The sequence below is a fragment of the Moraxella pluranimalium genome, from assembly GCF_002014825.1.
GTDB classification, from domain to species: domain Bacteria; phylum Pseudomonadota; class Gammaproteobacteria; order Pseudomonadales; family Moraxellaceae; genus Moraxella; species Moraxella pluranimalium.
The window spans coordinates 1-57,671 of record NZ_MUYU01000035.1 but is presented as its reverse complement, the minus strand read 5'-3'; the positions used below and the strand labels follow the sequence as shown (position 1 = coordinate 57,671).

General features: G+C 46.6%; 57 protein-coding genes and 1 riboswitch (1 of these 58 running past the window's edge). Of the genes, 33 read left to right on the top strand and 24 right to left on the bottom strand.

Features of this window, described 5'->3' with window-relative positions; all coding sequences use genetic code 11:
• The 6 genes from B0680_RS10345 to B0680_RS10320 form a co-directional block, all read right to left on the bottom strand.
• A protein-coding gene (locus tag B0680_RS10345) for a restriction endonuclease subunit S (RefSeq protein ID WP_078255017.1) crosses the window boundary here: on the bottom strand, positions 1-1,036 show its 5' portion. It extends 290 nt beyond the left edge of the window; the window shows 1,036 of its 1,326 coding nt (coding positions 1-1,036); it begins with the start codon at positions 1,034-1,036; its stop codon lies beyond the left edge, outside the window.
• Positions 1,029-2,636: a class I SAM-dependent DNA methyltransferase gene (locus tag B0680_RS10340; RefSeq protein WP_078255016.1), complete on the bottom strand. Its 1,608-nt coding sequence runs from the start codon at positions 2,634-2,636 to the stop codon at positions 1,029-1,031. The genes B0680_RS10345 and B0680_RS10340 overlap by 8 nt, the downstream gene beginning before the upstream one ends.
• 227 nt (positions 2,637-2,863) lie before the next feature.
• Positions 2,864-3,220 carry a NirD/YgiW/YdeI family stress tolerance protein gene (locus B0680_RS10335; protein ID WP_078255015.1) on the bottom strand — a complete coding sequence of 119 codons (357 nt, stop codon included), beginning with the start codon at positions 3,218-3,220 and terminating at the stop codon, positions 2,864-2,866.
• A 346-nt stretch (positions 3,221-3,566) separates the two neighbouring features.
• Entirely contained in the window at positions 3,567-4,778 is a 1,212-nt protein-coding gene (sstT, locus tag B0680_RS10330) for a serine/threonine transporter SstT (protein WP_078255014.1), read from the bottom strand.
• Positions 4,779-4,984: 206 nt separating this feature from the next.
• Positions 4,985-5,488, bottom strand: a complete 504-nt coding sequence (gene rraA, locus B0680_RS10325) for a ribonuclease E activity regulator RraA (protein ID WP_078255013.1) — start codon at positions 5,486-5,488, stop codon at positions 4,985-4,987.
• A gap of 142 nt (positions 5,489-5,630) precedes the next feature.
• Positions 5,631-6,560, bottom strand: a complete 930-nt coding sequence (locus B0680_RS10320; protein ID WP_078255023.1) for a pseudouridine synthase — start codon at positions 6,558-6,560, stop codon at positions 5,631-5,633.
• Positions 6,561-7,067: 507 nt separating this feature from the next.
• Between B0680_RS10320 and fabF the strand changes: the two genes are divergently transcribed.
• Both fabF and B0680_RS10310 read left to right on the top strand, forming a co-directional pair.
• Positions 7,068-8,390 (top strand): beta-ketoacyl-ACP synthase II, encoded by a 1,323-nt coding sequence (gene fabF, locus B0680_RS10315; RefSeq protein WP_078255012.1) that lies wholly within the window; start codon positions 7,068-7,070, stop codon positions 8,388-8,390.
• A complete protein-coding gene (locus B0680_RS10310; RefSeq protein ID WP_211271280.1) occupies positions 8,390-9,373 on the top strand; it encodes a S66 family peptidase in 984 nt (327 codons plus the stop codon). The genes fabF and B0680_RS10310 overlap by 1 nt, the downstream gene beginning before the upstream one ends.
• A 141-nt stretch (positions 9,374-9,514) precedes the next feature.
• Here B0680_RS10310 and rlmB read toward each other — a convergent pair whose 3' ends face one another.
• Positions 9,515-10,411, bottom strand: coding sequence for a 23S rRNA (guanosine(2251)-2'-O)-methyltransferase RlmB (rlmB, locus tag B0680_RS10305; protein ID WP_078255011.1), 897 nt, complete (start codon positions 10,409-10,411; stop codon positions 9,515-9,517).
• A gap of 172 nt (positions 10,412-10,583) precedes the next feature.
• On the opposite strand from rlmB, the gene recN reads away from it, so the two are divergent.
• From recN to B0680_RS10250, 11 genes are all read left to right on the top strand, one after another.
• Positions 10,584-12,326, top strand: a complete 1,743-nt coding sequence (gene recN, locus B0680_RS10300; protein ID WP_078255010.1) for a DNA repair protein RecN — start codon at positions 10,584-10,586, stop codon at positions 12,324-12,326.
• Positions 12,323-12,880 (top strand): YqgE/AlgH family protein, encoded by a 558-nt coding sequence (locus B0680_RS10295; protein ID WP_078255009.1) that lies wholly within the window; start codon positions 12,323-12,325, stop codon positions 12,878-12,880. The genes recN and B0680_RS10295 overlap by 4 nt, the downstream gene beginning before the upstream one ends.
• On the top strand, positions 12,880-13,368 hold the full coding sequence (gene ruvX / locus B0680_RS10290) for a Holliday junction resolvase RuvX (RefSeq protein ID WP_078255008.1): 489 nt from the start codon (positions 12,880-12,882) through the stop codon (positions 13,366-13,368). Before B0680_RS10295 ends, ruvX begins: the two co-directional genes overlap by 1 nt.
• 37 nt (positions 13,369-13,405) lie before the next feature.
• On the top strand, positions 13,406-13,891 hold the full coding sequence (locus B0680_RS10285; RefSeq protein WP_078255007.1) for a hypothetical protein: 486 nt from the start codon (positions 13,406-13,408) through the stop codon (positions 13,889-13,891).
• A 39-nt stretch (positions 13,892-13,930) separates the two neighbouring features.
• Positions 13,931-14,170, top strand: coding sequence for a sulfurtransferase TusA (gene tusA, locus B0680_RS10280; protein ID WP_078255006.1), 240 nt, complete (start codon positions 13,931-13,933; stop codon positions 14,168-14,170).
• Positions 14,171-14,185: 15 nt separating this feature from the next.
• On the top strand, positions 14,186-15,109 hold the full coding sequence (gene xerD, locus B0680_RS10275; protein ID WP_078255005.1) for a site-specific tyrosine recombinase XerD: 924 nt from the start codon (positions 14,186-14,188) through the stop codon (positions 15,107-15,109).
• Between the two features lie 101 nt (positions 15,110-15,210).
• Positions 15,211-16,023 carry a glycosyltransferase family 2 protein gene (locus B0680_RS10270; RefSeq protein ID WP_078255004.1) on the top strand — a complete coding sequence of 271 codons (813 nt, stop codon included), beginning with the start codon at positions 15,211-15,213 and terminating at the stop codon, positions 16,021-16,023.
• Between the two features lie 94 nt (positions 16,024-16,117).
• Entirely contained in the window at positions 16,118-16,420 is a 303-nt protein-coding gene (locus tag B0680_RS10265; protein WP_078255003.1) for a CopG family ribbon-helix-helix protein, read from the top strand.
• 1 nt (position 16,421) lies between these two features.
• Positions 16,422-16,748, top strand: a complete 327-nt coding sequence (locus B0680_RS10260; protein WP_078255002.1) for a type II toxin-antitoxin system RelE/ParE family toxin — start codon at positions 16,422-16,424, stop codon at positions 16,746-16,748.
• 154 nt (positions 16,749-16,902) lie between these two features.
• Positions 16,903-17,508 carry a class I SAM-dependent methyltransferase gene (locus tag B0680_RS10255; protein WP_078255001.1) on the top strand — a complete coding sequence of 202 codons (606 nt, stop codon included), beginning with the start codon at positions 16,903-16,905 and terminating at the stop codon, positions 17,506-17,508.
• Between the two features lie 23 nt (positions 17,509-17,531).
• Positions 17,532-18,887, top strand: a complete 1,356-nt coding sequence (locus tag B0680_RS10250) for a deoxyguanosinetriphosphate triphosphohydrolase (protein ID WP_078255000.1) — start codon at positions 17,532-17,534, stop codon at positions 18,885-18,887.
• A gap of 68 nt (positions 18,888-18,955) precedes the next feature.
• Here B0680_RS10250 and B0680_RS10245 read toward each other — a convergent pair whose 3' ends face one another.
• Positions 18,956-20,836 carry an autotransporter domain-containing protein gene (locus B0680_RS10245; protein WP_078254999.1) on the bottom strand — a complete coding sequence of 627 codons (1,881 nt, stop codon included), beginning with the start codon at positions 20,834-20,836 and terminating at the stop codon, positions 18,956-18,958.
• A gap of 444 nt (positions 20,837-21,280) precedes the next feature.
• Here B0680_RS10245 and B0680_RS10240 point away from each other — a divergent pair, with 444 nt between their 5' ends.
• Both B0680_RS10240 and B0680_RS10235 read left to right on the top strand, forming a co-directional pair.
• A complete protein-coding gene (locus tag B0680_RS10240) occupies positions 21,281-21,553 on the top strand; it encodes a PepSY domain-containing protein (RefSeq protein ID WP_078254998.1) in 273 nt (90 codons plus the stop codon).
• 23 nt (positions 21,554-21,576) lie between these two features.
• Positions 21,577-22,110: a cytochrome b/b6 domain-containing protein gene (locus B0680_RS10235; RefSeq protein WP_078254997.1), complete on the top strand. Its 534-nt coding sequence runs from the start codon at positions 21,577-21,579 to the stop codon at positions 22,108-22,110.
• A 4-nt stretch (positions 22,111-22,114) separates the two neighbouring features.
• Here B0680_RS10235 and B0680_RS10230 read toward each other — a convergent pair whose 3' ends face one another.
• Entirely contained in the window at positions 22,115-22,591 is a 477-nt protein-coding gene (locus tag B0680_RS10230; protein WP_211271279.1) for a type IV secretion protein Rhs, read from the bottom strand.
• Positions 22,592-22,678: 87 nt separating this feature from the next.
• On the opposite strand from B0680_RS10230, the gene B0680_RS10225 reads away from it, so the two are divergent.
• From B0680_RS10225 to B0680_RS10215, 3 genes are all read left to right on the top strand, one after another.
• A complete protein-coding gene (locus B0680_RS10225; RefSeq protein ID WP_078254996.1) occupies positions 22,679-23,926 on the top strand; it encodes a replication-associated recombination protein A in 1,248 nt (415 codons plus the stop codon).
• A 108-nt stretch (positions 23,927-24,034) separates the two neighbouring features.
• A complete protein-coding gene (ribBA, locus tag B0680_RS10220) occupies positions 24,035-25,138 on the top strand; it encodes a bifunctional 3,4-dihydroxy-2-butanone-4-phosphate synthase/GTP cyclohydrolase II (protein ID WP_078254995.1) in 1,104 nt (367 codons plus the stop codon).
• 89 nt (positions 25,139-25,227) lie between these two features.
• Positions 25,228-25,647, top strand: a complete 420-nt coding sequence (locus B0680_RS10215; RefSeq protein ID WP_078254994.1) for a YqaA family protein — start codon at positions 25,228-25,230, stop codon at positions 25,645-25,647.
• A 2-nt stretch (positions 25,648-25,649) separates the two neighbouring features.
• Here B0680_RS10215 and thiC read toward each other — a convergent pair whose 3' ends face one another.
• Complete coding sequence (gene thiC / locus B0680_RS10210; protein WP_078254993.1) at positions 25,650-27,539, bottom strand: phosphomethylpyrimidine synthase ThiC; 1,890 nt, start codon at positions 27,537-27,539, stop codon at positions 25,650-25,652.
• Between the two features lie 81 nt (positions 27,540-27,620).
• A riboswitch (TPP riboswitch) is annotated at positions 27,621-27,719 on the bottom strand.
• A 130-nt stretch (positions 27,720-27,849) separates the two neighbouring features.
• On the opposite strand from thiC, the gene B0680_RS10205 reads away from it, so the two are divergent.
• Positions 27,850-29,100 carry a D-amino acid dehydrogenase gene (locus B0680_RS10205; RefSeq protein WP_078254992.1) on the top strand — a complete coding sequence of 417 codons (1,251 nt, stop codon included), beginning with the start codon at positions 27,850-27,852 and terminating at the stop codon, positions 29,098-29,100.
• A gap of 44 nt (positions 29,101-29,144) precedes the next feature.
• Complete coding sequence (locus tag B0680_RS10200; RefSeq protein WP_078254991.1) at positions 29,145-29,498, top strand: RidA family protein; 354 nt, start codon at positions 29,145-29,147, stop codon at positions 29,496-29,498.
• Positions 29,499-29,610: 112 nt separating this feature from the next.
• Here B0680_RS10200 and B0680_RS10195 read toward each other — a convergent pair whose 3' ends face one another.
• The 13 genes from B0680_RS10195 to dnaA form a co-directional block, all read right to left on the bottom strand.
• On the bottom strand, positions 29,611-30,894 hold the full coding sequence (locus tag B0680_RS10195; RefSeq protein ID WP_078254990.1) for a valine--pyruvate transaminase: 1,284 nt from the start codon (positions 30,892-30,894) through the stop codon (positions 29,611-29,613).
• 10 nt (positions 30,895-30,904) lie between these two features.
• Positions 30,905-31,486, bottom strand: a complete 582-nt coding sequence (locus B0680_RS10190; RefSeq protein ID WP_211271278.1) for a fused DSP-PTPase phosphatase/NAD kinase-like protein — start codon at positions 31,484-31,486, stop codon at positions 30,905-30,907.
• A 104-nt stretch (positions 31,487-31,590) separates the two neighbouring features.
• Positions 31,591-32,766 carry a type III PLP-dependent enzyme gene (locus tag B0680_RS10185; protein ID WP_078254988.1) on the bottom strand — a complete coding sequence of 392 codons (1,176 nt, stop codon included), beginning with the start codon at positions 32,764-32,766 and terminating at the stop codon, positions 31,591-31,593.
• A 178-nt stretch (positions 32,767-32,944) separates the two neighbouring features.
• Positions 32,945-33,190, bottom strand: a complete 246-nt coding sequence (locus tag B0680_RS10180; RefSeq protein WP_078254987.1) for a DUF1653 domain-containing protein — start codon at positions 33,188-33,190, stop codon at positions 32,945-32,947.
• Positions 33,183-33,551 (bottom strand): FKBP-type peptidyl-prolyl cis-trans isomerase, encoded by a 369-nt coding sequence (locus B0680_RS10175; RefSeq protein WP_143821423.1) that lies wholly within the window; start codon positions 33,549-33,551, stop codon positions 33,183-33,185. The genes B0680_RS10180 and B0680_RS10175 overlap by 8 nt, the downstream gene beginning before the upstream one ends.
• Entirely contained in the window at positions 33,548-34,033 is a 486-nt protein-coding gene (locus B0680_RS10170) for a septal ring lytic transglycosylase RlpA family protein (protein WP_078254985.1), read from the bottom strand. Before B0680_RS10170 ends, B0680_RS10175 begins: the two co-directional genes overlap by 4 nt.
• A 195-nt stretch (positions 34,034-34,228) precedes the next feature.
• Positions 34,229-34,567 (bottom strand): hypothetical protein, encoded by a 339-nt coding sequence (locus B0680_RS10165; RefSeq protein ID WP_078254984.1) that lies wholly within the window; start codon positions 34,565-34,567, stop codon positions 34,229-34,231.
• Positions 34,568-34,680: 113 nt separating this feature from the next.
• On the bottom strand, positions 34,681-35,460 hold the full coding sequence (locus B0680_RS10160) for a M15 family metallopeptidase (RefSeq protein ID WP_078254983.1): 780 nt from the start codon (positions 35,458-35,460) through the stop codon (positions 34,681-34,683).
• A 144-nt stretch (positions 35,461-35,604) separates the two neighbouring features.
• Positions 35,605-37,164, bottom strand: coding sequence for a glutamine-hydrolyzing GMP synthase (gene guaA / locus B0680_RS10155; protein WP_078254982.1), 1,560 nt, complete (start codon positions 37,162-37,164; stop codon positions 35,605-35,607).
• A gap of 101 nt (positions 37,165-37,265) precedes the next feature.
• Complete coding sequence (gyrB, locus tag B0680_RS10150; RefSeq protein ID WP_078254981.1) at positions 37,266-39,725, bottom strand: DNA topoisomerase (ATP-hydrolyzing) subunit B; 2,460 nt, start codon at positions 39,723-39,725, stop codon at positions 37,266-37,268.
• 182 nt (positions 39,726-39,907) lie between these two features.
• Positions 39,908-41,110 carry a DNA replication/repair protein RecF gene (gene recF / locus B0680_RS10145; protein ID WP_078254980.1) on the bottom strand — a complete coding sequence of 401 codons (1,203 nt, stop codon included), beginning with the start codon at positions 41,108-41,110 and terminating at the stop codon, positions 39,908-39,910.
• 2 nt (positions 41,111-41,112) lie between these two features.
• Positions 41,113-42,270 carry a DNA polymerase III subunit beta gene (gene dnaN, locus B0680_RS10140; protein ID WP_078254979.1) on the bottom strand — a complete coding sequence of 386 codons (1,158 nt, stop codon included), beginning with the start codon at positions 42,268-42,270 and terminating at the stop codon, positions 41,113-41,115.
• A gap of 41 nt (positions 42,271-42,311) precedes the next feature.
• Positions 42,312-43,709 carry a chromosomal replication initiator protein DnaA gene (gene dnaA, locus B0680_RS10135; RefSeq protein WP_078254978.1) on the bottom strand — a complete coding sequence of 466 codons (1,398 nt, stop codon included), beginning with the start codon at positions 43,707-43,709 and terminating at the stop codon, positions 42,312-42,314.
• Between the two features lie 690 nt (positions 43,710-44,399).
• Between dnaA and rpmH the strand changes: the two genes are divergently transcribed.
• From rpmH to B0680_RS10070, 13 genes are all read left to right on the top strand, one after another.
• Positions 44,400-44,534: a 50S ribosomal protein L34 gene (gene rpmH, locus B0680_RS10130; protein ID WP_003662232.1), complete on the top strand. Its 135-nt coding sequence runs from the start codon at positions 44,400-44,402 to the stop codon at positions 44,532-44,534.
• Positions 44,535-44,667: 133 nt separating this feature from the next.
• Positions 44,668-45,033, top strand: coding sequence for a ribonuclease P protein component (gene rnpA / locus B0680_RS10125; protein ID WP_158078327.1), 366 nt, complete (start codon positions 44,668-44,670; stop codon positions 45,031-45,033).
• Positions 45,034-45,054: 21 nt separating this feature from the next.
• On the top strand, positions 45,055-45,390 hold the full coding sequence (gene yidD, locus B0680_RS10120; protein WP_078254976.1) for a membrane protein insertion efficiency factor YidD: 336 nt from the start codon (positions 45,055-45,057) through the stop codon (positions 45,388-45,390).
• 156 nt (positions 45,391-45,546) lie between these two features.
• Positions 45,547-47,175, top strand: a complete 1,629-nt coding sequence (gene yidC / locus B0680_RS10115) for a membrane protein insertase YidC (protein ID WP_078254975.1) — start codon at positions 45,547-45,549, stop codon at positions 47,173-47,175.
• A gap of 131 nt (positions 47,176-47,306) precedes the next feature.
• Positions 47,307-48,716 carry a tRNA uridine-5-carboxymethylaminomethyl(34) synthesis GTPase MnmE gene (gene mnmE, locus B0680_RS10110; RefSeq protein WP_078255020.1) on the top strand — a complete coding sequence of 470 codons (1,410 nt, stop codon included), beginning with the start codon at positions 47,307-47,309 and terminating at the stop codon, positions 48,714-48,716.
• Between the two features lie 100 nt (positions 48,717-48,816).
• Positions 48,817-49,296 carry a transcriptional regulator NrdR gene (nrdR, locus tag B0680_RS10105; RefSeq protein WP_078254974.1) on the top strand — a complete coding sequence of 160 codons (480 nt, stop codon included), beginning with the start codon at positions 48,817-48,819 and terminating at the stop codon, positions 49,294-49,296.
• A complete protein-coding gene (ribD, locus tag B0680_RS10100) occupies positions 49,296-50,342 on the top strand; it encodes a bifunctional diaminohydroxyphosphoribosylaminopyrimidine deaminase/5-amino-6-(5-phosphoribosylamino)uracil reductase RibD (RefSeq protein ID WP_078254973.1) in 1,047 nt (348 codons plus the stop codon). Before nrdR ends, ribD begins: the two co-directional genes overlap by 1 nt.
• Positions 50,343-50,639: 297 nt before the next feature.
• Positions 50,640-51,311, top strand: coding sequence for a riboflavin synthase (locus B0680_RS10095; RefSeq protein WP_078254972.1), 672 nt, complete (start codon positions 50,640-50,642; stop codon positions 51,309-51,311).
• A gap of 136 nt (positions 51,312-51,447) precedes the next feature.
• On the top strand, positions 51,448-52,461 hold the full coding sequence (gene fmt, locus B0680_RS10090) for a methionyl-tRNA formyltransferase (RefSeq protein ID WP_078254971.1): 1,014 nt from the start codon (positions 51,448-51,450) through the stop codon (positions 52,459-52,461).
• Positions 52,454-53,809: a 16S rRNA (cytosine(967)-C(5))-methyltransferase RsmB gene (gene rsmB, locus B0680_RS10085; RefSeq protein WP_078254970.1), complete on the top strand. Its 1,356-nt coding sequence runs from the start codon at positions 52,454-52,456 to the stop codon at positions 53,807-53,809. The genes fmt and rsmB overlap by 8 nt, the downstream gene beginning before the upstream one ends.
• 132 nt (positions 53,810-53,941) lie before the next feature.
• The gene (gene thrC / locus B0680_RS10080; protein WP_078254969.1) at positions 53,942-55,357 is read left to right on the top strand and encodes a threonine synthase; all 1,416 of its coding nucleotides are present in this window, start codon (positions 53,942-53,944) and stop codon (positions 55,355-55,357) included.
• A 6-nt stretch (positions 55,358-55,363) separates the two neighbouring features.
• The gene (gene dprA / locus B0680_RS10075; RefSeq protein WP_078254968.1) at positions 55,364-56,584 is read left to right on the top strand and encodes a DNA-processing protein DprA; all 1,221 of its coding nucleotides are present in this window, start codon (positions 55,364-55,366) and stop codon (positions 56,582-56,584) included.
• Positions 56,571-57,194 (top strand): L-threonylcarbamoyladenylate synthase, encoded by a 624-nt coding sequence (locus tag B0680_RS10070; protein WP_078254967.1) that lies wholly within the window; start codon positions 56,571-56,573, stop codon positions 57,192-57,194. Before dprA ends, B0680_RS10070 begins: the two co-directional genes overlap by 14 nt.
• Positions 57,195-57,235: 41 nt before the next feature.
• Here B0680_RS10070 and B0680_RS10065 read toward each other — a convergent pair whose 3' ends face one another.
• On the bottom strand, positions 57,236-57,481 hold the full coding sequence (locus tag B0680_RS10065; protein ID WP_078254966.1) for a GlsB/YeaQ/YmgE family stress response membrane protein: 246 nt from the start codon (positions 57,479-57,481) through the stop codon (positions 57,236-57,238).
• Positions 57,482-57,671 lie beyond the last annotated feature (190 nt).

Below are 57,671 nucleotides of genomic sequence, written 5' to 3'. Positions count from 1 at the left end.
TGTGATTGTTTACCCAAGCTTTACCCCATATATATTGAATAAATGGCGTGCCATCTTCTTTTAAAACTGAACCATCTTCACCAATGAGTAAATAAATATCATCAAAAATAGCTTCATCAACATAATCCATAACAGATGTGGCTCCATAATATGGAATAGAACCCGCTCTTTGTTCTCTTTGTCTTTTTGATAAAGGTATTCTTTTTTTATCAAAACATTGTGATACATTGCCAAAAGTAGTCATTTCCCACCCCCTCGGCACGCCCTCTTCATCAACCCCACTCGGAAACGCCTCTGCGATTTCCCATAGTTGTTGGTATTGTTCAGGGTTTACCGTCTGCAAGCGGTGTAATTCTTGCGTGTTTTTACCACTGATCACTGCCATTGCCGCTTGGGTGGCTTGTTCAGCGGTTTGTCCGCTTGCCAGTGCGTTGGCTTTGGCGTGAACGGGGTCAAAATCAATAAACCAGCTTTTAAAAATCGTTTGGGCGATTTGTTCTAGGGTTTGGTTGATTTGGGTGTTGAGTTGGATTTTGTCATCTAAGGACTTTAATATATTTCCAATTTTATTTGCACATCGACTATCTATATTAGGAAATTCTAAGTCTTCTATTGTTTTTCCACTAATATTTGGTTGTGCAGCTCCATCAGCAACTCTTGAAAAGTATTGATATGCTTGCTTCGAACTAACGACATAATAAATAAAATCTGAAGTATATGGACAATCTTCTTTTAATAAAAACCTTCCAACCCTTTGATTAATTAAATAAGCATCTGAATTAACGGGTACTCTAGATGTTTTCCCAACATTAGCACCTGTCATCGCAATTAAAATATCATTATCTTTTGTTGCAAAAGATTTTGTTTTTTCAAATAATTGAAAACTTACAGACTGATAATTACTTAGATCAACAAAACTTCCTCCTGTAATATTGCCTATTTTGATCACGGGAACACCTGTCTTATCATCAGATAACTCTCTACTTTTAAATGCATAACCGCCCTGAACTTTAACAAAATCCCCTAATTTACTCATACCCCAACCCTCCCAAATTCGCTTTAATTTTGGCTTCTAATTCTGCACTTTGCTTAAATTGCTGTTGTAAAAGCGCGGTCAGTTCTTGCATTTTTTCTGCAAATGGCACGCCGTCCTCGATTTGTTCGGCAGCACCGACATAACGCCCTGGGGTAAGGACGAAGTCGTTTTGGGCAATTTCGTCAAGGCTTGCGGTGTAGCAGAATGCAGGGATATTTTGGTAGTCGGCGGATTGTTGCCAGTTGTGGTAGGTGTCGGCAACCTTGGCGATGTCGTCTCTTGTGAAGTCGCGTAAGACACGGTCTTTCATATAGCCGAGTTGGCGTGCATCAATAAATAGCACTTCGCCTTTGCGTGCTTTGTTTTTGTTCAAAATCCAGATACAGGCTGGGATTTGGGTGTTGGTAAAGAGTTGGCTTGGCAGGGCGATCATCGCTTCCACAAGGTCGGCTTTGAGAATATTTTTGCGGATTTCGCCTTCGTTGTTGGTGTTCGATGACATTGAGCCGTTGGCAAGCAACAACGCCATTCGTCCGTTTGGCGAAAGGTGGTAAATCATATGTTGTAGCCACGCAAAGTTGGCGTTGCCTTCGGGCGGTATGCCGTATTGCCAGCGTGGATCACCTGTGAGCGACTCACTCCACCACTGTTTGGCATTGAACGGTGGGTTTGCCATCACAAAGTCTGCCTTGAGATCAGGATGCTGCGGATTGGTAAAGGTATCAGCACTGGATTTGCCGAAGTTGAACGACAGCCCACGAATGACCATATTCATCGCAGCCAGCTTCCAAGTCGTCGGGTTGGACTCTTGGCCGTAGATGGAGATATCTTCGCGATTACCCTGATGCTCACGGATGAATCGCTCAGCCTGAACAAAGAAACCTCCAGAGCCCATCGCAGGGTCATAGATCCGCCCCGAGTACGGCTCAAGCATCTCAACGATGAGGCTCACGATGGATTTGGGTGTGAAATACTGACCGCCTTTTTTGCCCTCAGCAAGTGCGAACTGCCCGAGAAAATATTCATACACATGGCCTAGGATATCCTTGGCATGCAGATGCACAGGCTTGCCATCATACATCGGACGACTAAAGCTCGTATCTGAGAATAGATTAATCAGACCGATCAGCTTGCTATCTTCTAGCTGGAAGCCTGAAATGCGATGAATGACGCCTTTGAGCTTATCATTATCCCGCTCAATCGCATCAAAGGCGGCATCAATCAGCGATGAGACACCATTAAAGGTCGCGCCCCAAGGCAGTTGATCGCCTTTGTGCAGGCTGGCGACTTGCTTGATAGTATCCCAACGCGCCTGCTCTGGTACCCAAAAAACATTATCCTGCGTGTAATAGTCTCTTTGTTCTAGCTCATCGGCGAGTACTGACTGATATTCGTCATCACTCATGCCATCGGCAGGATAGTATAGCTCGTGGTCGGGATTGGTGAAATTGGCTTGTAGGGTAGTTTGGTGCGCCTTGAACGCGTCAGAGATGTATTTAAGAAAAATCAGCCCAAGAACGATGTGTTTATAGTTGGCAGCATCTAGCTGATTGTGAAGTGTGTTGGCAGCTGTCCATAGGCGTGTATCAAGTTCATTCAAAAACGCCTGTACATGGGTCGCTGATAGGTTATCTGTGCTGTGCTGTGCTGTGCTGTGCTGTCGCCATGTTTATTATACCATAAAAATTGATAGATATGTTAGTTTTTTGATAAATTTTCAAAAAATATATCGTCTCTATCTTAGCAATTTGGCAAGGCAATGGCAAGGGTTTGTTAAGACAAAAGCAAAAACCCATCGCTTGATGGGTTTTTGTTTAGGCGAATGAATCAGTGGATTTGCACATAGTCTGAATCAATTTTTACCGTGCCGTTTTTCTTTTTGTCCAGCTCGCCGGTGATGGTGATGTTTTTGCCGACGATGCTTGCGCCACGCAGATCTTCATCGTCAATCTCTACTTGGATTTTGCCAGTGGCGTCTTGTAGCTCGTACTTTTCACGGCTAAGCTTGCGGGTGATTTGACCTTTGATGCTGACTTTGGTGTCATCGTATAGGTTTTTGGCGGTGGCTGCGGTGGTCACTTGTGGCTGATAGTTACGGTTGTAGTCATCGCTAGCTTGGGCGGCGCCTGATGCCAATACGGTAGTTGCTAGTAGCGCGGTTGATAGTTTTGCAAATAGTTTCATGGATAAGCTCCTAAAGTTTAATGAATGATTGTGTATCTTTCGATGTGTGTATTAAACCATAGTAAGCTTAAACTAAGCTTAAGGCACTCAATTTGGATGCTAAATTTTTAAAATAATTGCTAAGCAGTTGATTTATCAATTATTTTTTGTTAAATACACTTGATAATTGCTCACAAACCAAAGCAATTTTGCCAAATAGCTTATCCAAGCTGAATAAATCTTAGCAAAAGCTTAAGAAAACCGCCTATTTTTTGCCCAAATGATTTATCTTTTTTTCAAACACACCCACAAAACACCCACAAAAAAAGACCTGCCACATTGAGCAGGTCTTGTGATGCCGAATGAATTAGCCTTTGTGGGCGAATTTTGGATCGGCAGCTGCGGTAAATAGCACATCGGTTGATGAGTTCAGTGCTGTTTCGGCAGAATCTTGTACCACACCGATGATAAAGCCGATGGCAACGACTTGCATGGCGATGTCATTTGGGATGTTAAATAGGCTACACGCCAATGGAATCAATAGCAATGAGCCACCTGCCACGCCTGATGCACCACACGCCGATAGCGAGCCGACGACAGCAAGTAGCAGTGCCGCACCGAAGCTGACTTCGATACCAAGCGTATGCGCCGCAGCCAAAGTCAGGACATTGATGGTGATGGCAGCACCTGCCATATTGATGGTCGCACCCAGCGGAATCGACATTGAGTAAGTGTCTTCGCTCAAGCCAAGCTTACGAGCTAGGTTCATATTCACAGGAATATTCGCCGCTGATGAACGGGTAAAGAACGCTGTCACGCCCGATTCACGCAAGCAAGTGAACACGAGTGGATATGGGTTTTTGCGAGTGACTGCAAAGACAATGATTGGGTTAACCACTAGAGCAATGAACAGCATCGCACCGACCAATACCAACAATAGACGGGCATAGCCAATCAGTGCATCCACACCAGTTTCGGCAACGGTGCTTGCCACCAAGCCTAGAATACCAAATGGCGCTAGCGCAATAATCCACTTAACCACGCTCGTCACCGCCGTGCCAAGGTCAGCAACCACTTGGCGAGTCGTATCCGCCACATGACGCAGCGCTAGGCCAATCAGCACCGCCCAAGTCAAGATACCCATATAGTTGGCTTCTGCCAAAGATTTGACAGGGTTTGCCACAAGATTCATCAAAAGATTGGTCAGAACTTCACGCAGGCTCTGTGGCGCTGCTTGCTCGGCTGCTTGCATATTGGCAAGTACAAGCTCGGTTGGGAACAAGAAGCTTGCGCCCACTGCCACCAATGCCGCCGAAAATGTACCAATCAAATACAGCCCCAAAATCGGCTTGATACGCACATCGCCACCGACTTTGTGGCTTGATACCGCCGCCAACACCAGTACAAACACCAGCACAGGGGCAACCGCTTTTAGTGCACCCACAAAAATTGAGCCCAAAATCCCAAAGCCCAAACCCACACTCGGTGCAAACACACCAAGTAGCGTACCAACAACCAGTGCCACGATAATCATCGGCACCAAGCCTGCACGCAAATAAGCATCCACAATCGAACGCATAATAACTCCTAACACGCCACCGGCGTACCACTAAAAAATGTGCTTACTATAGCATTTTTTGACAATAAAATCAGGATTTGTTGCACAATTATTACAAAAAGATGGGAATTATTCTTGTTTGATGGGTGGTTTTGCAACTTTGCTTATTGCACATCTAATAAAAAACCAGCGCATCAGCACTGGTCTTGTCATTCATTGGTAAAGTATCACACCAAAGGCTCGCCTGCTACAATGATGCCATTATTATCCGCATAGACATAGTCGCCATCACGGATGGTCACACCGCCAAACTGCACGGTCACGCCCACTTCACCCACGCCCTTGCGAGTGGATTTTTGGGGAATGCTTGCCAATGCCTGCACGCCCAACGCCATCTGCGCCATCGCATCGACATCACGCACACAGCCATAGATGATGACGCCTGCCCAGCCATGCTTAACCGCAGACTCGGCAATCATATCGCCAAGCAAGGCACAACGCATCGAGCCGCCGCCATCGACGACAAGCACTCGGCCATTGCCATCGGTAGCAAGCAGTTCTTTGACACGAGAATTATCTTCAAAGCACTTGACCGTCACCGCCTGACCGCCAAAACTCGTATGACCGCCATAATTACGAAAGCTTTTGCCATCGATATAAGGCGACACCACGCCTGTGACCTTATCACTATAATCATCGAGCAAATCACAGGTGACAAATACTTCTGCCATCACACCCCTCCTTAGCTTGTTTTGGGTTAAAAATGCGATACTTTGCTAGATATCACTATAAGTCGCCATCTACCCCTTGTCAATTTATAGGCATAATTTTGTGAAAAAATGGCTAAAATTTATCTGGGATTGAATCTAGGATTTAGCCAAACTCGGTGGCAATGTGCGCCAAATCCAGCTCAAAGCGTGACTCAAACGCCATCATCTCACCCGTCAAAGGGTCGATAAATTCAAGCCATTTGGCAAGTAATTGTAAAGGATGTCTAAAATCATCATCCGCTGCGTGTGCCACTACGGGATAAAAGCTATCATGGACAATCGCAATGCCCAAATGATTCATATGCACTCGTAGCTGATGCAGTTTGCCCGTGCTTGGCTTAAGCTCATATTTGGCAAAGCGCTTATCATCACTCACTGCTATGATATCGATATCCGTCTGCGTATTGGGCGCACCTTGCCCCACTTGCATGGTATAAAACGGCTCGCCCCGCTCAAGGTTGAGCGCAAGCGACAACGGAAACTGCAAGCTTGAACGATATGGCGCAATCGCATGATAGGTCTTTGTCATCGCTCGTGTGGCAAATAGTGCTTGATAAGCGCTGCGTGCTGATGGGGTTTTGGCAAATAAAATCAGCCCTGCCGTCTCACGGTCTAGCCTATGAATGGGCGAGATATCCGCATTGTCAAATTGGCGCTTAAGCCGAGTCAATAGCGTCTGCACCACATAGCGGCCCGATGGTGTCACCGTCAAAAAATGCGGTTTATCCACCACCAGTAGCGCATCATTTTCATAAATAATATGATGCTCAAACGGTACAGGCACTTCATAAGCCAATGATTTATAATAATAAATCGTCATGCCCTGCTGATATGACGTATCAATAGTCAATCGTTTGCCATCGCCATCAACCACCAAGCCATCGCCAAAGCGGACTTGCCATTCATCCATGCTGATATGGGCAAATTTATCACACAGATAAGCAAAAATACTCACAGGTGTCGGCGTGATTTTTGGCAAATACAGCTTACTTGGGCTGATACCATCTCGGGCTGGTGGTGCGGTGTGGGTCATGGTCGATTGGGCACTATTCACAAAATTGGCAATCTTTGCGGTCAAGCTTTGTGTTTGACATCAGCACAAATTATGCTATGATACTATTAATTGTAAGGGGTGAGCAGTGTTTCCCATCCGCTCTGCCGTATCAAATTCTTGTGGATTTGACTTAGGCACTTAGTTTATAAAGCTGGTAAGCTCCATAATACTAAGACTGCAATGATTACAAGTTGTGTGAGAACTTTCATCATTTACTCCTTACATCGGTGAGCCACTTTGTCATATAGGGGAAGTGGTTTGACCTACAAGGCAAGGCTCCTACCCCTTGCCTTGATGTTTTTATGATAATCGATAATAATTATAATGTCAATATTCACTTAATTATCGTTAAATTTATATTAATAAATATCCTTGACACTCTCCCACTTTTTATAAATCCAAAAAATTTACACTTGTAAACTGTAAATCCATCAAAAATCATGCTAAGATAAGGCAATTTTTACAATAATTTGAGATGGATTCGCCATGACACAACCTGTCAAGCCAAACAAACGAGCCTATTTTGAGAAATCTGATTTTGAGCGTGTGGTCATCACCGGCATGGGTGCTTTGACCCCTGTGGGTAATAGCCTAGATGAAATTTGGCAAAATCTCACCCAAGGCGTCAGCGGTATCACGCGCCTAGATGGCTTTGATGATAAAGCGGTGGCGATTGATGAGTTTCGTGCGCAGATTGCAGGGCTTGTCAAGAATTTTGATGCCAAAGATTATCTCAACCCAAAAGAAGCTCGCCGTTTTGACACCTTTATGCACTATGCACAAGTGGCGGCAGCGATGGCATTGCACCACGCTGGCTTGATTGATGATGTCAAAGGCGACAGCTTGCCTGTCAATGTCGATGGCACACGCTTTGGGGTAGTGATGGGTTCGGGCATCGGTGGCATTCAGACCATCGAAACCAGCCGAGATACACTCAAAGAACACGGCGCCAAAAAAGTCTCGCCGTTTATCATCCCTGGTACGATTGTCAATATGCCAGCAGGTCTGATCGCCATGCGTCATGGGCTAAAGGGCGCAAATCTTGCCACTGCCACTGCCTGTACGACATCGACGCACGCCATCGGACTTGGGGCACGCTTGATTGCTTATGGCGACTGTGATGCGGTGCTGGTCGGCGGTAGCGAAAAAGCATCGACACCGCTTGGACTGTCAGGCTTTGGGGCGATGCACGCACTATCCACCCGTAATGATGAGCCGATGCGTGCCAGCCGTCCTTTTGATAAGGACCGTGATGGCTTTGTGCTTGGTGATGGCGCAGGGGCGTTGGTGCTCGAAAGTCTTGCTCATGCCAAAGCTCGTGGGGCGACTATCCTAGCAGAGCTCGTCGGCTTTGGGATGAGTGATGATGCCAATCATATCACCAGCCCATCGGCAGGCGGTGAAGGTGCTGAGCGTGCGATGGCAGCAGCACTTCATGATGCCGGTGTCACCGCTTCCCAAGTCGGCTATATCAACGCACACGGCACAAGCACACCACAGGGCGATGTCGCTGAGAGTCAAGCGATTGAGCGACTATTTGGCAAGGACATTTTGGTCAGCTCAACCAAATCAATGACAGGTCATCTGCTCGGCGCAGCAGGGGCGATTGAAGCGATTTTTACCGTGCTTGCCCTACAAAATCAGCTACTACCACCGACCATCAATCTGGACAATCCAGATGAAGCGTGCACACTTGACTACATCCCCCATACTGCACGCCGTGTTGATGGTGTGAATTTTGCCTTATCCAACAGCTTTGGCTTTGGCGGCACCAATGGCTCGCTGTTGTTCCGCAAGTGGGATGAATAATGTCGCCACAACCTAAGATTAAGAAGTTAAAAATTGGCGATCATATCCGCGTTCTAAGTCCATCAAGCTCTATTGCTCGAGTGGGTGGATTTGATGCAAATCTATCTGCCAAAACCACTTTGGAAAATCTGGGTTTTCGCATCTCATTTTCACAACATTATCTAGAGCATGACCAACTAGGTTCAGCCAGTATCGCTTCTCGTGTAGCAGACTTGCATGACGCATTTAGCGACCCCGATGTGGATATGATTTTGGCAACCATAGGTGGATTTAATAGTAACGAGCTATTGCCCTATTTGGACTATGAGCTGATTGCCAAGAACCCCAAAATCATTTGCGGCTATTCAGATACCACAGCAATCTTGACTGCCATTTTTGCCAAAACCGGTATGATGACCTACATGGGTGCTAATTACACCGGCTTTAAAATGCGTGAACTGCAAGACTATCAAAGCCGTATGTGGCTACAAGCACTAACCCAGCACCAATATCGCCTAACACCTAGTGCACAATGGTCATCTGATGCGTGGTATTTACCCTATGCCACTCGGCAACTGTTTGATACTAAATGGCAGGTATATCATCATGGTCAAGCGAGCGGCGTAGCAATTGGTGGTAATTTGTCAACCTTTGCTCTGCTTAATGGCACGCCTTATGCTCCTAATATACATCAAATCAAGGATTACGTGTTGTTTTTGGAATCATCAGAAAGCCATGACCATGCCAATATTCTGCGTCAACTAACCTCTGTTTTGCAAGTCTATTCAACACCAAAAGCCCTACTCTTGGGGCGGTTCCCCAAAGAGTGTCAAATGAGCGATGAATTACTGACCTTTATTTTAGACAAATTCCCTTTGCTAAAAACCATCCCTGTCATGACGCATTTGGATTTTGCACATACACAACCACTATTCACCTTTGCCATTGGCGGACAAGTAAAGATAGATACGCACACGATGACCATTGAGTTCGTGCAAGGGTAGTTTTGTTCGGATTTTTGCCACCAAAAGCATTATTTGGTCAACTGATCACATTTGGCATTCTATCACACGTTCCACATGGAACATCATTGATTGAGTGCATTTATTCACCCTGCCCGCTCAACCAATCGCTCGCCCAAGCCATCATCCCATCAATCGCTGACGAGCCACTTCATACAGCGCCATACCGGTAGCTACGCTGACATTGAGACTCTGCGGGCGATCGGGCGTATTTGCCATCGGGATATAGACCAAAGTATCACACAGCTCTTGGGTGAGTCTGCGCATCCCGTCGCCTTCTGAGCCCATGATGATGGCAACTTTACCACCAAAATCACACTCATGCAGAGGCTTGGCAGTGTCATCGAGCGCCGTGCCAAACACGAACACGCCTGCTTTTTTGAGCTTATCAAGCGTGCGAGCCAGATTGGTCACGGCAATCACATCAATCACTTCGGACGCACCCACCGACACTTTGGCGACCGTCGGGGTGATCGGTGCTGATTGATGGCGTGGGATAATCACCGCATCCACGCCCATCGCACATGCTGAGCGCAGACACGCACCCAGATTGTGCGCATCAGTAATCTGATCCAGCACCAAAAACAGCGCATCATCCTTAGCCATCAGCTGATCAAGCAATCCTTCATCCGCCACCGGCGTCACACGAGCCTGCGCCACCACACCTTGATGCTGATGACTATCGGCAAGCTCCGCCAATCGCTCCTTGTGCGCCATCTGCACACTGATGCCAAACTCCTGCGCCATCTGCATCATCTTGGTGTGCTCATCGCTGATTTGTCCATCATCACGACTTTGGATAAAGACATTCAGCACATCTTCGGGGCGACGCTTAAGTAGCATCGTCACCGCATGGATGCCATAAAAATATGGGTTTTTTGGCTTGGCATCTTTTTTGTCTTTGAAGGATTTTGAGCCTGTGTGCTCGGATTTGCCAAAGGCCTTGTGATGGGATTTTTTGGCGTTAGACGGCTTGGCTTTGTCTTTAAAAGATGATTTGGCAGGCTTATGGCTACTCATGGCGTTCTACTTAACTAACAATAATCAAGCTATTGTGGCAAAATCACAAGATGATGTAAAGCGTTTTTGTCGCTTTACCACCACGAAAAATCACCCTTGTAACATTTTCGCCATTGCCAAATCAAGCGGCTTTGATTATGATAAAGGGTTGTTCCATTGATTGGATAAATTCATGCTCATCTCTCTTACACTCCAAAATCTTGCGCTCATCGACGAAAAAGAAATCAGCTTTGATGAGCGGTTCAATGTCATCACAGGCGAAACAGGTGCAGGTAAGTCATTGATATTAGACGCATTATCCCTATGCGCTGGCGAGCGAGCCGACAGTGGCATGGTGCGTCATGGCTGTGATGAAGCCACTGTTTTTGGTGAGTTTGACATCACAGGCAATGCCCAAGTGTCAGCGTGGTTTGATGAGCATGACCGAGCACTCGACGAAGACACCTTATTAATCCGCAGAAAAATCAGCGCACAAGGCCGCTCAAAATCATGGATTAATGGCGTGCCAGCAAGTATCAGCGAGCTCAAAAGTCTTGGGGCGATTTTGGTCAATATCCACTCACAGCACGCAGGACTTGAGCTGTTAAAACCCCAATTTGTCATTGATTGGCTAGATACCATTGGCGAATTGGACGCACTCAAACAAGACACCAAGCGCAGTTTTCAGGCTTATCAAACGCTCAAAAAACAAGCCGATGACGCACGCAGTCAATCAGCTCAGCGTGCTGACCGCATGGCGTTATTATCCGCCAAGCTTGCCGATATTGAGCCGTTATTGTCGGTGAATTTTGCCGACATCGAAGCAGAATACGATGAGCTGTCCAATCTTGAAAATCTGATGCGTGATGCGCTAGAAAGTGCGGTGCTACTTGATAATGACGACGATGCGCCATCAGTGGCAAGTCTGCTTGGGCGTGCGATGCGTATCTGTGATAATAATGCCAATGCCAGCAAGACCTTTGGTGAGTGCAGTCAGCTACTAGCACTCGCCCAAGAGCACATCAATGATGCCGCAGCCAAGCTTGCCGACTATGCCGAACAACAGCTACCTGATGAAGCTCGCCTAGATGAGCTCAACACCTTATTATCCCTAGCGCATCGCTTATCAAGCAAATACCACACGCCCATCGATGAGCTTATCAATGATGCCGCCGATTGGCAACAAGAGCTCGATATGCTAGATGCCTTGCCTGATAATGACACCATGGATGCCAAGGTCAAACAAGCGTATGAGGCTTATCTGGCATCAGCAGATGCACTCGATAACGCACGCATCCGCATTGCCCCTGACATCTGCGAGCGACTCGAAGCACGGCTATTGCCACTAGCACTGCCCAATGCCCGCTGTGAATTTGCCTTTAATCAAAAAGCCGAAGAGCAGTACAATCAGCATGGCAAATATGACATCGCCCTGCTATTTAGCGCCAATGTCGGTATGCCACTACAGCCCTTGCACAAAGTCGCATCAGGCGGCGAGCTATCTCGTATGGCGCTCGTCATGCAGGTGATGGCAGCCGGTGACGGTCTGCACGCTCGTCCGACTTTGGTCTTTGATGAAGTGGATGTCGGCATCAGTGGCGGTACAGCGCAGGTGGTCGGCGAGCTACTACGGACACTAGGCAAGCACCAACAGCTCCTTGCCATCACCCACCAAGCCCAAGTCGCTGCTGCTGCCCATCGCCATATTCTCGTGCACAAAGAGCACGGTGAGCAGACGGTGAGCGATATGCAAATCATCACAGGCGATGCCCAAATCGATGAGCTTGCCCGTATGAGCGGTGGCGTCAATATCACTGATGCGACTCGTGCTCATGTCAAAAGCCTGCTGGATGACATCCGCCATGCCGATGAGCTGACCGCCAATCTGCCGATGAGCGATGTCAATCTTGACCCATCAGCCCAAGGACAATCATGAGCCAAGCAAAAAAACTGACGCATCATTTTTTGATTCCTAGTCAAAAAATGCGTGATGAGCGATTTTTGGATGCGGTCATCTACATCTGTCGGCACACCGATGAAGCCGCTTGGGGATTTATCATCAATCAGCCACTGCCAAACAGCGTCGGCAGTCTGCTTAGCGAGCTTGACTTACCTGTCAGCCAACAAGCGATGAACACGCCTGCCATCAATGGCGGCCCTGTGCGTCCCGAAGCAGGCTTTGTGCTACATACAGGCTTACCAGATTACAAATCATCTTTTGCCATCAGCGAAAATGTCTGCTTGACGACCAGTAAAGACATCCTTGAGCATCTGTCTGCCGATACGCTACGCCATTATCTATTGTGCATGGGGTATTGTAATTGGGGCAAAGGACAGCTTGATGATGAGATTGCCGATGGTGATTGGCTCGTCTGCCCTGCTGATTTGCCGACTTTATTTGGCATACCATTCGAAGACAGGCTCACCGCTTGCCGCCAAAAACTTGGCATCGATACCGACACGCTTAGCACCATCATAGGATACGCCTGATGACCGATACGACCACACCGACACTGATTTTGGCGCTGGATTATGGCGTCAAAAAAATGGGCATGGCACTGGGCAATAGCCTAACTCGTGATGCTCGGGCATTTGATATTTTGGCAATGAATAATGGTCAGCCTGATTGGGATAATTTGCTTGGTATCATTGAGCATTGGGGGATTCATGAAGTGCTGGTTGGGCTACCGCTTAACATGGATGGCACAGAATCCATGCTCTCAAAGCGTGCGCACAAATTCGCCCGTCGCCTATCGCACCGACTTGCCGAACGCCGTCAAGCGGTGTCTGTCTTTATTTATGATGAACGCCTAAGCTCAAAAGAAGCCCGACAAATCGCCCTAGATAACGGCTGGATTAGCTCGCCACTTGAGCCGATTGATGACATCTCCGCTTGCCTGCTCATTGATGGCTATTATCATGCGCCTGAGTATGCGATTTTTATCAATAACCACAAAGACAGCCCAAAAGACGATTGATTGCCAACTTCATCATCCGACCAACACAGGACGCCCCATGAACCCACAGACACAGCTCATCAGCCATATCCGCACCGCCATCCGCCAAGCCACACTCTGCGTTTGGCTTGGGCTACTTGCGATTGCGTGCTTTTGTGTGTTTGGCACATTGGCAAGTATGGCGGCGTTCAAGGACAGTAGCCTTGTGTATTATGCCTTTCATTATCTGCCCTATGCGCTGATTGGGGTGAGTATACCACTTAGCCTGTATCATGTGTTTTTGTTGATGCGCTATCGCATTGTGGATTTTTCAATCCTAGTGATGATTCTTGCTACAGGGCTTGGTTTGCTTGGCTTTACACTGATTCGCCTGCTGGTCAGTGGTGCGGATATGGTGTTTTTTATGGGGCTGTTTTTGGCGATGATTGCTTGGTTTGGGATGCCGTTTTTGTTTCGGGTGAATTTTCGTAAGTTTTTAAACTTCTTAGAAGATGAGCAAGCAAACGCACAAACGCCACCCAACCCAACTCACACAGCCCAATAAATACAGCATAATTAAATATAGTATAATCAAGGAAATACCATGACAACCATCACTCACACCCTAGATACCACAGGGCTCATCTGCCCTGAGCCTGTGATGCTACTACACAAGACCGTCCGAGCCGCCCAAGGCGGTGAAGCCATTGAAGTGCTTGCCACCGACCCTGCAACCACCCGTGACATTCCCAATTTTTGTCGCCATCTGGGGCATACGCTCATCAGCCAAGACACGCTTGATGATGGCAGCTATCGCTATGTCATCCAAAAACGCCAAGCCTAGATCAGTCCGCTTATTATGGCAAAATCCACCACGCCACGCCAAGACAGCGCTGTCATCTATGATGATGACCCCGATTATCTCAGCGAGTTTCGCTCATCGATGCTCTCTCGTGGCTTATCGCTTGCCACACGCAATGCCTATAGCCAAGATTTGCGCCTATGCATTCGCCTATCAGACACGCCTGTATCACAGTGGCAAAGCACTGATGTCATCGCCCATCTTGAGCGCTTGACCCAGCTTGACAAATCGCCCCGCTCAATCGCCCGCAATCTAGCAAGCCTACGCCAATTTTTCTTATGGCAAATCGAGACAGGCGCACGAGACGACAACCCTTGCGCCCAAATCAAAACGCCCAAGCTTGGCAAACCCCTGCCCAAAACCCTATCCGAGCGAGATGTGGGTGCACTGCTGTCCGCCCCCGATGTCAGCAGTCTGCTTGGCACTCGTGATAAGGCGATGCTCGAAGTGCTCTACGCCTGCGGTCTGCGGGTCAGTGAGCTGGTCAATCTATCACTTGATGCGCTCAATCTCAATTCAGGGTGGCTTATCATCACCGGTAAGGGCAACAAGACACGGCTTGTACCACTTGGCGAATATGCCCTGACAGCACTCGAAGCGTATTTGGCGGTGCGTAGTACGATGCTTGTGGGTCAAAAAGACTGCCAAGCGGTGTTTTTGAGCGAACAAGGGGGCTATATGACACGGCATAACTTTTGGCATATCATCAAAAAATACGCCCTAATCGCCGGTATCAAAAGCACCATTTCACCGCACACACTACGCCATGCTTTTGCCACGCATTTGGTCAATCACGGGGCAGATTTACGCAGTGTCCAGCTACTGCTTGGGCACAGCGATTTGTCCACGACACAGATTTATACCCATGTCGCCACCACACGCCTGCAAGCCTTGCACAGTAAGCACCATCCTAGGGGCTAGACGGCTTGGCGATTGATAAATTGGCAAAAAAGCCATGCCAAATGGCAATACAATCCAAGATAATCCACATAAACGAATTTTTAAAATTTTAAGGTTTTTCGATGAAACTGCCCACGCTCGATGTCATCATCCCCTGCTACAATGCCGCCGACACGCTCCATCGTGCCGTATCTAGCGTGCTCAATCAAAGCACTTATCATAAGCTCATCCTTGTCGATGATGGCTCAAGTGATGACACGCCTACTATTATCAATAAACTTTGCCAAGAATTTCCCAATAAAATCATCGGCTTATCCATGCCAACCAACAGCGGTGTCGCCAAAGCTCGCAACTATGGGGCATTATCCAGCGATGCTGATTTGGTGGCGTTTTTGGACGCCGATGATGCCTATGAGCCGACTGCGCTTGATGTCGTGCCAAGTGTGTTTTATTTTATGCCAAATTTAAGCCTGCTACGCCTTGCCCTGCGTCCTGTGGGTTTGGCAGCTCGTTATGCCAAGCATCCTGAGTTAGCAAAAGTGTGGGATATTTTGCAGATGACCGTCGGCGGTAATATGATTTTTCGTCGTAGTGTGTTTTTGGCGTGTGGCGGCTTTCCCCAAGATGAGCTGTTTCGCAGACTTGGCGGTGAAGATGGGGCGCTTGGCATTGCCTTAGCTGAGATGACGTCGGTCGGTACGCTGTTTGATGATACACACAAAGGCGTCCTGCATTATTGCCGTGATGGGATGCACGCCGAGCGACTGCTTGATGCGTATTTATTTGGTAAACACGACCCACGCATCACGCCAGACGCCGCCGCCTATGCACGCGCCACCACCGAGCGCATCAAAGCACAATTAGCCGCCATCCGCACCGTCGTCAATGAAGATGCTATCGGTCGTCGTCCGCTGATTTTGGAATATGGCAAATGATGGATAGGCGACATGATTTGTCAGTTGATTTCTTGTATTCGCCTTGTATTTGCACTACAATGTCATACAAATGAATACAAACAAAGGTGGTCTTATGCCGATCGCAACCGCTGAAAAATCCGCCATTTCACTGAGAATTGACAGCAAAACCAAACAAGCGCTACAACAACTTGCCGACAGACAAAACCGCAGTGTGCACTACATGGCGGTGCAGATACTCGACCAAGCTGTACAAGAACAGCTTGCCTACCAACAACTGCTTGAGACACAAGTCATGCAAGCCAGTGACAGGCTACATACACACCTACAAAAAGGCGAGAGCGCAGGACTTGGTCGTATTGATGCACATAACAAGGCGCTAGCGCGTGCCAAATCATTTTTGACAAATCAAGGCTGATATGAGCACACATAGCGTTTATGGCGTGATTTATACGCAAACAGCACAAGATGATTTGGAGCAGATTGCCCTATTTTATGCACAGACCGCCGATTTGACGGTGGTGGAGCTGATTTTGGGGCGGATTGACAGCGCTGTGATGACGCTAGAGCAGATGCCAAGACGCTGTCAAGCAGTTCAATTTGACACCAAAGGGCGTGATATTCGCAAATTATCCATCCCAAAAACACCCATCATTGCCTATTTTGAAATCATCCAACAGACGGTCTATATCCTAAAAATCGAGCACGGCAAAGCAGATCAAAGACACCTATTTGAGTACTTATAACACGCCGATTTTGGGTGATTTTTTGTAGTTTGACGACAAATCCATCCACCCTGGACCGATTCATATCAATGATAGATTTGCGCCACTGCGTTTGTGTGTTACAATTTGATGCAGCGCCTATTGGCTAATTTTCCCATCAAAAAAAGAGTTTATCATGCACCAAATCGACCCTGAACTACTTGCCAAATCCAAACACTGGCGCAATAACATCCACTTTCGCCAAGAAGTGCTTGGCAAGCCGTTTGAATTTACCAGCACTTGGGGGATTTTTAGCCCCGAAAAGCTCGACGAAGGCAGTCTGATGCTGCTTGATTATATTGATTTTAAGAATGATGATAATTCCATCGATTTGGGCTGCGGCTATGGCGTGCTTGGCATGACCGCCGCTCGTGAATGCCCAAACGGTCAGCACCTGCTCATCGACAAGGACTTTGTCGCTGTCGAATATGCCAAATTAAACTGCCAAAAAAACGGTCTGACCAACGCTGAAGTCATGCTCTCAAACGGCTTTTATCATGTCGATAAAACTCGTCAATTTAGCCTTGTGATGAGTAACCTACCTGCCAAAGCCAGCAAAGAACAGCACTATTTGTATCTACTTGATGCGTACAATGCGATGTCAAGCGGGGCAAGATTTTATGTCGTGACCATCAATGGGCTACGAGATTTTATGAAACGCTCATTCACCGAAGTATTTGGCAATAGCGATAAAATCAAACAAGGCAAAACCTACACCATCACGATGGCAATCAAGGAATAATCAGCGCAAAAAAAGGAGCTGTGATGACACAGTTTGACACCGCCACCGCCAAAGCCCTGTGGCAAAAGCGTCTGTCCACGACACGATTTAGTGTCATCCAAGGGGAAGTTATCCCAAAGACAGTCGCCACAGGCAATATCCGCAGTAACTTTCATATCGACTATGATCGGGTGGTGTTTAGCCGTGCTTTTCGCAAGCTTGGGCGCAAAACCCAAGTGCATCCGTTTGCCATATCAGATCACACGCACAACCGCCTAACGCACAGTGTCGAAGTCGCCAGTGTCGGGCGTAGTATCGGCAATCAAGTCGGTGCTTGCCTAGAAAATATCGGCGTACTGCCCGATGAGTTTAGCGCCAATAGCATCGGTGCGGTGGTGCAAGTGGCGTGCCTTGCGCATGATCTTGGCAATCCGCCATTTGGACATACTGGTGAAGCGGCAATTCGTGAATGGTTTGGCAATCCCAAGCACGCACTGTACCTTGACAGCCTAACGGACGACCAGCGGGCAGATATCTGCACCTACGAAGGCAACGCCCACAGCCTACGCACCGTGCTTAGCCTTGAGATGTACAAAAATCAAGGCGGTATGCGCCTAACTGCCGCCAGTGTCGGTGCGCTGATCAAATACCCTTGGGGTAGCCGTCATCCAAGCGGTAAAGGGCAGAAGTTTAATATCTACCAAAGCGAACTACCCCTGTTTGACCACATCGCTGATGCCCTTGAGTTGCCAACACTCGATGATAATCGCTGGGCAAGACATCCACTGTCGTATCTGATGGAAGCCGCTGACGACATCTGCTATGCCCTGCTTGATCTGGAGGATGCTGTCGAACTTGGCTTGATTAGCTTAGATGAATTTAGCCAGATTCTAAAGCCACTGATTAACATCGATAAACTTGCCACCATCAAACACCCCGACCAACGCTGTGGTGCGATGCGTGGCTCTGCCATCGGTCGTGCGGTCGAAGGCGTGGCGACTGCCTTTATGACGCATCATGATGAGCTACTGACAGGGACATTTATGCACAAAGATTTGCTCGCTGTCTGTGATGATGCCATCCTAACGACACTGACAAAGGCCAAAGATCTTGCCGCCAACAAGGTCTTTCGCCATGATAGCAAGCTTGCCACCGAGATTGCTGCCTTTGGCTGTCTTGGGGCGATATTGGACTTGCTGATTCCTGCCGTGTATGCCAAGCATCAAGGCGCACGGCTTAGCACCAAGCATGAGCTGGCACTTGATTTGCTCGGCTTTGATAAATCAGCCACCCACACGCTGTACGATGACTATATGGGCGTGCTGGATTTTATCTGTGGCTTGACGGATAATACCGCCGCTAGACTAGCTCGTGATATTTCAGGCGTCGGCATGATTTAGGGATGGAGTATTAAAAAGTAAAAAGCTGTTTTGCGACCAAAACAGCTTTTTTTGTTCATCATGGCACATCAAAACTGTGCTTGTACACCAATCACGCCTGCCACATCTTGCTCATTGCTATTGGCATGATTTGCCGATACGGTGGCATTGATGGCAAATTGATCATTCAGCTTGGTCATCACACCCAGATGCGCATGAACGCCACTGCCATCGGTCGCCGCTACAGGCAAGCTAAAGCCACGCGTGTACTGCGGGATGGATGTCAAAGATGCACTGACTTGGCGGGCGTCGTCCTTGAACTCATGCGTATAGCCGACACCACCATATAAGCGGTGCTTATCCGCCAATTGATAAGCGGCATTCACACCGATTTCGCCTTGTAGCGATGTCTGTTTTTGGTTATGAAAACGCATGGCGGTCGCAAGCTCGCTATTATTCTCGACCAAATCTTTGATGGTGACTTCTTGGGCATTGACCCCCAAATACGGACGGTAGCTGACAGCACCCGTGCCAAGCGTCACACCCACCTGCGCCCCTGCGTGTAGGCGTGTGCCTTTGGCGGTGGCGTTGTGCGTACGAGCCGCCCCTTCCCAAGCGATTTGACGGTCGGTATCGACACTGAGACGGTCAACGCCTGCTTGTAGATTGATACCCACTTTATCCAGCTCGTGACGATGATACAGACCCACGCCACGACTTTGGACATCGGCGCTGATGACATCAGACAGCTGATAATTCTCCCAGCCAAACTTAGCATACGCACCTGTATGCGAACGCTCACCACCAAAGCCTGCACCGATGGTCACCGATGGATTGACGGTATCGGTTGTCGCATCATTGCTATCGATGTTGCTGACACCGCCATCAATCCAGACACTGTTTTTGTTCGTCGGTAGTGTCTCTAGGCGACGATTGAGCGCTTGATAATCGCTCGTGCCTTGGCGAGTGATGGCAGATGGTAGCTGACCGATGGCAGATGGGGCGCTTAGCAGTGATTGATAATACTGCGCCAAAATGCGATGCGTACGCCCTGATGGATGGATATCATCGGCAAATAGATAGTCTTCGTTGGCAGTTGGCGTAACCAGATTGGCAGGCGTACACGCAAGCGATGTCGAAGCTGGGTCATTTGCACCCGTAGTGCGAGCAGGCATATTACACGCCACACCTGTGGTATTGCTAAAGCCAAAGGCACTTGGGTCGGCGGCGACTTCTTGGAGTAGCCCAAAGGTATTGGCAGGGATGACATTGGCATCTAGCGTATTGAGCGCTGCATACAGATTGCTATTATACAAGCTGGCAGCCAGTCGTGCCTGAGCGGTCGCACCTGTCACACCAAGCACTTTTTCGGCATAGATGGCTCGTGGAGTTAGGCTCAAATCAGGGACATTTGGCACAAGAATATAGCCAGCACCTGCTGCATCTAGGGTCGCCACATCGGTCGCTGTCGCCTTGACCGCACCACTGATGGCGGCGAGCGCTTCGGCGGTGGTCTTGGTCGGGTCAGCAGCAGCAATCAAATCATTAGAGCCAATCCACACCGTATATAGCGCATCAGGGTCAGCCTTGCCTTGATTGGCAGCTAGGTGGCTGATGATTTGCGTGTTGGTCGTTGGGATTTCAAACAAATTATTCCAAGTCACCGCACTGCCTGAGCGTGCACCGCCCACCGCATAGTTCGTGCCTGCGGTATTATCGGTGGTATTGGCATCGGCACGGCTGCCTAGTGCATTTGCCAAATGCGTCGCCCACACTGCATCAGGATTGGTGGTGAATGAATTTTGTAGCTGAGCGCCCACCGTGCTATCAATGCCTGTCACGATAGCTTTTAGGCGGCCTGTATCGGTCAGACTATCGCCAAAGAACACCGTTTGGCTAAAATCCTGCGCCATCGCCACTTGGGCACACATCGCTAGCGATACTGCTAGGGCAGATTGGGTAAATTTCATGATATGCTCCTTGCTGTTTAAAAGGTTTGAAACTTTTAGTTACATTTGAAAAACTTTTATTCTAGGCAAATTTTTATCAAAACACAAGCGATTTATTGTTGATACTCACCAAATGCATTTCATCACAGTTGATATCAGCATCCCATCAGCCGACACACACATCATCAGTCATCCTGATAATAACAAGTAAATAATCAGCGTATCATATTGATTTTTATACCATTATTCAGATAACGCTAGTTATGCTTATTCTCAATTAATAACCACTCCCATCGTGGGAATATTTATCACTGCTAGAATCATTATCATTTAGATAAAAATAAATTTATTTTTAAAAATATTTCATTTTCTTAAGGTTCGTTTAAGGTTTGGCGATTATACTGTGCACATCCACCGAGCACGGTGGGTTTTTCAAACAACTTAATATTTTTAAGGAAACTTTTTATGAAAGCTATCAGAACCATCGCTCTAGCATTGACTGCCATCGTCGCCAGCACTTCTGTCTTTGCTGGTGCAACTTGCCAAAGCTACCCAGAAAATGAGCGTATCTCACAACAAGCTTTTGAACAAGCGTTGACCAAAAAAGGCTTTATGGTCAAAAATTTCAAAGTCAGTGGCAACTGCTATGAGCTATACGGCAAAAGCCCAAAAGGCAAAAAGGTCGAAATATACTTTGACATGAAAACCGGCAAAATCGTCAAAAGCGAAATCGAATAATTCGTAAATCTAGGGGAAACATCATGAGCACCACCACCGTCAAAGTCTGGGATTTATGGGTCAGACTGACCCACTGGACAGTCGCGATTGGCGTCTTTATCAACTTATTTGAGCTGACCGAAGAAGGCAGCACTTGGCATGAATATGTCGGCTATGCGGTGGCAGGTATCGTGGTGTCTCGTTTGATTTGGGGCTTTATTGGGACAAAATACGCGCGCTTTAGCGACTTTTTCCCAACGCCAAATCGCATCAAACACCACCTACAATCCATCGGCAGCAAAGGCGAAAAACACTTAGGGCACAATCCCTTTGGCGCATTGATGATGTTCGCACTATGGGGCGTCATCATCGGGCTTGGCGTGACGGGCTATATGATGGGGATGGATGCGTATTGGGGCGAAGAATGGCTACAAGAGGGTCATGAGCTACTTGCCAATAGCCTATATGTACTGATTCCATTGCATATACTATCTGCCATCGGCATGGGGTTTGTTGAAAAACAAAACCTTGTCAAGGCAATGATTACTGGCAACAAGACAGTGCGTCGTGATTACTGATGACTCAAGCCCTATCCGTCTGCTGATTATCCACCACAAACGGCACACACGCCTGCCACGCTGTGCAGTCTTGATGTGTCTCACGGCGGATATAATACTCTTCGACCATGCGCGCCTGCTGTTCGATACCATAAGCAAAAAAGCTTTTGCCATCACGCAATGTATAGCGATATCGACGGTTAAAGAGCGCGCGCCAAAACACCGCCTTGCCCTGCTGTACCTGCCACACATGGGTCAGCTCATGGATGAACCACGCACGCTTGGCTAGGGTTTCACGTGAAACATCCACCATCCAATCATCAGGATGAAAATAAATATTACCATCAGGCGACACCGCATAGCCTGACAGCACCCACCATGCGGTCTTGAGCCGAACATGCTCAAGGTCGATGGCGTCGCCAAACACACTTTTGGCAAGCTGTTTTTCGCCATCACTCAAAGGACGGCTCAGCGCGCGAAAGCAGATAGGATTACTAATCATGATAAGGGTCAAAGCTTGGATGCCTATTTATCAAAGCGGTCTAAATTGTGCTAAAATACCACAATCACCAGCCAAAGCCAACCATTTATGAAACCCTTAGCCGAACGCATGCGCCCCGCCACCCTTGCCGATGTCATCGGACAGACGCACCTGCTTGGCGATAATGCGCCCATTCGCAACATCGTCAATCAAGGTTTTTTGCCATCCATCATCTTGCATGGCTCAGCAGGCATCGGTAAAACAACGATGGCGATGCTACTGGCAAGTGCAGTGAATCGTCCGTTTCGCCCTTTATCGGCGGTCAGTAGCGGTATCAAAGAGCTGCGAGAAGTGCTTAGCCATGACGATGGGCTGTTTCACGAACCGCCTGTGGTATTCGTCGATGAGATTCACCGCTTTAATAAAGCCCAACAGGACGCCCTACTACAAGCGGTCGAAACCGGCGAGATTACCTTTATTGGTGCAACCACCGAAAATCCGTCGTTCAGCGTCAATAATGCGCTACTGTCTCGCTGTCAGGTGTACAAGCTGCATCCGCTTGAGCCGCATGAAATCACTGCACTCATCAAGCGTGCCATCCAAAAAGATACCATACTTAAACAAAAACAGATTATTATCAATGATTTAACCGCACTCATTGACCTATCTCAAGGCGATGGACGGCGTGCGCTAAACCTACTTGAGCTCGTCGCTGCTGGCAGTGAGCCTGTGATTATCGATAACCACAGCGTCACCGCAGTGGCAGGACAGTCTCTGGTGCGCTATGACAAATCAGGCGATAATCATTATGATTTGGTATCAGCGATGATTAAGTCCATCCGTGGCAGTGATGCCGATGCTGCCTTGTACTGGATGGCTCGGATGCTAAGTGCTGGCGAAGATGCTGCTTTTGTCGCGCGTCGTCTGGTCATTGCAGCCAGCGAAGACATCGGACTTGCCAATCCCAATGCGCTACTGATTGCCGACACTGCCCTACGCTCGGTGCAGTCGATTGGGATGCCTGAAGCTCGGATTATTCTTGGGCAAGCGGTGGTGTATCTTGCCAATAGCCCCAAATCCAACTCCAGCTACAACGCCATCAATGCCGCCATGAAGCTTGCCGAAACCGACCAATCGCCTGTGCCACTACACCTGAGAAATGGTGTCACCAAGCTCATGCAAGCAGACGGCTATGGCGCAGGCTACATCTATCCGCACGATTATCCCAATCACTATCACCCACAGCAATATCTGCCCGATAGCCTTGTCGGTGCTCGTTTTTATCAATTTGCCGATAATCAAAAAGAGCAAGCCAGCTATGCGTTTATCAATTGGCTCAAACAAGGCAGTTCATGAAAATTTCCCAAAACTTACCGACAATCCTTTATAATAACCTTTATAATAACCCAATCCGCCCATATATACGCACGACCATACGCATAACAGACAGCTAGGTAAATTATTATGACAATGAACAGCATTACCGAAATCATCGAAGATATCAAAAATGGCAAAATGGTCATTCTCATGGATGACGAAGACCGTGAAAATGAAGGCGATTTGATTATGGCAGCAAGCCACATCACGCCTGAAGCGATTAATTTTATGATTACTCATGCGCGTGGGCTTGTGTGCTTGACACTGACCGAAGAGCGCTGTCAGCAGCTGGATTTGCCATTGATGAGTGATAAAAATGGCGCCAAATTCAGCACCAATTTCACCTTATCCATCGAAGCTGCCGAAGGGGTCACCACAGGCATCTCAGCATCAGACCGTGCCACCACCGTGCGTGCGGCAGTTGCGCCCAATGCCAAGCCGAGCGACATCGTACAACCGGGACACATCTTCCCCATCATGGCACGCAAAGGCGGCGTACTGCACCGTGCAGGACACACCGAAGCAGGCTGTGATTTGGCACGCTTAGCAGGGCTTGAGCCAGCATCGGTGATTGTTGAGATTATCAAGCCAGATGGCGAGATGGCACGCCGTGATGACCTAGAAATCTTCGCTAAAGAACATGGACTAAAAATCGGCACAATCGCCGATTTGATTCAATATCGCATGGCGACCGAGCAGACGGTGAGCGAAGTGGAGCATTTCCCCATCACCACCGAACACGGCGAATTTACTGCGTATCGCTTTAGTGAGTTTGGCTCAGATGATGTGCATTTGGCATTTGTCAAAGGTGCGCCGACCGCTGATGGTGTCAGTACCGTGCGTGTGCACAGCTTTAATCCGATGAAAGATTTGTTTGGCATTCATACCACAGGTAGCCACTGGACCATCCAAAATGCCCTTGCCGAGATTGCCGACAGTGAGCATGGTGTGCTGGTGTGGATTGGTCAAGGTGATGAGATGGGCATGGCAGATGCGTTCGATGCGCTCAAAAATCCTGCCAAACCCACGAGCCAAAACCGCCGTGCGCCGTATCAGACCATCGGCGTCGGTGCGCAAATTCTCAAGCATCTAGGCGTGACCAATATGCGCCTGCTATCTAGCCCGATTAAGTTTAATGCATTGTCTGGCTTTGATTTGAACATCGTTGAGACGGTGGATAAGACTGCATAATTTGCGCCATTGGCACAGTTTGACAGACCGCACTCAAGTTGGCAGTGCGGTTTTTGTTCGCTTTTTCACCCATTTTTATCATTGTCGGCATGGCCTATCTCAATCTCTTCTTATCCGCATTTTTGGCGGCCACCCTGTTGCCTGCACAGTCTGAAGCCATGCTTTTGTATTTGCTCGGTAGCCACCCTGCGTGGGCATTGATTGGCGTGGCAAGTGTGGGTAATATCTTGGGTTCTTGTGTGAATTTTTGGCTTGGGTTACATATCCATCGTTTTTCCCAACATCGCTATTTCCCATTTAAACCTGAGCAAATCACCAATGCTGAACGCCACTATCATCGCTATGGCGTGTACTCGCTATTACTTAGTTGGCTGCCTATCATCGGCGACCCATTGACGTTGATTGCAGGGATGATGCGTGAGCGGTTTTGGCGATTTTTACTGCTCGTGAGTATTGCCAAAACCACTCGTTATGCCCTACTTTATCTGATTTGGCTTGGTGTCATGTAGCCTTAGGCTTCATGATACAGCTTACTGCCTTCATTGTGATATTTTTCTTTCATCTCATTCATACCCTTTTCAATGTCTAAGCCCTTCGCAGAGCCTTCAGCGCTTTTAGCATAATCACGGACATTTTGCGTAATTTTCATCGAACAGAATTTAGGGCCACACATTGAGCAAAAATGTGCAGATTTATGGGCTTCTTTTGGCATGGTTTCATCATGCATATCACGCGCCGTATCAGGGTCAAGGCTTAAATTAAATTGGTCTTCCCAACGGAACTCAAACCGAGCTTTAGATAAGGCATTATCACGCACTGCCGCACCTGGGTGTCCTTTGGCTAGGTCAGCCGCATGAGCCGCAATTTTATAGGTAATAATCCCATCTTTCACATCTTTTTTATTTGGTAAACCTAAATGCTCTTTTGGTGTTACATAACATAGCATCGCCGTGCCATACCAACCAATCATAGCCGCTCCAATCGCAGATGTGATGTGGTCATAACCGGGGGCAATATCAGTGGTTAAAGGCCCAAGCGTATAGAAAGGTGCTTCGCTACATACTTCAAGCTGTAAGTCCATATTTTCTTTAATCATGTGCATTGGCACATGCCCCGGGCCTTCAATCATCACTTGTACATCATGTTGCCATGCACGGTGCGTGAGTTCTCCTAAAGTTTTTAATTCGCTAAATTGGGCTTCATCATTGGCATCTTGGATACAGCCGGGTCGCAGTCCATCGCCTAAACTAAATGAAACATCATAGGCTTTCATGATTTCGCAAATTTCATCAAAATGGGTGTAAAGGAAATTTTCTTGATGATGAGCCAAACACCATTGTGCCATAATTGAACCGCCACGGCTGACAATGCCAGTTAAACGATTTGCCGTCATCGGTACATAACGCAGTAATACGCCTGCATGAATGGTAAAATAATCAACACCTTGCTCGGCTTGTTCAATCAAGGTATCTTTAAAAATTTCCCATGTTAAATCCTCGCTAATTCCACCTACTTTTTCAAGGGCTTGATAAATCGGTACGGTGCCAATCGGTACAGGAGAGTTGCGAATAATCCATTCCCTTGTTTCATGAATATTTTTCCCTGTGGATAAATCCATGATGGTATCGGCTCCCCAACGGGTCGCCCACGTCATTTTGGCGACTTCTTCGTCAATGCTTGAGCCTAGTGCAGAATTTCCAATGTTGGCATTGATTTTGACCAAGAAATTACGTCCAATAATCATTGGTTCGCATTCTGGGTGATTGATATTGGCAGGAATAATCGCCCGTCCACTCGCCACTTCTTGACGGACAAATTCAGGGGTAATTTCGGTTAAATTTTTTGCACCAAAATTTTGTCCTGGATGCTGTCTAGTATCCACGCCTGCTTGCTGCCGCTGATTTTCACGAATGGCGATATATTCCATTTCAGGGGTGATGATGCCGGCTCGAGCGTAGTGCATTTGCGTAACATTGCGACCTGCTTTGGCTCGTCTTGGGTTGGTGATGTGGGCAAAACGGATATTTTCGGTGCGAATATCTTTTAAGCGTTCACGTCCAAATTGAGAGCTTAATCCGCTTAATTGTTCGGTGTCATTTCGTTCAGCAATCCATGCACCACGCACACTTGGTAAGCCTTTGTTTAGGTCAATGCTTACCTTTGGGTCAGTATAAACGCCTGACGTATCATACACTAAAATTGATGGATTTGGTTCACCGCCCAGACTCGTTGGCGTATCGGTTAGGCTGATTTCACGAAATGGGACTTGAATATCTGCACGAGAGCCTTGGACATAGACTTTTTTCGATGCAGGCAAAATGCGTGTTAAATCTTTGGCATCTTGCTCATGCTTTGTGATTTGGTCGGTCAGTGATTGGGATAGATTTGTTTGGCTCATCATAATATCCTTAAAAATGGCAAAAAACAAATCAAGCCATCAAAAATCTTATGATGAATAAAGACAACCATCGGCAGATGATTAAGATTTTGAAAACTTGATTCCTACGACAGTACGAACTGTATCAGGTTCAACGGATTGCTTACGCTCTCAGCCATGTCGATGGCACTCCGTCAAGTTGGATTTAGTATAACATAAAATGGCGATGCGAACAGGGCTTTGGATAAATTTTCATCACTGCGGTTTTTTGCTTGCTGTTGTCATTTTTCCTTGTTATCATATCATTGTTTTTTCGTCCTTTAAGGATATCCCCATGAAAGTATTTGTGCTGGGCGGTGGTGTGATTGGTGTCACTTCCGCCTATTATCTTGCCAAGCAAGGCGTGGATGTGACCGTCATCGAACGCCAAAGCAATGTCGCCGAAGAAACCAGCTTTGGCAACGCAGGTCAAATCTCCCCTGGCTACTCCACCCCTTGGGCTGCCCCCGGCATCCCGACCAAAGCCATCAAATGGCTATTCCAAAAGCACGCACCTTTTGCCATTCGTCCTGATGGCTCGTCATTTCAAGCGCAGTGGATGTGCCAAATGCTCGCCAACTGCAATGACAAATCCTACGCCACCAACAAAGCTCGCATGGTACGAGTCGCCGAATACAGCCGAGATTGCCTACAGCAGCTGCGAGCCGACACAGGCATCAGCTATGAGCATCGCACTGGTGGCACGCTACAGCTATTTCGCAAGCAAGCACAGCTAGACGCTGTCAGCAATGACATCGAAGTACTCAAGGACTATGGCGTGGCGTATGAGTTACTCGACAAAGACGGCTTGGCAAAAGTCGAACCTGCTCTAGCTCGTGCCAAATCCGAACTCTTAGGCGGTCTGCGCCTGCCCAATGACGAAACAGGCGACTGCAATCTATTCACTAAAAACCTTGCCAAACTCACCGAAAACTTAGGCGTCAAATACCTATTTAACGCCACCATCGATAGCATCAGCACCGATGGCAGCCACATCACAGGTGTCGTGGTCAATGGCGAGCCGATGACGGCGGATGCTTATGTGCTAGCGCTTGGTAGCTATTCTCGTGCGATGGCAAAGACACTCGGGCTATCACTACCCGTCTATCCTGTCAAAGGCTATTCACTCACCGTGCCTATCATCGATGCCGATAATGCACCTGTTTCAACCGTACTGGATGAGACTTATAAAATCGCCATCACCCGCTTTGATAATCGCATCCGTGTCGGCGGTATGGCTGAGCTGTCAGGCTTTAACTTGGGGCTAAACCAGTCACGCCGTGAGACGCTTGAGATGGTCTGCGATGATTTGTTTGGCGGTGGTGATTTGCCCAATGCCACATTCTGGACAGGGCTTCGCCCAATGACCCCCGATGGCACGCCAATCATCGGCAAAACTGACCTTAATAACCTATATCTGAACACAGGTCATGGCACGCTCGGCTGGACGATGTCATGTGGTTCAGGCAAGCTGATTAGCGATATCATCACCGAGCAGACGCCCGAGATTAGCCTAGAAGGGCTATCATTGGCACGCTATCAGTGATTGCTTAATTTATTAATAACTTCTCAACACACAAGGATATTTTTATGACAAGCATCCAAAAATTTGACAGCAATGAAGTACTCAGCGAAGTCGCCGTGCACAATGGCGTGGTGTATCTGGCAGGTCAAGTGCCTGATGATGACAGCCTAGATATCCAAGGTCAGACCCGTCAAGTACTTGCCAATATCGATAAGGCACTGGCACAAGCAGGCACTGACAAACATCATCTATTATCTGCTCAAGTATTTATCAAAAACCTAGCTGATTTTGACGGCTTTAACAGCGAATGGAAAGCTTGGGTTGCTAGTACGACGCCACCTGTACGTGCCACCATCCAAGCCGATTTGGTTAATCCAAATTGGCTCGTTGAAGTGATGGTCATCGCTGCGGTGAAATAACCACCATCCCCGTACAAAATATCCGTGCATCAGATGATACACGGATATTTTTTGGTCATTAGGTTTGGTTATTAGACACTTAGTTATTAGGCTTAGTTTTTAGATTTGGTCATTACACACCATCATACAGTCTGCGTACCACTTCACCAATGGTAGCAATGCCCTTGATGATGGTCTCATCATGTTGGGCGATGGATAAGCGGATACATTCTTTGGCGTGCGGATAATTAGTGGTATCCACCCCGACAAAGAAATGCTCAGACGGGATAATCAGCGTACCTTGCTCTTTTAAAATCTGATACAGCACAGTCGTTGAAATCGGTAAATTCTCAAACCACACCCACAAGAAAATCGCCCCTTCTGGCTTATGAATCTTGACAGGATAACCATCAAACTCCACCTGTAGTCGTGATACCGCAAGGCTTGCCTGCGTCTGATAAAATGGCGCAATCACCGTATCGGACAATGTTTTGATGCGGTCATCAGCAAATAACGGCGTCGCCACCGTCGCCCCAAAGCGTACCGGCGAGAGATTGACAATGGCATTCATATTGCTGATAGTCTTGATAATCGGTGCATCAGCGACGATGATGCCCGTACGAGTACCTGGCAGGCCCACCTTGGATAGGCTAAAGCACAGCACCGTATCACAATCCCACGACAGCGTGGTATCAGTGTAGATGATATTGGGAAATGGCATTCCATAGGCATTATCGACAATCAGCGGTACGCCGTATTTTTTGGCGATGGCGGTGAGCCTTGCCATTTCATCATCGGTCAAGACATTGCCCGTTGGATTGGTTGGACGAGAACAGCAAATCGCACCAATCTTGCCATTTTTTAATTTTTCTAAATTTTCTAAAGCATCAAAATCTACGCGATACTTAAAAAATCCTTCACGATCTTCATGTGTCACCAGCTCAATATTTGGTGGTACAGCGACAAAATGCACACCATCAATATGCACATCAGCATAGCCGACATATTCAGGCGCTAAGGGCAACAAAATTGCCTTGTCCGTCCCGTCATCAAACTGCCCTGCAAACAGGTTAAACAGATAAAAGAACGCATTTTGTGAGCCATTGGTCAAGGCGATATTGTCACTGGTCAACCCCCAGCCATAATGACGATTAAAAAACTCAACCAAAGTATTGATAAACTTGGTATCGCCTTGTGGATTGGAATAATTACCCACGCTATCAAGCGCAAACGCATCTGCCACCACGCTCTCAAGCGTCTGTTGATACACCGCATTGAGCTCAGGAATACTTGCAGGATTACCACCGCCCAGCATATTGACTGGCTTATCACTATTGAGCGCATTACCAAGATCATCCATCAACTGCAAGATGGCGCTGTCTTTGGTGAATTTTTGACCAAATTTTGAAAATTTCATAATTGACTCATTATTTAGAACTGATATTAGACTGCTTGGCAGATAAGTGCTCAAGTGATGCACGCACTTTGGCAACCGACTCTTCATCAAGCAGGCGATCGATATTTTTCCAGATACTATGATAACCAAAATTACCCTGCTGCATCTCTGCCTTAGCATCAGCGATTGACCAACCTTGATAAATCACCCGATACATCGCCACCACTATGCCGGTGCGATCTGCACCATGATAACAATGCACGAGCACCGCACCATCATCTTGAGCTTGACGAATGGTATATAGCACCTGCGCCAACTCATCAGGCTGGATTGACCACGTCAAAAGCGGCGTATTCACCAAGCGTATCGCCGTGCCGTCAAAGGCGCGCTTATCATCATCTCGATCAAAGAAACGCAGATTGACAATGGTGCGTATGCCTGTACGCTCAAGTAGTGCCAAATCCTCTACTGTCAGTTGTTCGCTGCGATATAGCCTGTCATCCACACGATAAAAATTCGCCGATGCATCGATCAATGTCGCCCAATGTGGTGGGTGTGTCATAGGTGTACTATGTGTCGTTGCACACGCAGTCAGCACACTTGTCATAGCCATCATCAGTATCAGCTTTGACGCAGTGTGTTTGGCAGTATATTTAGCTGGGCAACCGTGCTTATGACAAGTAGTATGTTTCACATGGAACAGTTTCATGTGAAACATCACTCAATGTATTTTACTTTGAGCGGGGGAAAGCCATTGAACTCCACCGATGAATACGAGTTGGTATAAGCGCCTGTGGTGAGCCAGTATAGCTTATCGCCGATTTCAAGGTTTTGTGGCAGTTTATAGGCGGCGTGTTCGTACATGATATCAGTGCTATCACAGGTTGGGCCTGCTAGGATGACTGTGCCTTTTTCGGTGGCGGTTTCCATTTTTGGGGTATAGACAGGGTATTTGATGGCTTCGCCCAAAGTCTCAATCAAACCTTGAAATAAGCCGACATCGGTATATACCCAGCGTGTCAAATCGGTGCGTGATTTGCGACTAATCAGCACCACTTCCGAGACCAACACCCCACTATCACCCACCATCGAGCGACCTGGCTCAAGAATAATCTCAGGCATCTCATCTTCGTCATAATCTTCAGATAAGTAGCGATGAATCTCTTCGGCATAGACCTTGACAGGGTTCACTTCGCTGATGTAGTTGGTTGGGAAACCACCACCTAGATTGATCATTTTTAGCTGAATATTTTCTTCGTATTTCATCCAGTCAAACATATATTTGACCTTGGCAAGTGCATCATCCCACGCAGCGACATCTTTTTGTTGGCTACCGACATGGAACGAAATACCATAAGGAATCAGACCTAAATTTTTGGCTTGTACCAACAGATCCACCGCCATATCAGGGTGGCAGCCAAACTTACGAGACAATGGCCATTCGGCGGTATCCGCACCATGCACCAAGATACGCACAAAGACTTTTGAGCCTGGGGCATTGTTAGCGATATTGATTAGATCTGCTTTAGAATCTGTCGCATACAGCGTGATGCCTTTTTTGAAGGCATACTTAACATGATCGGCTTTTTTGATGGTGTTACCATACGAGATACGATCAGGCGATACACCGCAGTCGAGCACACGATCAAGCTCATAGATAGATGCACAGTCGAAGTTTGAGCCTAGATCCGCCAGATATTTGACCACTTCTACCGCAGGGCTGGCTTTCATCGCATAGTGGATCTTCGCCTTGGGAAATAGACTGACCATCTCTTCATACTTGGTCTTGATACGGCTCAAATCCACGACCAGTAGCGGCGTTTCTTGCCCTTCGGCAGCTTGGGTGAATTTTTGCCATTGGGCTTGGTCAAAATATTGATCAATCTTAATCACGAAAGCTTACTCCTGTGGATATGGCTTTAGTTTTGTATGCCAAAATCTAAAAGAAAAAGCACCTTTAATATCGATATTTCGATGTTAAAAATGCCATTAAAACGTTAAAAAGCTTGCTATCAATATTATAGCAAGCTTTTGGGGTTGGGGCTATAGTTTTCGTGGTGCTGATGCACATTCATACATCATCACCCACATAAGCAAAGCGGGGAATATACCCATCACCCTGCTCAAGCATCTGTACAAACATCGCAAAGGGACGCACCCACAAGGTGGATTGCTGCACTTGATCACCATACAGCGGATGATACAGCACTAGCCATTCAAGCGTTTCGCTGTGGCGCACGACATCGATGACTTGGTATAGATTGCCTTTATAATGTCGATAGACGCCTTTTTGGATGCTGGGCTTTATATCAGTCATCACGAGTGCGCACTTCTAAGAGCTCAATCTCAAAATGTAGTGTCGAGTTTGGTGGGATTTTGCCCACAGCTCGCTCACCATAAGCTAGGTGTGCAGGGACAATCAGCTGTCTTTTGCCGCCCACTTGCATCGGTGCAACAACCGCATCATCTGTGCTAAAGCCAAGCACGCCCAAATCCCAGCCCTTAATCACACGCCCTGTGCCGATGACACACTCAAAGGCGCGCCCACGACTGATGGATGAGTCAAAGACCGTGCCATCATCAAGCTTGCCAGTGTATTCGGTGACAATCAGCGCACCTTTGACAGCAGTTTTGCCTGTGCCGATGGTGATGTCAGTGACTTCAATTATAGACATTATTCGGTTACCATTGTATTGCTAGCCAAAGTAATTGTGGTCGTATGGCTAATCGTTAATGGTGTAATAGCTGCAAGCGCTTGGCTAACTTTTTCACTATCAGCTTGATTTTGCGCAAGCATCGTTTGTGCATAACCCACATCAGCGCTATCCACAGGCGCAATGGTTACTCGAGCACGCCCTTGCCCCAGAGGTGCAATCTGTGCAAATGCGCCTTTTGACAAATCTAGCGCAATGCCGTATTTACTAAACCCACCACGATCATTCACTCGACAAACCACCGACTTGCCATTTGCAGTATTGGTTACTTGGAGCAAAGTGCCAAACTTATGGGTATTGCTAGCACAAGTCATTGCATTCTCATCAAAACGCTCGCCACTGGCTGTCTTGCGACCATGAAATTTGCCACCATAATAAGTTACCACACTTGCTTCAGCTGCAGTGAACGCCAATAAGGTAATTGCAATTAGTGCGAATTTTTTCATAAAAATCTCATTATTTGGTTAAGTTTTATAGGTAATTGCACAAATATCATAACCAAACTTTGCACAAAAAACAAGCAAACTTCTATCCATGGCTAAATTTTTGACAGTTTTATAACAATCTCTATTAAATGTTACTCAATTATTACAAACAAAAAGACCATCGCAAGGATGGTCTTTTAATGCGCAAGCTAGCAATTAATATACTTCAACATGTGAATTATGGATGACTACAGTAACATAAGGGTTGCCACGCACAATGTTACGGATGGTTGCAGAAGAAATATTGCTTTTGCGCACCTTAGCTTCAAATTTTGCACGGTTGCTTGTATTATGCAGGCCACACTCTGTTGAGCCAGAGTAAACACGGTTTTGACGCAAAATTGCCGCCGCTGATGCTTTGCTCACTGAGCCAGCTAGGTAGCTACCACTGCTGTTATATTTATCATCATCGCTGATATAAGTTGAGTAGCTGCAATATGCAAAGGCTGATGAACTTGCCATGGTTAGTAGGCTTGCAAGTAGAAGTTTTTTCATAATCCATCCTTAACTAGTGAAACCAGGTTTGGTAAACTCTATTATAATAAACTGGGAAAAAAATACAATAAGATTTCGAAAATAATTTAGCATCACCGAAAACCGTATCACAATCATGCTCGACAACTAGAAATCAACAATTCAGGGCGATATTCAAAGTGTGGCGAATCATAGCTTGCCCATTTACCACCCCAAATAAATCCATGTTTTTCAAAGATTCTTACCACTTGCTTAAGATTGTCATCGCTAATCAGCTGCTTAGGATAAGGACAAACCTTGTCTTCGGTAGTACAGCCATCCCAACGCCAATATTTATGCTGTCCTTGCGGCAATTGAAAATCCACTGCCACACCAAAGCTATGAACACTTAAGCGATTGGTACCTGCGATATTGCGCCAGTTGAACGTACCGAGCGACTTGGCAACATATTTTTTCAGCGCAGGATTTTGAGCAATTTCATTACCCACCTTCTCAAGCTGTTTGGCTGCACCATTTTTATGATTAAATTTCAGCTTGATATTACTCGGTTTCCAAGTGATGGTGGTAAGATTTTGTTGCACTTGAGCAGCAGTTTTACCATACATCTGCTTAAAAAATTCATCATTACGAATCCTGCCAGCGTCAGCATATTGCGCGGGCGTTACAAAATTTAATGGATAAGTCTGTGAAAGCTGGTCGGCGACACTGGCATTTTTTAGGCGGGTGGTGAATGGCTGTGACGATATCTTGCCCAAAGCCATGCTTGAGCCATTTTTAAAATAAATCGTGCCACCTGTAACCGAAGTCACTTCTTCATAAGCGGCATTCAAGCAATTACCAAGATTGGTCGGAGCAGCCATGGCAGTACAACTCATAAAGAGCAGTGTCAGTATTAAACTTTGTGTAACTTTCATACCTACCCCAAACAGTGTAATAAACTCTTAATTTATAGTAACACAATTTCAACCGATTGCAAAGCAAAATAAATGTAGCAACAATAAATAAAGACACCTTTTTAACCAAGGTGCCTTTACGGGTTAATCAACCAGGTTGTTCAATCATTCCCACTCAATCGTTGCAGGCGGTTTGCTACTCACATCATACACCACACGAGAAACATCTTTAATTTCATTCATAATGCGAGTTGAGATTTTATCCACCAATTCATATGGTAAATGAGCAAAACGAGCAGTCATAAAATCTACCGTTTCAACAGCACGAAGGGCAATCACCCATGCATAACGGCGACCATCGCCCACCACACCAACAGATTTTACAGGTTGGAACACGGCAAAGGCTTGGGCGGTTTTATCATACCAACCACTTGCACGCAACTCCTGCATAAAAATATCATCGGCTAAACGTAAAATATCAGCATATTCTTTTTTCACTTCACCCAAAATACGCACCCCTAAGCCTGGGCCTGGGAATGGATGACGATAAATCATATGATGTGGAATACCAAGCGCCACGCCAAGCTTACGCACTTCATCTTTAAATAAATCACGCAATGGCTCAACGAGTTCAAATGCCAAATCATCAGGTAATCCGCCCACATTATGATGGGATTTAATCACATGAGCTTTACCTTGTTTGCTGGCTGCTGACTCAATCACATCTGGGTAAATCGTTCCTTGTGCTAAGAATTTTACGCCATCTAATTTTCGGGCTTCTTCGGCAAATACTTCAATAAATTCACGTCCAATAATTTTGCGTTTAGCTTCAGGGTCAGTAACACCTGCCAATGCTGTTAAGAAACGTTGTTCTGCATCGGCACGAATGACACGGATGCCCATATTTTCGGCAAACATCTGCATGACTTGGTCGCCTTCATTGAGACGCAATAAGCCATTATCCACAAAAACACAGGTTAATTGGTCGCCAATGGCACGATGTAACAAGGCTGCTACTACCGATGAATCTACACCGCCTGATAAACCTAGCAATACTTTTTGGTCACCAATTTGCTCTTGGAGTTGTTTAATGCGTAATTCAATAATATTTTCTGAATTCCACGCATTACCGCAACCACAAATAATATGTACAAAGTTTGAAATCAATTCTGTACCTTTAGCAGTATGCGTGACTTCTGGGTGAAATTGTACGCCATAAAATTTACGGGTTTCATCACTAGCAGACGCATAAGGACAGCTTGGCGTGCTTGATGTTACGCTAAACCCTTCAGGTAAACGCACCACTTTATCGCCATGACTCATCCACACTTGAGATTGATTTTTTTCATCACCGACTTTGCTTAATAAAGCATCTTGATGGGTGATATTAATTTCTGCATAGCCAAATTCATGTACATCACCTGCTTCAACTTTTCCGCCTAATTGTTCAGACATGGTTTGGAAACCATAGCAAATGCCAAGCACAGGTACACCTAAATTAAACACAATCTCTGGTGCTCGTGGGCTACCTTCTTCATGGACACTTTCAGGCCCCCCTGATAAGATAATGCCTTTTGGATTAAAGGCTTTGATGTCCTCGATTGACATATCATAAGCATACATTTCAGAATATACGCCTGCTTCACGCACTCGGCGGGCAATCAGTTGGCTATATTGTGAGCCAAAGTCTAAAATTAAAATACGGTCTTGGGTGATGTTGGTCATGAGTCTTTCCTGCGATAGTAAAAGAATGATGGCAAATTATTTAAGGATAAATTATAAATGTAAAGCAATGCCCAACATCTCGTTGGGCAACACTGGGTAAATCAAGCATCAATATCCGCATTTAGGGCGTTTTCTTCGATAAAGATACGGCGTGGCTCAACATCATCGCCCATCAGACAGCTGAACAGATGGTCGGCTTTGATGGCGTCTTCGATGGTGATTTTGAGCATACGGCGATTTTCGGGGTCCATAGTGGTTTCCCACAGTTGTTCCTTGTTCATCTCACCCAAGCCCTTGTAACGCTGAACATCGACGCCACGACGAGCCGCTTGCATCAGCTGCTCCCACAGGTGATGAAAATCTTTGATGGCGCTGTCTTTGTCGCCACGGCGCAAAAATGCCTCTTCAGTCAGCACAGTATTCCACTCACCACTTAGACGCAGTAGGCGCGCATAGTCGGACGAACCCAAAAAGCCCAAATCCAACAGATAATGCTGTGGCAAGCGATGCATATAAATCGTCACTCTAGGTAGCCACTGACCTGCTTCAGACTCCGTACCTGTCATCTCGGCAAGCTCGACTGATGGCTCAAGTTTTGGTGCAAGTTCACGCAATTTGGCTTGTAGTGCATCTGCCCAAGCTTGCATCACATCACGATTGCCTGTGGCTGTGGCGTCAAACTTCGGCACAAAGGTTAGTGCATCAAGTAGCTCTGATGGATATTTACCCTGCAGGCGGTTTTTGACCACTTGGCTTTGGCTGTAGTCTTTGAGCAATTTTTCGAGCGCCATGCCGGTGATGGCAGGGGTATCTTTGCTCAAAAATAACTGATGGTCATCAATAGTCGATGACAATAGATAAGAATCGAGCGCCTCGCCGTCTTTGAGATACACCTCCTGCTTGCCACGCTTGACCTTATACAGTGGTGGCTGAGCAATGTAGATATAACCACGCTCAATCAGCTCAGGCATTTGACGGAAAAAGAATGTCAATAATAGGGTACGAATGTGCGAACCATCGACATCGGCGTCGGTCATGATGACGATTTTGTGATAGCGAATCTTATCAGGATTATATTCATCAGGGCCGATGCCTGTGCCCAGTGCAGTAATCAGCGTACCCACTTCGGCACTTGAGAGCATCTTATCAAAGCGAGCACGCTCGACATTCAAAATCTTACCCTTAAGTGGCAAAATCGCCTGCATCTTACGGTTACGCCCTTGCTTGGCGCTACCACCTGCCGAGTCACCCTCGACAATGAACAGTTCGGATAATGCAGGGTCTTTTTCTTGGCAGTCCGCCAATTTACCTGGTAAGCCTGCGATGTCTAGCGAGCTTTTGCGACGAGTCATCTCACGCGCCTTACGAGCGGCATCACGAGCACGAGCGGCATCGATAATCTTGGCAGCGATGGCTTTGGCAGCGGTTGGATTCTCAAGCAGGTATTCAGATAGACGCTCATGCATGGTGGTCTCAACCACGGATTTGACTTCGCTTGAGACAAGCTTGTCTTTGGTCTGTGAGCTGAATTTTGGGTCAGGGACTTTGACCGAGATAATCGCTGTCAGACCTTCACGAGCATCATCGCCAGTGACTTGCACTTTTTCTTTTTTGGCGATATTTTCTGAATCCATATAGGCATTTAGGCAACGAGTCAGCGCCGAGCGAAAGCCTGATAAGTGCGTGCCACCGTCTTTTTGGGGAATGTTGTTGGTAAAGCACAGCACTTTTTCGTTGTAGCTGTCCGACCATTGTAGCGCCACTTCCACACCAATGCCATCAGCGCCATCGGCGGTGAAATGAAAGATGTCGTTTAGCGTTTGTTTGCCACCATTGATATAATTGACAAACTCCGACAGACCGCCTTTGTGCTCAAATACTTCGCTCGTGCCTGTACGCTCATCGGTCAGCACGATACGCACGCCTGAATTAAGAAAAGACAGTTCACGCAGACGCTTGGCAAGAATGTCATAATCAAAGGTGGTCACACCCTTAAAAATCTCAAAACTTGGATAAAAACGCACCTGAGTGCCTGTCTGCGTCGATGGCTCAAGCTTGGCAAGCGGTGCATCTGCCACGCCATCAGTATAGCTTTGGCTGTGTGCATGACCGTCACGCCAGATGTTGAGCACCAGTTTTTTGGACAAGGCATTGACCACAGACACGCCCACACCATGCAGACCGCCCGAGACCTTATAGGAATTATCATCAAACTTACCACCTGCGTGTAGCACGGTCATGATGACTTCAGCAGCCGACACACCTTCTTCGGGGTGGATATCGACAGGGATACCACGACCATTATCCATCACCGATACCGATTCATCGTCATGCACGATGATATTGATTTCATCACAATGACCTGCCAATGCTTCGTCGATGGCATTATCCACCACCTCAAAGACCATGTGGTGCAAGCCTGTGCCATCATCAGTATCACCGATGTACATACCAGGGCGTACTCGTACCGCCTCAAGTCCACGCAGAACTCGGACATTTTTGGCGGTATATTCTGTATTTTGTGCTTCGACCTGTTGGTTTTGATCGATCGTTTCGCTCATGGCAAATCCTTCACAAGGTGCTTAGACTGGGCGGTATTTTTGCCCAAAATCATTAATAAAAAATTATCAGCCATTATAGCATTTTTTTTATTAAAAGTCACCGCAACTGCGATGGTTTCGGTAGGAATTTTTGTGCGATAACAAGTGTGGTTTGATGCACCAACCCCAACTTAACCACAGGCTTATTGTGCATAAATTTCTGCAAACTCACCTTGTTTCACATGAAACATTTTATAACTGGTGGCAGTTTGAGAATTAGGCAGGTCACTTGACTGCTCAAGCGTCTGTAGATGCATCAGGATTTGACTATGGATATCAGCGTTGAGCGTACTGATGATACTTTGGCAAGGCAAAGATAGCACAGTATCAAGCAAGATATTGGTGGCGGCATCATCAAGCTCGGCATCGATATCATCAATCAGCACCACAGGTGGGTGGGTGATGGCGGATTTGCCTTGACTAAGTAGGGTGCAAATCAAGCTTAATTGTGATAGGCGCAAGGCGGTGATGAGAAGTTTTTTTTCGCCACGAGATAGGATGTGTGTGGCTTGTTCACGCAGTTTTTGCCCGTCATCATTGGTGGTTTTGAGTATCACGCCGACATCAGCACGATGCGCACCGATGCGAGTATAGCCAAGCTCAATATCCTGCATCACCCGAGCGGACAGGGTTTGTGATAGTGGCTGAGTGGTATCAAATCCTGCCAAGTATTGCAGGCTGATTTTGTCCGCATAATTTGGTAATAGCTTTGTTACCATCTGAGCGAACACCACTTGCCATTCATCAAACATCGACACACGATGCTCGTGCAGCGCCTGCGCATAGTGCGATAACTGCACATCCCACGCTGTCAGCTCATTGATGCGATGCTGGATATTAGGGTACTTAAGTAGGCTGTTGCGCTGCTTAAGCAGTCGCTGATACTGTAGCCACTGATGATAAAATTCAGGTTTCACGTGAAACGCAAGCCAATCGAGCAGTTGCCGACGGCTGCCGCTACCTTCATCAAGTAGGCTCATGCTACTTGGGTCAATCAGCACCGTCGGCAGATGAAAGCTGAGCACACTTTGGCTTTGGGCGGTTTGTTCATTAAATTTTAATAAAGTATCAGATTTACCTGTGCCATCCAGCTGTTTTTGGATGGCAAGGGTACACTGCTCTTGAAAATTGGTGCTTGCCCAGATGGTGCACGCTTGCTGGTGATGACTGATATAGCGCTTGGGCTCATGATGGCGAAAGCTTTTGCCCCGAGACAGCAAAAACACCGCTTCTAACAGCGATGTCTTGCCACTGCCATTATCCCCAAAAATCAAATTGCACTTAGCAAATGATAGTGAAGCTTGGCTTAAATTTCTCAAATGATGAATGTGGATGCGGTCAATCACAACTACACACGCATTGGCATCACGACATATTGATGCAGCTCATCACCGATTTGATAAATCAGCACCGGCGAGCTTGGCTGATTCATCTCAAGGCGGATTTGCCCATCGAGCACATTAAGCACCGCTCGTAGGTAGGATTCGTTAAATGATAGCTCGATTGGCTCACCGCTAAAATTCACCGCAAGCACTTCTTCGGCGTCACCGTGATTTTTGTTGTGCACACCCACTTGGCAGACATCTTGAGCAGCAAATCCTAGCATCACACCGGGCACTTCTTTGCTATTGAGCACCGAAATACGACGCAGTACATCCACCGCTTCTTCTTTATCAAAGCTTGCAATCTTATCATTATTGGTCGGTAGCACTCGGCGATAGTCAGGGAATTTGCCTTCAATCAAGCGAGCTGATAGGCTGACATCCAGCTGCGCTTGACTCTCTTCGTCGGTCAAGGTCAGCGCCACTTGCAAAAATTCTTCATCAAAGCCCAATCCGACCAAATTGGCATCATCTGTGGTCTTGGCAAGCTCAAGCAATAGACGCTCAAGCTCGGCTACTGCCTTACCCGGGATAATCACTTGGCTTGTGGCGTAGCTGTCAGACAATAAGCGGTGCGCAACCGCCAAGCGATGACCATCGGTGGCAACTGCGGTGAGCTTGCTTTCGTTGATTTCAAACAGCATACCGGTGAGATAATGACGCACATCTTGGGTCGCCATTGCAAAGCGGGTATGATGGATGAGACTGGTTAAATCGCCTTGGCTGATTTTGACGACGCTGGACGGCACAGCTGTGCCGATACTTGGAAAATCCTGCGCAGGTAGGGTGCTTAGCGTATATTTACCCTTGCCACTGGTAATCAGACAGCGGTTAGTGCCTTCTGGCGCATCGACCACCACCATATCTTCGGACAGTGATTTACAGATGTTAAAGAACATCTCAGCAGGCAATGTCGTCGCCCCTGCTTGCACACACGCCCCCGCCGGAATAGCAAAACGGGTGGTGAGCTCCAGCTCCAAATCCGATGCCGTCAAGGTCAAAAACCCTTCTTCGAGCACCAATTTGATATTGCCCAAAATCACAAAACGATGGCGCTTATCCGCTGCCTTGACCACCAAATTAATCGCCTTGATGAGCAGCTCTCGGTTAATGGATAATTTCATAAAAACTCACTGTTCTTTATTATGATTTGCCAATACAGGCATTACACATATTCTAACATCATCTTGAGCGAGTGGTAATCTTTTTCGACACTCGGATCGGTTAATTTTAACTCTTCGATTTTTTCGCAAGCGTGCATCACGGTCGTATGATCACGACCACCAAAGACCTGACCAATCTCAGGAAAGCTATCACGGGTCAGCTCTCGGATGAGTGCCATCGCCATTTGTCGTGGGCGAGCGATGTTGCGAGCACGTTTTTTACCCATCATGTCTTTGGGTGAAATTTGATAAAATTCCGCCACCAAATCACGAATACCTTCGGCATTGATTGCTCGAGCACGTGCCTGCACCTGATCTTTGATGGCATCTCGAACCAGCGCCATCGTCACCGGCTCATTGCGTAGCACATCAGCAGACAGCTGAACTCGCTTCAATGCCCCTTCTAGCCCACGCACATCGGGCGGCAAATTTTGCGCCATAAAAATCGCACAATCACGTGGCAACTCAAGATTTAGGATGCTTGCTTTTTTCTCAAGGATCTGCACACGCATCTCCATATCAGGCGGCTCAATCGCAAGTAGCAATCCCCCTGATAGGCGAGAAATATTGCGATCGCCAAAGCTTAGCATCTGCGACGGCGGTCGATCTGATGCTAGCACCACCTGCTTGGCATTACCCTTAGAAAATTCATCAAACAAATTCATCAAAATTTGCGTGACTTTGGGGCTTTGTTTGCCATCAAACATATGCACATCATCAAGTATCAAAAAATCCGCCTTGCAGACATTTTTGACAAATTGATCAATCTTGCTATCTCGAAACGCTTCAAGCACCGTCTTATAAAAATGCTCTTTGGTAAAATAACAATAGCGCTTATTATATTTTTGATAACGATGCGCCATAGCGTGCATCAGATGCGTCTTGCCAAGCCCTGATGAACCATAAATAAAAATCGGGCCGTAGTGATGTTTATTGTCTTTTTTGGATAATTCATTGCACGCATTGTACGCCAACGCATTTGATTTACCCTTGACAAATCCATCAAAAGTAAAAGCCGCTTCAACCGGCAAACCTTCGCCAACCGCACCTGCGGTTTTGATCTTTTGTGCCGTACTTTTTTGCGCCACTGCCTTTGGGCTTGGTGTGGTGCTCACCACCATCTCAACACGCACATCCTGCACCAATGCCGGATCATAAGCAATCGCCAATGCCTTGATTTGTGCCAAATACTGCTCTTTGACGTGCTTTACCCAAACCATATTAGGCGTCAGCAGGGTCAACACGCCATCATTGAGCTCGGCGGTCAATGGCGTAATCCATTGGCGATAATCCTTTTCTTGCAACAAAAACTGCAATTCAGACAAGCAGTGTTGCCACACCCGATCAGCGTCGGGATGTGCTGGCTCATGGTGCCCCAACTCATCTTCAAACAAATTCATGACATTTCCTGCTCAAATCACGGCATAACAAACTTGCAATTTTCCCAATTTTTAAACTAATTAGAAAATAACAAATCATATATTATTTATTTTAAAAATCAAAAACTAGGGGCAATAACCCCAATTTCCAACTTGGACAAATACTACCACATTTCGACCAAATTTCAAGCATTATTTTTTGTGGATAACTTTATGGAAAAAGCTGTGGATAACTCAAAATACTAAGTTTTCCACATTTTACAAACAGTTTATAAACATATTTTTCCACAGAATAACTTACTGTTTTTTCTATAAAAATTTTAGTTATCAACAGAAAATATGTTTGCTTATTATCATTATATTTATCTTTTTATATAATAAACAGGGAAACTCAAAATCTGTGGATAACTTTTCAAAAAGTCTTGATTTGCAATCTTTTCGCATTATAACAAGTGGTCGAATTGCTGTGCAAGAGATGATTTTACAGCACCCAAATTTAGCCAAAAATTCAGCATATCTACTATCGACTAAAATTTATTTATCTCCATGATTGATTTTTGGATTAAAATTTGCTACAATCAAAAAGATTTTCGTCATTTTTGTGCGAAAACCATTAACTAGTTAATTGAAAATTGGTCGTTTGGTGGCTTTGGCTACTGACGACAACCCAAGTCATTACAGTCTTGTAATGCCGACATCTTAAGGTGAATTATGAAACGTACATTTCAACCAAGCGTTCTAAAACGCAAGCGTACTCACGGCTTCCGTGCTCGTATGGCTACCAAAAAAGGCCGCCAAGTTTTGGCTCGTCGCCGCGCTAAAGGTCGTCATCGTTTGACTGTGTAATTACACATCGGATGCAAATAAGCACCTGACACATTGTCGGTGCTTTTTTTTGCCCATTTTTCACCCAAAAGTGCCATCATCTCATCAAAGCCGTGCTACAATGAGCCATTTACCCAGTACTTATGGATGCCAAATGACAGTTAGTGATGTTTGTTTCCAAAAAAAAGACCGTTTATTAACACCTGCGCAGTTCCAAGCGGTGTTTGATGCACCAATCAAAAAAATTCACGGCGAGCATTTGTTATTATTCATCGCTCAAGGTGAAACTCTGCCAAGGCTTGGGCTTGCTATCACCAAAAAAAAGCTGAAAAACGCCACCGACCGCAATCGACTCAAGCGTCTGACGCGCGAACAGTTTCGATTGAATAAATCTGGGCTTGCTGATGTGGATTTGGTATTGATTGTCAAAAAACGCTATGACAAAACATATGACATCGGTGCCGAGCTCGCTGTTATGTTTAGTAAACTTAAAAAGATGTATCCAAGCAAACCAAGTTGATTGTTGGTGAATTGATTAGATATGATAAAAAATTTCCTGCTAGCTGTCATTCGGCTATATCAGCGATATCTGAGCCCTATGATAGCGCCCAGATGTCGCTATTATCCGACTTGTTCAAGCTATGGTCGGCAGGCGATTTTGTGGCATGGCGCTTATCGGGGACTGCTACTGACCATACGCCGTGTGGCCAGCTGTCATCCATGGGGTGGCTCTGGGGTAGATTTTGTGCCGTTGCCGTTGTATCGCTGGCGGTATCAACCTGCTAATATCAGGTGGATGGCGCAGGTGCGTGGGGTGTATGTGGACCGTCTATTTTATGGTTCACGGCTGAATATCTATCTACAAAAGCATGCTTAGCGGATGAAATTACCCAAAAAATCAAGGTCTTGGCAATAAAATCTAGGATTTTGACTGCTTTTTTAGTACAATAAAGGGTTTGTTTAAGGAATTCATGGTTTTGACCTATAAACCGCTGGGTTTGTGGTGTCTTTGGCATATTTAGGATTTATCTCTATGCAAAAAATTCTTCGGATTTTGATCATCGTGGCGATGCTAATCACCTCGTATTTGTTGGTGCTTGCTTGGCGTGATGATTATGCAGGACAGCCTGCGACACAGCCTGTGGCAACGCAGACCAGTGGTAGTGATGTGGTTGCTGCGCAAACTGGCGATGTGCCAGCAGTGGCAGGTGCGACCCCAACCGCCCAAAGTGCTGATGGCAAGCTAATCAGCGTCTCAACGGATCGCTATGATATCAAGATTGATACCAATGGCGGTGATATCGTCTATGCAGCGCTCAAGCAATACCCCGCAACCAAAGGTAGCGATCAGCCATTTGTCCTACTCGAAAGCGACAGCGCTCGCACCTATGTCGCCCAAACGATGGTGGTGGGTGATGGTGTGGATACGCCAAATGGTCGTGCCAAATATAGCGCTGCCCAAGACAGCTATCAGATGACGGGTGATACGCTGGTTGTCCCGCTGACTTACGAAAATAACGGCATCAGTGTCACCAAGACTTATACCTTTACCAAAGATCAATACCCGATTGCGGTTAAGCATACCATCGCCAATACTTCATCTAATAATTGGGCAGGTGAGCTACACACTCAGCTTAAGCGTGACAACAGCGCTGACCCAGGCTTGTCTGACAAAGGCATGATGGGCATGGCGACCTATTTGGGTGGTGCTTGGGGTACGCCTGATGAGCCGTATAATAAGCTAAAATTTAGCAACTTTAATGATGGTGAGCTCAATGTCACAAGCGACAAAGGCTGGGTGGGCGTTGTGCAGCATTACTTTGTTTCTGCTTGGACGCCAAAAAATTACAGCGCCACTTTCTTTAGTCGCAGTACGGCAAACGAAAACTACATCGGCTATAAGACGCCAGTCACTGTTGCAAGCGGTAAGCAAATCGAGCTAGACAGCACCTTGTACGCTGGCCCAAAAGTCCAAAAAGAGCTTGCGCCTGTGGCTGAAGGCTTGAATAAGACGGTGGATTATGGTCTGCTTTGGCCAATCTCAAAAGTGCTATTTACCATCTTGGACAATATCCATAAATTCATCGGTAACTGGGGATGGTCAATCGTGGTCTTGACCTTGATTATCAAAATCGCCCTGTTTTGGCTATCAAACAAAAGCTATGTATCAATGGCGAAAATGCGTGCCATCGCACCAAAACTACAAGCACTCAAGGATAAGCACGGCGATGACCGTATGGCGATGAGCCAAGAGATGATGCAGCTGTATCGTGACGAAAAAGTCAATCCGATGGCGGGCTGTTTGCCGATTTTGATTCAGATGCCGATTTTCCTAGGTTTGTACTGGATGCTTGTTGAGTCGGTGGAACTTCGTCATGCACCGTGGATTGGCTGGATTACCGACCTATCTGCGATGGACCCATGGTTTATTTTGCCGATTTTTATGGGTGTGACTATGTTTGTGCAGCAGCTGCTAAACCCACAACCAACCGACCCAATGCAGGCAAAAATGATGAAAATTTTGCCAGTGGTATTTGCGGTGTTTATGCTGTGGTTCCCGGCAGGCCTTGTGCTGTACTGGACGGTGAATAACCTGTTTAGCATGACGCATCAGCACATTGTGAATAAGCGTGTCGAAAAACAAATGCAAGCGCGTGGCTGATATTTAGTAGCCATCCATCCCGCAAAGTGATGCTTTGCGGGATTTTTTTTATGGGAATTTAGTTGTAAAATTTCCCCTTATAATCATAAAAGTGATAAAATAAAAGGTTAACTTTGGCATCGGTATTTGATATGACAAGCAAACAATTAGAACAACAGCCGACCATCGCCGCCATCGCTACGCCCATTGGACAAGGGGGTGTGGGGGTGATTCGCCTATCGGGCAAGAGTGCTTACAAGATTGGTTGTGCCATCACTCGCCGTGAGCATCTGACGCCCAGATATGCACATTTTGGCGGTTTTTTTGGTGCTGACGGCATCATTGATGAAGGGGTGGTGATTTATTTTCAAGCGCCGCACTCATTCACTGGCGAAGATGTGGTCGAGCTACAGGGGCATGGTGGTATGGTGCTCCAAAACCTATTGCTCGACCGCTTGTTTGAGCTTGGCGCAAGGCAGGCTACCGCAGGTGAGTTTTCACTGCGTGCTTTTGAAAATGATAAGATTGACTTGGTGCAAGCCGAAGCCATCAGTGATGCCATCGCTGCTACTTCAGTTGCCCAAGCAAGCAGCGCCATCCGTTCATTGACTGGTGAATTTTCTAACAAAATCAATGGCTTGGTAGATGATTTGACACATCTAAGATTGTATGTAGAAGCGGCAATCGACTTCCCCGACGAAGAAGATGTGGATTTTTTGAGCGATGGCGTGATTGAAACTCGACTCAATCAGGTGCTATCAGGTATTGATGAGATTTTGGCGACCGCCAAGCAAGGTCAGCTACTCAGAGATGGCGTTCATGTTGTGCTTGCTGGCAAGCCCAATGCCGGCAAATCAAGCCTGCTCAACCGCCTAGCAGGTACAGATCGTGCCATCGTGACAGATATTGCAGGTACGACCCGAGATACGCTCGAAGAAACCCTTGTGCTTGGTGGCTTGACCGTGCATCTGACCGACACGGCAGGACTGCGTGATACCACAGATAAAGTGGAACAAATCGGTATCGCTCGTGCTCGTGATGCGATTAATAAAGCCGATGTGCTGTTGATGGTCTATGATGTTAGCCGTGAGACAGACCCGATTGCACTTGCCAAAGAGCTGTTTTCGGTGGGTGTGGATGGTGATATTCAAGCGATTTTGGACCAAAAATTGATTATGGTTGCCAATAAATGCGACCTACTAGCAGATAATCAAACTGTTTCACATGGAACAAGCAATCAACAATGCCAACAGCCGAGCCATGCCTATGTTTCATGTGAAACAAAACAAGGCATCGATGAGCTGATACAGGTGCTTGGCGATAAAGTTGGTTTTCATCCACCAGAAAATAGCCTAATCGCACGCACCAGACACATCGATGCGCTCAAGCGTGCTCGCCAATACGCCCAAGAAGCGCATGAGCAACTGGTGTATTATCGTGCAGGCGAATTGGTTGCCGAAAGCCTAAGACTGTCTCAGCAAGCATTGGGTGAGATTACAGGACAAGTCAGTGCTGATGAGCTTTTGGGTAAGATTTTCTCCAGTTTTTGTATTGGTAAATAGTCATTTTGTGAAGAATATTGTATCAATTAAAATGATAGAAAATTTTTCCAAATTTGATTTTGATTAATAAATTTTAAATTATCAACCATAAGGATGGATCATGCATTGCCCATTTTGCAATGATGAAGATACCAAAGTTGTCGATTCACGCTTAGCTGCTCAAGGGGCGCAGGTTCGCCGTCGCCGTCAGTGCACTTCTTGCGGTGAGCGATTTGTAACTTTTGAGATTTATGAAGTGGTGATGCCACGCATCATCAAATCCAGCGGGCGTATTGAGCCGTATGACCAAGCCAAGCTTCGCCGTTCAATCGCCCTACCGCTACAAAAACGCCCAATCAGCGCCGATGCTGTTGAAGCGAGCATTAGCCGTATTGAGCAGGCACTGCGTAAGACGGGCGAGCGAGAAGTGAGCAGTAAGCAGCTTGGCGAGATTGTCATGGGTGAGCTCAAGGCGCTTGATGATGTGGCGTATGTACGCTTTGCAAGTGTCTATCGTGATTTTCAGGATATTGGGCAATTTCAGGCGGAGCTTGATAAGATTAATCTGCCAAAAACCACTAACACATCGGAAGGTGCATGATGTCAAATACCACTTTCACGCACGAAGATGTGTACTACATGAGCCTTGCGATTGCTGAGGCAAAAAAAGGCGAGTTCACCACCCGCCCCAATCCTGCGGTGGGATGCGTGATTGTCAAAGATGGCAAAATAATCGGTACAGGCTTTCACCCGAAGGCAGGTCAGCCGCACGCTGAAGTGTTTGCACTCAGAGCGGCGAGTGCCCATGGTACACAGGGAGCGACAGCTTATGTGACGCTTGAGCCATGTAGCCACACGGGTCGCACACCGCCGTGTGCCGATGCGCTGATTGGCTCAGGCGTGTCAAGGGTGGTTGTGGCAGGGCTTGACCCCAATCCAAAAGTTGCAGGCAATGGCATCAAAAAACTGCAAGAAGTAGGAATTGATGTGGCGGTCGGCGTGTGTGCCGATGAGGCAAGACAGCTGAATTTGGGCTTTTTAAAAGCGATGCAAACAGGTAAGCCCTATGTCAGACTCAAGGTCGCCGCAAGCCTTGATGGACGCACGGCGATGGCAAATGGCGAATCCAAGTGGATTACAGGTGCGCCCGCTCGAGAAGATGTGCAAAGACTGCGAGCCAAAAGCGCTGCAATCATCACAGGCTCAGGTACGATCATGGCTGATAATCCAGCGCTGAATGTGCGTAGTGCGCAGCTTGGCGTGCCATCGGAGATGATACCGCAGCCAAAGATCGTCGTCATTGATCGTCGTGGTAGAATCGATGTCAATGATGAATATCAAGTACTCAGGTATCCTGATACCTTGCTGTGGCAAGGGGGATTGGAGCAGCTACTTGATGAGCTTGTGCAAGTGCATCAGTGCTATGATGTGCTTGTTGAGGCAGGTGCGACGCTCTCGGGTGCGTTTATCCAAGCTGATCTTGTTGATGAGCTGATTGTCTATCAAGCGCCGTGTATTTTGGGTACAAGTACCAAGCCGATGTTTGATATCACTATCGATCAACTATCGTTACAGCACCGCTATCGGCTAAATGAAGTTTGTCAAATCGGCAATGACATCCGCCAAGTTTATACAAGAATTGTTTGATAATTGAATAAATCATTGCTTATCAATAAAAACTTATCCACAGGCTTTAAAATGGCGAAATATCGTCCAATTGACAGAAAAAATGTTTCATGTGAAACTGTGGATAACTTCAATATTTTGATGATATAATCCTTGTATTTATTATATAAGATATTGATTTTTAATGATAAATTTGAAAATCAATCTAAGATTGAATAACAAAAAATACCTTGTGGATAACTCAATCCATTGACTTTACCTTGTAAAGACAAGCTTTGCCACCATAAAAGTTATCCACAGAATAATATAGAGATTATTATGTTTACAGGAATTATAGAAACAACCGGTACACTCAAAGCCATCAACCCTGTCGGCGGTGATGTTGAGTTAGTCATCCATGCACCCGACTTAGACTTTGGTGATGTCAAGCTTGGTGACTCAATTGCATCTAATGGCATCTGCCTGACGGTGGTGTCAATTGGTGATAAGAGCTATTCGGTGGATGTATCACGGGAAACGCTGAGCAAAACTGCGCTCAAAAATTGGCGTGCAGGCGATACGCTTAATCTTGAAAAAGCCATGCTGCCAACCACTCGATTTGGCGGACATATTGTCGCAGGTCATGTCGATGGCGTGGGTGTGGTACGACATCTGAGCAAAGACGCCCGCTCGATTTATATCGAAATCGAAATTCCAAGTGAGCTGATGCGTTACACGGCGGATAAGGGCTCTATCACGGTTGATGGTATCAGTTTGACAACCAACGCCATCAAGCCTGAGCGAAATTTGGTGTGCCTAAACATCATCCCACATACCGCTGAGAGAACCAATATTGCTCGTCACTGGTCGGTGGGTGCTTTGGTAAATATCGAAGTGGATTTGGTGGCACGCTATTTGGAGCGATTGCTATTATCACGCACACAAGACAAGACTGAGCCTGTGAGCAATATTACCGAAGAGCTACTAATCAAAAGCGGATTTGCTTTATGATTTTTAATCAGATATTGATAATTTTACAATCATGAAATTTGAATTTTTAATAATGATTTGTTATTAATACTGATTAAATGTTGATACTTATATAAAATTTAACTATTAAGTTATATCTAACAAAAATTGGTGATTGATGAATACATTGAATAAATCAGCAAATAAACTGCGTGTGATTTTTGCAGGTACGCCTGAGTTTGCTGCGGTTAGTCTAAGACATCTTATCAAGCAGCAAGATGTGCTAAATATTGAGATTGTCGCTGTCTATACACAGCCAGATCGCAAATCGGGTCGTGGTCAAAAAGTCACAGCGTCAGCGGTCAAACAAGTGGCGATTGAGCATGGCATCGCTGTTGAGCAGCCTGTCAGTTTTAGCTTGAAGCATGAAGATGGTCAGGTTTCACGTGAAACTTTGGCATCTTATCAGCCTGATGTGATGGTGGTGGTAGCTTATGGGTTGATTTTGCCATTAGGTGTGCTCAATACCCCACAGTTTGGCTGTCTGAACATTCATGGTTCGCTATTACCAAGATGGCGTGGTGCAGCACCGATTCACCGTGCGATTTTGGCGGGTGATAGCACCACAGGCATCACCATCATGCAGATGGCACAAGGGCTGGATACGGGCGATATGCTGTACAAGCTAGAATGTCCGATAACTGATACGGACACCACCCAAAGTCTGCATGATAAGCTTGCCGTGCTTGGTGGCGAAGCTGTTGCAACCGTACTTGCAGATTTGCCCATATATCAAGCAAATGCGGTGGCTCAGGATGAATCGCTTGCCAATTATGCCGAAAAAGTCCATAGCAAAGATGGGCAAATTGATTGGCAAAACGATGCCGTCAGTATCCAAAGACAAATCCGTGCACTACCTGCTTATACACATCTGCATGGCGAACGAATTAAGGTGACCAGCGCCCTACCTATCAAGCTTGATCAAGTGACTAGCGAGCCTGTGGGTCAAGTCATCAGTGTGGGCAAAAATGCTATTTTGGTTTCATGTGGAACAGATAGTGCAGGCGTACAGCATTTGATTAACATCACTTCGGTGCAGTGGCCGGGTGGTAAGCCATTGACTGCTGAGCAGATTGCTAATTCAAATAAGCTAAATGATGGCGATATTTTTGAGATGATTTTTGATGAGTGAAATTTTTAAAAAACTGCACAATAAAAAGCTGTCATCTCGTGCAAAAGTTATTTTTGTTATTGAAGAAATTCTACAAGGTCAGTCGCTTTCTTCTCTGATGGATGTGTTGCTTGAGTCGGTAGATGATGCGGATCGGGGTTTTGCACATCAGCTTTTGCTAGGCACATTGCGCCAATGGTGGGCTTTGACCCGCATTAACGAAAGCTTGATTGAAAAAATGCCTACTGATCAGGGGCTCTTTGTGGCGCTAAATGTTGGCTTATATCAGCTTTTATATATGAATACGCCTGATTATGCGGTGATTAATGATACGGTACAGGCGGTCAAATCGTTGGAAAAGGAGTATGGTGCAGGACTTGTGAATGCGATTTTGCGTAAAGTTGCCAAAGCGAATGCAAAATACGCCAAAAAAGTCAGCAAAAATCACAGCTTACCCAATTGGCTTGCCAAACAGCTCAAGCAAGATTGGGCGGATGTTTATGATGTGCTTGGTTTGGCACTGCGAGAGCCTGCGAGTATTTTTATCCGTATCAATTCGCAAAAATGCTCGGTAGCCGACTATTCGGCATTGCTTACAAAACAAGGCATTGCGCATTCTGTGGTTGAGCTGGGTGCAAGTGGTGCACAGTCGATTCGCCTAGATGCACCGATTAAAGTGGCAGAGCTCCCCCATTTTGCCGATGGCTATATCACCGTGCAGGATTTGCACGCACAGTTGTCTGCTTGGTTGTTGATGGATGATGTGCCTGCGGATGCGGCAGTGCTTGATATGTGCTGCGCCCCTGGTGGCAAGACGACGCATTTGCTTGAGATGTTTCACATGAAACAACTGGTGGCGATTGACAATGATGCCAAGCGCTTACAAAGAGTGCAACAAAATCTTGAGCGATTGGGTTTGGTGGATAAATCTGTACAGGTCATCACGGCGGACGGCACAGCTTGGCAATCGAGCGATGTCGGCATAGATGGCTTTGATGTGATTGTGCTTGATGCACCCTGTACAGCGACGGGCGTGATTCGCAGACATCCTGATATTGCGCTACTTCGCCAAGAAGCGGATGTCGCAAGTACGGTGGCGCTACAAGCCAAGATTTTGGACAATGCTTGGACAAACCTAAAAGCAGGTGGCGTGCTGCTGTATGTCACTTGCTCGCTACTCAAAGCAGAAAACGAAACGCAAATGCTCAACTTCGTGAATCGTCATCCAGATGCCAAAGTATTGCCATTGACCTTGTCGCTTGACAATCAATTTACCCAGCAAATCGGCCATCAGTGCCTACCGCTAAATGCAGGTGGTGGCGATGGCTTTTATTATGCCAAATTACAAAAGGCTGTGATGCCATCTTGATGTTGTATTTTGATAAGGCATCAGCTGATGCGATTTGCCATCAAGATTGAAAATAGATGCTAATTGAGCGATTCATTTTGTCAAAATTGTGTTAAAATTAACAAAACTTATTTAAAAAAATTCGGAGATATTATGCAGTATATCAGCACTCGTGGTCAGACCGCACCGATGCAATTTAGTGATGTGCTTTTGATGGGACTTGCGCCTGATGGTGGTTTGATGTTACCACAAACTTTGCCACAGATTGATGCCGCGACCTTAGATAAATGGCGTACGCTGAGCTATACCGAGCTTGCCTATGAGATTATGTCGCTGTTTGCAACTGATATCCCAAGTGATGATTTGCGTAAGATTATTAATAATACCTACACAGTTGAAGCGTTTGGCACGACTGATATCATCCCTGTGACTAAGCTGACTGATACGCTATCACTACTTGAGCTGTCAAATGGCCCGACGCTTGCTTTTAAAGATGTGGCGATGCGGTTTTTGGGCAATGCGTTTGAGTATGTGCTCAAGCGAAAAGGCGAGCGTTTGACCATCATTGGCGCAACTTCTGGTGATACAGGCAGTGCTGCTGAATACGCCCTGCGTGGCAAAGAAAACATCGAAGTGTTTATGATGTCGCCACATGGCAAGATGAGTGCGTTCCAGCGTGCGCAGATGTACAGCCTAGATGATGCCAATATCCATAACATCGCTGTCGAAGGGATGTTTGATGATTGCCAAGATATCGTCAAAGCTCTGCAAGAAGATGCTGATTTTAAAGCAAAATATAGTCTAGGCACGGTCAATTCAATCAACTGGGGTCGTATCCTTGCGCAGATTGTGTACTACTTTAAAGGGTATTTTGCAGCGACCGAAAACAACGAACAAAAGGTGAGTTTCTGCGTCCCATCGGGTAATTTTGGCAACATTTGTGCAGGTCATATCGCCCGCGAAATGGGCTTACCAATTGACCGCTTGATTGTGGCGACTAACGAAAACGATGTATTAAACGAGTTTTTTAACACGGGCAAATACACCCCACGCACATCAAGCGAGACTTATGTGACATCAAGCCCGTCGATGGATATTTCAAAAGCATCGAACTTTGAGCGTTTTGTCTATCATTTGTTGGGTAATGATGGCGAAAAAGTCGCCCAATTATTCAATGATGTACGCAGTGGCAAAGGATTTGATTTGTCAGATAAACTTAATGATGTACAACAAAAATTTGGCTTTGTTGCAGGCAAATCAACGCACCAAGACCGCCTAACCACCATCAAAGCCATCTATGAGCAGACCAATCGTCTGATTGACCCACATACCGCCGATGGTGTCAAAGTTGCCTTAGAAGTCGCCAAAGCAGGCGAAAAAATCATCGTCGCCGAAACTGCACTACCTGCGAAGTTTGAAGAGACCATGCATGAAGCGGTGGGTGCGATTGAGCTACCACGCCCTGCGCACACGGTGGGATTGGAAGATAAACCGCAGTTTGTGACTGTCGTCGCCAATGATGCACAGGCGGTGGCAAAACTGATTGAAACGCACGTTAGCCCACGCTAATTGACCATGTCCTATCAAGCGCTGACGGATACACAGGCGGTATTGGCACTGTGGTATGTGACCAATACTTCTTTGGTGTCGTATTATAAGCTTGTGGCGCAGTTTGGTGATGCCAAAAGTGCACTGCTGGCAGATATAGCCAGTTGGCAACAGCTTGCCATTCATGCGGCACACCAAAAGCGATGGCAGGATAGTGCTGATGTGATTGCTTTTGTACAAAAGGTGTTTCACGAAGTGGCGCTTGGTAGCTATGCGATGAGCTTTGTGGGTGATGCCAATTACCCAAAGGCATTGGCTGAATTATACGACCCGCCGCCTGTGCTATTTTATCGGGGTAATATTGATAGGCTCAATGATAAGCAAATCGCCATCGTCGGCAGTCGTAATCCAACCGAGCACGCCCAAAAAATCACCTTTGATATGGCACAGTACTTGGTACAGGCAGGGTTTAGTATTACCAGTGGTCTGGCGCAGGGTATTGACCGTCAGGCGCATATGGGGGCGCTCGCACAGATGGTAAATCTCGCCGGTCGCACAGTTGGGGTGATGGGCACGGGCATTGATGTCATTTATCCACGCAATCACAATGCACTATTTGCACAAATCATCCAAGACGGTGGCTGTCTCATCAGTGAGCTGTTGCCATCGACACCGGCAAGCAAGCACACCTTCCCAAGACGCAATCGCTTGGTGGCAGGTCTATCAATGGCGACCATCGTCACCGAGGCGGCGCTACAAAGTGGTTCGCTCATCACTGCACGCTTGGCAGCCGAGCAGGGTAAGCAAGTCTTTGCCGTGCCAAGTCGCATCGACAATGCCAATGCCGAAGGTTGCCATCATCTGATTCGTGAAGGGGCGACGCTTGTGTATCATCCCGACCAGATTATCGAAGATTTGAGCAATCAAAGTGGCGAATTTTTTAATGCCTTGCCAAAAAGTTTTAGCCAAGGTGTATCGGTTTATACTGATATAGAAACTGTACAAAACTTAACCACTAATCAAACCATTTCCAAAAATACCCAGCACAGCCCTGCTCAAACAGCCACGATGAATACTCACATTCCCGAGCATTTGCAAGCCATCTATCAGCTGATGACTGCACCGATGGATATCGATGCATTGGTGATGGCAAGTGGTCAGGGTGTGGGCGAGCTGCTCGCGGCATTGATGGAGCTTGAGATTTTGGGCTTGGTACAGCAAGCGGGCGGTCGTTATGCCAGAGTATAATGTCTATCAAGCGCACGAGCTTGCACAAGTATCGCAATCACTCAAAGCGCACGGCGTACTTGCCTATCCAAGCGAGAGTGTCTGGGGCTTGGGCTGTGATGCCTTTGATAAAGTGGCGCTAGAGCGAATTATCAGCCTAAAATCACGAGATATTGGCAAAGGCTTGATTGTCCTGACTGACACGCACGAAAAACTGCGTCCATTATTTGGTACACTGCCAACTGATGTCAGCCAGCGATATTTACATAAGCTTGCTGTACTTGATGATACAGCGATGATTACAGCAAAGCAGGCGACGACTTGGCTGATTCCTGTACCCAAGCAAGTAAACCTACCTAAGATTTTGACCGGTGAATTTGACACGCTGGCAGTGCGTATCACCCCACATCCTGTGCTCAAGGCACTGTGTCAGCAGCTGACTACGGATGATAATCCTTATGGATTTTTGGTATCGACCAGCTGCAACCCATCGGGTCAATCACCCGCCCAAAGCTTAGCTCAGGCACAGGCTTATTTTGGTCATCAAGTCGCTTATTTAGATACGCAGAGTCTGAATTTTAGCAAACCAAGCCAAATCATCGATTTGCAAACCCATCAAATCATCCGCTGATGTTTCATGTGAAACATGGTGATTTAATGAGTTTGACCAACTTATTTCTTCTTACCAAGCAATAATTCGTAGATGAACAAAATAATCATCGCACCAATGACAGAGAACACCAAATAGCTAAAGCCTTGCTCGGCATTAATGCCAAAGAAATTAGAAATATACGAGCCGACATAAGCGCCAGCAATGCCGAGAATGATGGTCAAAATCCAGCCCATGCTATCAGCACCGGGCTTAATCATACGAGCCAAAAGACCGACAAATGCACCAACAATCAATGTCCAAATCATAATCTATCTCCAAAGTGAATAAAATCAATAAGTTAATTATAAGTGCTAATACTTACTTAAATAGGGTAACTTGGTGGTATAACTGTAATAACAGTACAAGAAACATCACACAAGGCTTACAGAGCATAAATATTTGTAATATCACATCAATTATTAATAAAACAAAAACCCCAACAAAATCAACCCCTTA

Excerpts from the sequence above, each read along its gene's own strand:
- B0680_RS10335 (WP_078255015.1), bottom strand. The coding sequence starts at position 3,220 with ATGAAACTATTTGCAAAACTATCAACCGCGCTACTAGCAACTACCGTA.
- sstT (WP_078255014.1), bottom strand. The coding sequence starts at position 4,778 with ATGCGTTCGATTGTGGATGCTTATTTGCGTGCAGGCTTGGTGCCGATG.
- rraA (WP_078255013.1), bottom strand. The coding sequence starts at position 5,488 with ATGGCAGAAGTATTTGTCACCTGTGATTTGCTCGATGATTATAGTGAT.
- B0680_RS10320 (WP_078255023.1), bottom strand. The coding sequence starts at position 6,560 with ATGACCCACACCGCACCACCAGCCCGAGATGGTATCAGCCCAAGTAAG.
- fabF (WP_078255012.1), top strand. The coding sequence starts at position 7,068 with ATGACACAACCTGTCAAGCCAAACAAACGAGCCTATTTTGAGAAATCT.
- B0680_RS10310 (WP_211271280.1), top strand. The coding sequence starts at position 8,390 with ATGTCGCCACAACCTAAGATTAAGAAGTTAAAAATTGGCGATCATATC.
- rlmB (WP_078255011.1), bottom strand. The coding sequence starts at position 10,411 with ATGAGTAGCCATAAGCCTGCCAAATCATCTTTTAAAGACAAAGCCAAG.
- recN (WP_078255010.1), top strand. The coding sequence starts at position 10,584 with ATGCTCATCTCTCTTACACTCCAAAATCTTGCGCTCATCGACGAAAAA.
- B0680_RS10295 (WP_078255009.1), top strand. The coding sequence starts at position 12,323 with ATGAGCCAAGCAAAAAAACTGACGCATCATTTTTTGATTCCTAGTCAA.
- ruvX (WP_078255008.1), top strand. The coding sequence starts at position 12,880 with ATGACCGATACGACCACACCGACACTGATTTTGGCGCTGGATTATGGC.
- B0680_RS10285 (WP_078255007.1), top strand. The coding sequence starts at position 13,406 with ATGAACCCACAGACACAGCTCATCAGCCATATCCGCACCGCCATCCGC.
- tusA (WP_078255006.1), top strand. The coding sequence starts at position 13,931 with ATGACAACCATCACTCACACCCTAGATACCACAGGGCTCATCTGCCCT.
- xerD (WP_078255005.1), top strand. The coding sequence starts at position 14,186 with ATGGCAAAATCCACCACGCCACGCCAAGACAGCGCTGTCATCTATGAT.
- B0680_RS10270 (WP_078255004.1), top strand. The coding sequence starts at position 15,211 with ATGAAACTGCCCACGCTCGATGTCATCATCCCCTGCTACAATGCCGCC.
- B0680_RS10265 (WP_078255003.1), top strand. The coding sequence starts at position 16,118 with ATGCCGATCGCAACCGCTGAAAAATCCGCCATTTCACTGAGAATTGAC.
- B0680_RS10260 (WP_078255002.1), top strand. The coding sequence starts at position 16,422 with ATGAGCACACATAGCGTTTATGGCGTGATTTATACGCAAACAGCACAA.
- B0680_RS10255 (WP_078255001.1), top strand. The coding sequence starts at position 16,903 with ATGCACCAAATCGACCCTGAACTACTTGCCAAATCCAAACACTGGCGC.
- B0680_RS10250 (WP_078255000.1), top strand. The coding sequence starts at position 17,532 with ATGACACAGTTTGACACCGCCACCGCCAAAGCCCTGTGGCAAAAGCGT.
- B0680_RS10245 (WP_078254999.1), bottom strand. The coding sequence starts at position 20,836 with ATGAAATTTACCCAATCTGCCCTAGCAGTATCGCTAGCGATGTGTGCC.
- B0680_RS10240 (WP_078254998.1), top strand. The coding sequence starts at position 21,281 with ATGAAAGCTATCAGAACCATCGCTCTAGCATTGACTGCCATCGTCGCC.
- B0680_RS10235 (WP_078254997.1), top strand. The coding sequence starts at position 21,577 with ATGAGCACCACCACCGTCAAAGTCTGGGATTTATGGGTCAGACTGACC.
- B0680_RS10230 (WP_211271279.1), bottom strand. The coding sequence starts at position 22,591 with ATGATTAGTAATCCTATCTGCTTTCGCGCGCTGAGCCGTCCTTTGAGT.
- B0680_RS10225 (WP_078254996.1), top strand. The coding sequence starts at position 22,679 with ATGAAACCCTTAGCCGAACGCATGCGCCCCGCCACCCTTGCCGATGTC.
- ribBA (WP_078254995.1), top strand. The coding sequence starts at position 24,035 with ATGACAATGAACAGCATTACCGAAATCATCGAAGATATCAAAAATGGC.
- B0680_RS10215 (WP_078254994.1), top strand. The coding sequence starts at position 25,228 with ATGGCCTATCTCAATCTCTTCTTATCCGCATTTTTGGCGGCCACCCTG.
- thiC (WP_078254993.1), bottom strand. The coding sequence starts at position 27,539 with ATGATGAGCCAAACAAATCTATCCCAATCACTGACCGACCAAATCACA.
- B0680_RS10205 (WP_078254992.1), top strand. The coding sequence starts at position 27,850 with ATGAAAGTATTTGTGCTGGGCGGTGGTGTGATTGGTGTCACTTCCGCC.
- B0680_RS10200 (WP_078254991.1), top strand. The coding sequence starts at position 29,145 with ATGACAAGCATCCAAAAATTTGACAGCAATGAAGTACTCAGCGAAGTC.
- B0680_RS10195 (WP_078254990.1), bottom strand. The coding sequence starts at position 30,894 with ATGAAATTTTCAAAATTTGGTCAAAAATTCACCAAAGACAGCGCCATC.
- B0680_RS10190 (WP_211271278.1), bottom strand. The coding sequence starts at position 31,486 with ATGGCTATGACAAGTGTGCTGACTGCGTGTGCAACGACACATAGTACA.
- B0680_RS10180 (WP_078254987.1), bottom strand. The coding sequence starts at position 33,190 with ATGACTGATATAAAGCCCAGCATCCAAAAAGGCGTCTATCGACATTAT.
- B0680_RS10170 (WP_078254985.1), bottom strand. The coding sequence starts at position 34,033 with ATGAAAAAATTCGCACTAATTGCAATTACCTTATTGGCGTTCACTGCA.
- B0680_RS10165 (WP_078254984.1), bottom strand. The coding sequence starts at position 34,567 with ATGAAAAAACTTCTACTTGCAAGCCTACTAACCATGGCAAGTTCATCA.
- B0680_RS10160 (WP_078254983.1), bottom strand. The coding sequence starts at position 35,460 with ATGAAAGTTACACAAAGTTTAATACTGACACTGCTCTTTATGAGTTGT.
- guaA (WP_078254982.1), bottom strand. The coding sequence starts at position 37,164 with ATGACCAACATCACCCAAGACCGTATTTTAATTTTAGACTTTGGCTCA.
- gyrB (WP_078254981.1), bottom strand. The coding sequence starts at position 39,725 with ATGAGCGAAACGATCGATCAAAACCAACAGGTCGAAGCACAAAATACA.
- dnaN (WP_078254979.1), bottom strand. The coding sequence starts at position 42,270 with ATGAAATTATCCATTAACCGAGAGCTGCTCATCAAGGCGATTAATTTG.
- dnaA (WP_078254978.1), bottom strand. The coding sequence starts at position 43,709 with ATGAATTTGTTTGAAGATGAGTTGGGGCACCATGAGCCAGCACATCCC.
- rpmH (WP_003662232.1), top strand. The coding sequence starts at position 44,400 with ATGAAACGTACATTTCAACCAAGCGTTCTAAAACGCAAGCGTACTCAC.
- rnpA (WP_158078327.1), top strand. The coding sequence starts at position 44,668 with ATGACAGTTAGTGATGTTTGTTTCCAAAAAAAAGACCGTTTATTAACA.
- yidD (WP_078254976.1), top strand. The coding sequence starts at position 45,055 with ATGATAAAAAATTTCCTGCTAGCTGTCATTCGGCTATATCAGCGATAT.
- yidC (WP_078254975.1), top strand. The coding sequence starts at position 45,547 with ATGCAAAAAATTCTTCGGATTTTGATCATCGTGGCGATGCTAATCACC.
- mnmE (WP_078255020.1), top strand. The coding sequence starts at position 47,307 with ATGACAAGCAAACAATTAGAACAACAGCCGACCATCGCCGCCATCGCT.
- nrdR (WP_078254974.1), top strand. The coding sequence starts at position 48,817 with ATGCATTGCCCATTTTGCAATGATGAAGATACCAAAGTTGTCGATTCA.
- ribD (WP_078254973.1), top strand. The coding sequence starts at position 49,296 with ATGTCAAATACCACTTTCACGCACGAAGATGTGTACTACATGAGCCTT.
- B0680_RS10095 (WP_078254972.1), top strand. The coding sequence starts at position 50,640 with ATGTTTACAGGAATTATAGAAACAACCGGTACACTCAAAGCCATCAAC.
- fmt (WP_078254971.1), top strand. The coding sequence starts at position 51,448 with ATGAATACATTGAATAAATCAGCAAATAAACTGCGTGTGATTTTTGCA.
- rsmB (WP_078254970.1), top strand. The coding sequence starts at position 52,454 with ATGAGTGAAATTTTTAAAAAACTGCACAATAAAAAGCTGTCATCTCGT.
- thrC (WP_078254969.1), top strand. The coding sequence starts at position 53,942 with ATGCAGTATATCAGCACTCGTGGTCAGACCGCACCGATGCAATTTAGT.
- dprA (WP_078254968.1), top strand. The coding sequence starts at position 55,364 with ATGTCCTATCAAGCGCTGACGGATACACAGGCGGTATTGGCACTGTGG.
- B0680_RS10070 (WP_078254967.1), top strand. The coding sequence starts at position 56,571 with ATGCCAGAGTATAATGTCTATCAAGCGCACGAGCTTGCACAAGTATCG.
- B0680_RS10065 (WP_078254966.1), bottom strand. The coding sequence starts at position 57,481 with ATGATTTGGACATTGATTGTTGGTGCATTTGTCGGTCTTTTGGCTCGT.